Below are 53,104 nucleotides of genomic sequence, written 5' to 3' on the forward strand. Positions count from 1 at the left end.
AATAGGTTACGATTTAGTTAGTTATCTACTGCATCATCCTTCTGCGCGTTGCGTAACCTTCAAAGAACTCTTCGTATGCAAAAGTAACAATAAAACGGGAGATTTTGAAATGAATCTCCCTAATTTTTTCTTCTCATACAAGTTTTTCCGTAAAAGCGGTTTTGTCCGTCGGCACACCATCGCCCAAAAGGATTTTGGTCGAACGTATGCCGACTACGCATAAGCGGAGAAAAGGGCTTTACCTCACGCCTAAACAACAGTTTAGACTAATGATGCAAGGCCCATTTCTTTTGTGCTTATGCCAAAGAGGTGCTTTTACGGGTTTCTGACGATTTTTCTTTTTCCACTGTTCCTTTGAGCCGTAAGCGGAAAGCCGTGTCTGACCGCCCGATCCATAAATGGAACAAGCCGTCACACACGGCAGGCAAACCGGGAAGAATGATTTTATCCGTCCGACCGTACACGCTCGGCCAGACATATAAAATCATACTTCCTTGCCGGTGGTTTGCCCGGTTTCACACCTCCGGCTATGTCCCTTTTCCTTTTGGCGTTTTCCCTTTTTTACGGATTTCTCTTTTGAAGTTTTCCTGTCCAATCTGCCTCCACTTCCGTTTACCTCCATTTTCGCGTCTTTCAGTGAGCCGCATCAGATAGTCATTTCCGTTCTGGGCGCAAAGGTAATTCCGGGATTGGACGGGAATGCAAGGTCAAGCCTCCTGTTTTCGGAAAAAATCTCCAGCCCTGCGGGTAGTATTTTTCCCGAAAAACCTTGCATTCCCTAATCCCTACCTTTTCAAGCACCCGAAACGAAAACGACCGATGCGACAGAAAGACGCATAAAAAAAATGTCGGATAAACGAGAGGCAGATAAGATAGTTTGAAACTCAACTCCCTCAGCTCTTGAATCCGCATTAAAAAACAAAAAAATCAAAAACAGCGAAGATATGACGGCAACGGCAAATTTCAGACAAATGGCGCAGTACATAGGGCTTGCGATATGCGGCTTGATGGTACGCACCGCCTTCGGGATGTTCGGCATCTTTTGGGGCATTATTAGAGAGATTGTAAACGGAGTGTTCCGAGTGGCGATAGGTGTAATCGTGGCTATCCTTTCCACTATTGCCTTCTTCGGCTTCATCCTTTGGTTATTCACCCTTTAACCCCTACTGACATGGCAAAGAGAAGCAGCAAAACGGCAGCGCAGCAGTGCAGATACTACGAGGTGGACAACATCTTCGTGTACATGGTGGAAACGTACATCAACGGCAACATATCCGTGTTCCGTGAACTCTACCGAGAACTGAACAAGGACGCACGGAGGGACTTTACAGACTTCCTTCTGAGCGAGGTAGAGCCGACCTATTGGAGAGAAATACTGAAACAGACAATCTAAAAAAGACAGCGATATGAAAGGAACAGAACATTTCAAGAGAACGATACAGATGTATCTGGAGCAGCGTGCAGCGGAAGATACGCTCTTTGCGAGGAACTACCGCAACCCTGCCAAGAACATAGACGATTGTGTCACCTACATTCTCAACTACGTGCAGCGGAGCGGTTGCAACGGCTTCACGGACGGGGAGATATTCGGGCAAGCCGTCCACTACTATGACGAGAACGAGATAGAGGTAGGCAAGCCCATTCAGTGCCAAGTGGCGGTGAACCACGTTGTGGAACTCACGGCAGAGGAAAAGGCGGAAGCACGGCAGAACGCAGTCCGCAGATACCAAGAGGAGGAACTCCGCAAGTTGCAGAACCGCAGCAAGCCGAGAACCGCCACCAAAGCGACCGCACAAGAAGTACAACAACCCAACCTATTCAATTTCTGATTATGAAACCGAGAACACCCATACAGCAGGAAGTCGCACGATTGAGCGAGCGACTGCCGAAATTGACCGCCACACAGAGGGCTTACGCTTTCCGCCATTGCTTCAAACATTACGCCATCAAGAGGGCGGACGGCACGAACATCTGCACCGAGTGCGGACATTCGTGGAGGAGTGAACACAACCTTGCGGACACCGTTTGCGGATGCACCTGCCCGCATTGCGGCATGGAGTTGGAAGCGTTGCGCACCCGAAAGAGCGTGTTCAGCGAGAACGAGTATTTCTGCATCATCACCACCTGCAAGCAGTACCAAGTGATACGCTTCTTCTTCGTCAAGTCCCAATACAAGGCAGGGCAGGCAGCCGGGTATTCCATTTATGAAGTGGTGCAAAGGTGGATTTCGCCCAAAGGCACAACCGTCACCATTGCCCGACTGCGTGGAATGTCCATACTTTACTACGACCTATGGGCGGAATACAGCGACATGGAGGTACGCAAGAACAACAAACTCCGTGCATACGATATAAACCCCGTCTGCACCTATCCCCGACAGCGTTTCATACCCGAACTGAAACGCAACGGCTTCAATGGCGAATACCACAACATACTGCCTTACGACCTTTTCACGGCTATCCTTTCCGACAGCCGAGCCGAAACGCTGTTGAAGGCAGGGCAATACCCCATGTTGCGCCACTATATCCGCAGTTCCTTTGACATAGAGAGGTATTGGGCATCCGTAAAGATATGTATCCGCAACGGCTACACCATTGCTGACGGCTCCATGTGGCGTGACACCATAGACCTCCTGCGGCATTTCGGCAAGGACACGAACAGCCCGAAGTACGTCTGTCCCTCCGACCTCAAAGCCGAACACGACAGACTTATGCACAAGCGCAACAAGGAGATAGAACGCAAGAAGTTGGAGGAACGCATCCGCCAAGCGAAGAAACACGAGAAGGCATACCGCAAACTCAAAGGCATATTCTTCGGCATCGCCTTCACGGACGGCACTTTGCAGGTGCGTGTGTTGGAGAGCGTTGCGGAGTTTGCAGCGGAAGGGACGGAACTGCACCATTGCGTGTTTTCCAACTCCTATTTCCTTGAAAAGAACTCTCTTATCCTATCCGCTACCATTGACGGCAAGCGCATAGAAACGGTGGAGGTTTCCTTGAAGACATTGGAAGTGGTGCAAAGTCGTGGCTTGCACAATTCCAATACCGAGTACCACGACCGCATTGTAAACCTTGTGAACAGCAACGTGAACCTTATCCGCCAGCGGATGGAAGCGGCATAGTATCAACCTATAATACCCAATAGTATGGAAGTAAAAATTGAAAGCATGGTTTGTCTGTGGGACGATAAAATCCCCACGATGTTCCTTGAATTTGTGAACCTCCTCACTCTTGCAACGAGTGAGGAGCAGTTAAGACGGAGTGTAAAGAACTTTGCCGAGAAGCACGGACTTGACAGGTTTTTCCTTTACGGCTTCGGTTCCCACCATTTCTACCTGCACCAACGCTACACGAGCGACCCCGAAATGGTGATGAAGAACAGAGTTTTGTCAGTACATTTTTAACCACCCTAAAATCAACGATTATGGCAACACGGATGACCATCAACGGAGTAAGCACCTGCACGGAAGCAGGTACGGAGAAATACGAGCGTTTCCAATTAGGTATCGGCAGACGCAAGCGGACACTTGTGCAGTACGACTACCGCCACCCCACAGACGGAGAGTTGTTCTCTTGTGTCAAACCCACATTGGACGAGTGCCGAGAAGCACGGGATGAGTGGCTCACGGCAAAGGAAGGAAAGGAGGACAGACGATGAACGCAGCCTATCAAACGCTGATAGTGAAGTTCAGTGAGCCTATCAAAGTATTGGACGGCATCTTTGACGATGCCGAAGCGTGGGGAGTTGATACCCTAAAAGGGTGGATAGACGACTACGAGAGCAGCAGGTTTACCGCCATCAACAGCCATACGGCAGTCATCACAAGCGAGTACAATATGGAGTGCCTGATGGAATGGTTGAAACGAAACACACCCATTGCCGAGATAACAGAATGTTAAACAAGTTGGCGGTGTCCGCACCGCCAACCTACAACCAAGAAAAGCATGATAGCGAAGACTATTTTACAGCAGATAGGCGGCAGACGCTTTGCCGCCATGACGGGAAGCAAGGACTTTATAGATATGGGTAACGGACTGCGCATGAGCCTTGCGAGGAACAAGACGAGTGCCAACCGCCTTGACATCATCTACGATGCCGGCTTAGACCTCTACAATATGCGTTTCTACCGCAGGACGTTCAGCAAAAAGACATTCGAGTGCAAGACGAAGGACATCGAAACACACGATGGCATATATTGCGATATGCTGGAAGAAATGTTCACGATGGTAACAGGACTCTACACCCATTTTTGAGTGGCGGCGGACAAAGCCGCCCTACTTTCTTTCGGTGAGCATGACGGCGGACAAAGAAAGTAGCAAAGAAACCGCTGTCCCAATCTACGATAGTATTCACAAAAACAAGTTTCAATCATGGAAGAAATCAGACAGAACGGAAAAATCATCCTGCACAGCGATGACGGAACAAGCATAAGGATGATTTTCAAAAACCTCACGGGCAGGATTTTTCAAGGTCAGGAATATGTGGAGTATATCCGGCATATCGCAATCGGGGAGATGGGATTTTCGCCCGGCATCATAGAGCATTGCAGGGACGGTGAAGTAATCGGCAAAGGAAAAATCCCGAATGTATGAAAAGCGGAAACTCCGATGAAGTTGCGGCTTCATCGGAGTTTCATTTGTCAGGCATTTGCCATGTTACGGAATGTACAGCAGCGCAAACTCCGCCTTTCTCCGTTTGAGCAGCATGGCGTGCCGTTTCCCCTTGTAGTTGCAGAAAGCGATATATTCCCGGTAAATGTTCCTGTCGCCCGCCTCCAATTTTCGGATCAGCGTGCTTTTGGGTATCTTCCCGCTCCCCAAAAGCCGGTATGGACCGACATTGTAGGCGAGCGTGGCAAGGAGCAGACTGTCACGCCCGAACTTACGGAACATGGCGCAGAACTTACGCAAGTCTTTCCGCAGGAGTGCGTCCGCCTGCCGCTTCGTCATGGTGCGTGCCGAATACCTTTCCCCCGGCTGCACCTGATGACCCCAGCCCACGTATGGGTGGTGTTTCTCCGAGTGCCAGCCTTCAAAATACTTCGTACAGCGAACCGCCCGCTCAAAAGGCGGCAGGCGGTAGATTGCCGCCTGCCTGTCCGTCCCCTTCCGACGGCTGTCCCGTGCGGACACGGAGCAGACCGCCAGCAGCGAACAGAGGATAGCCATGAATACACGCATCATCTTGGCAGAGGTTTGTAATTGCCTATGGGGATGACGGTCTGAATGTCGTCCTTCACGTTCCGGTTGTTGAAGTCAAATTCCAATTCGTAGGAATTTTTGAAATTGTCCTCCACCACCACGATGAAGTTGTGCGCCTCGTCGCCCTCAGCCGTATAGTACAGCCGGAACTTCTCGTTTTCGAGCAGGTAGCGGTCATTGGGCAGAAAAGTAATGCCGCCCGCCATTTTCAGCGTGCCTTCCCCTTCGAACTGGAAATACCGGATGGTGTAGAGCGTGTTGGCGTAATCGCCCGTCCTTTTCAGTTCACAGCGGATTTCCACCGTCTGCCCCTTTGTGACCTTGTTCGGTACGGGCATCGTTTCCACCGTGAACGGATAGGATTGCTGGATGTCCATGTCATCGTCACACGATGCGAGCGTGAGCGACACGGCGGCGAACAGGCAGAGTGCCAACGCCTTGAAGATGGATATTCTCTTGTTCTTGTTGTTCAGTATGTTCATTGTCCTTTGATTTTTAAGTTATTGTTCATTTCTTTTTTGCTGTCAGTTGCAGATACTCGTTCAAGTCCTTGCAACCGTCATAGAGTGCGGAACAGTTACAGACACGTCCGCCGTAGTGTCCTTTGAGGGCTTCCAGCGTCCTCCGCCCGGCTTCGTCACGGTCGAGGAAGCAGTCGATGCGCCCGTACCCGTCTAAGTGTTTTACCGCCTTACCCACGTTGGCGACGGAGTTCAGCACAAGGCTGTCGCCTGTTTCCAATCCAAGCGTGGCAGCGGAAAGGAAGTCCATAAATCCTTCAAATAAACTGCACACGCCAGTCGGAGAACTTTCCATTTTGACCAGCGACACATCCTTCGGCGGCACGCAACCCTTGAAATAACGGCTCCGGATTTCATAGCCGCCAACCACGTTCTGGAAACCGATTGCGAAATACCGTTTTCCACGCACGCCGTAGTTCAAGCGGCAGCAGTGACGGGATGCAACGGCATAAGGGATGCCCCGTTCCGCCAGATACTCTGTTAATGGTGAGCGGAGCAGTGGGACGGCTTCCACCCCCTCAAAGGCAGGTTCGGACGGTTCCGGCAGGTACAACGGCTTTTCCGATGCGACAAACGGCATACGGGCGGTTTCCGCTATGAATCTTGCCTGCGCCATGAAGTCACCGCTTCGGGCAAACTCCCCGGCAAGCGTGAAGATGTCACCGCCCTTGCCCAAACCGAAGTCGTACCAGAGCCGTTTCGCCACGTTCACACGGAAAGAGGGCGTGCGCTCACTGCGGTACGGCGCACGATACCAAAGTTCGTTTCCGCTCCTTCGGACAGGCTCATGCCCCAACCGCGCGAGAAAGTCCGCGAGGGATATTTGCCTCATGGTGTCTATATCCGTCCGTTCCATGCCGCGTGTCAGTTGATGACGAACTTGATGCCCACCCCGAATTGGGTATGGAACTTCTTCGTGTCGCCACCCCACAGGCAACGCTCCCGGAGGTTGGCGAGCAGGGCGATACGGTCAGCCACGTAAAACTCTACATCGAGCGTCAGCGCACCGCCGTAGATGAAGGCGTCCCGGTCGTGCAGTGTCGAACCGTCATGCAGCACTTTTTCGCCCCAATTCACCGATTCATACCCGGCGAGAGCCGAAGCCCCCGCATAGACGAACACGATTTTACGGGCATCGGAAAGTATCTTGAAATAGTAGCCGCCTTCCGCCGTGAACTGCGCCACAGGTATGGCGGTGTCCTTGTACGGGTTGTTTTTCAGGAGATACTCACCTCCGAACACCCATTTGTTCCCCTTCTTCGTGTAGGTGGAGAGAGCCGCCCCGAAACTGTACCCGCCGTCGTTGCCGCCGGGTTTGAAGCCGTCCGCCAGATTCGCCCTGACCTCGATGCCCTGCATCTTCGGCAGGCATCGCTGGGCGTGCGCCTGCCCCGTGAACAGGGCAAGCGACGCGATGATTATTGCGATGTACTTTCTCATGGTCAGCGCACTTGAAGTTCGTTGATGGTATTGGCGCGCACCAAGTCCTCGTTCTCGATCACGAAGGACTGGTGACGGCCGCCGTTCTTCTCGTTCAGCTCCACCACGAGGCACTTGCCGTCGGGTATGGTGAACTTCGCCATCGTGAAGACCGTGCGTTCGCTTTTTTTGCCCGGCACGAGCGTGGCGTAGTTCTGCGCGCGGAGCGGCAGGATGATACGCTCCTGCACGGCGGTACGCTTCGCCACCTTCTTGTCCACGATTTTCCATGTGATGTAGTCCACATCGAAAGGCACGTTGCTCTGGTTCTTGATTTCCGTGTGGAAATACAGAAGCCCGTTGTGCGTGTAGATGCCTTTCAGAAGGTACTGGATGCCGAAACGCTTGCAGCCGATATGCTTCACCTCACGTTTGTTCTGCTTGTGGATGGACTTCATGATAAGGCGCACCAGCATCGGACTTTCGCTGCCTAATTCTTTCAGGTAGATTTCCTGCGCGTTGTTCGGACGGTTCACCGCCTCGCCGTCATGGATGAAGTCGCACATCTCCACGTTGAGCAGCAGCGGTTCGGCGGCGTATTTCACGTTGAAGGTGTAGAAACTCCCGTCCTCCGTGATGACGGACATGTTGGTTTCGTTCGGGAAATTCCTCACGGTAGCCTTCACACGGATGACGTTCTCCGCTCCGTCGGCTTTGCCCGCAATCAGGTCGGGCGAGCCTAAATCGACATAGCGCACCTCCGCCGGGAAGATGACATGCACGGTCTTGTCGTAGGTCACTTCCAAGCCGTGCGGGGGAACCATGCGGTCAAAGCCCAGCTTTCTCGTCAGACCGTGATACAGGTCGCCGTCCGCCTCCTTCTGCGGATAGACCTCTTTTGTCAAGGTCAGTTCTTCACTTCCGTTGGTCGTTTCAACGGTTACGTTTTCCTGCGCGTTGGCAGTTGCGATGCCCATAGCGAGGGCAAACATCATGATTACTTTTCTCATTTTACTTTGAATTTAGTGGGTTGTTGTTATTGATTGGATTTCTTATGATTATACATCAGTTCTTCTCCTGATAGAGCATGACCCTGTACCCGGCTTTCAGATGCACTTTGACGGTGCGCATCTTCTTGGCAATGTACTGGCTCGTGCCTTGTATCAGCCCCTTGCCCAAGTCGGAGGCGAGCTGCGCCCCGGCATTGGTGGAGATGTTGATGCTACTGCCGAGCGAACCGCCCATGTTGGCGGCAACCTCCCTGACGGCGTTCATCTCCATCGAGTTGGGGATGAATATGCCGGGCTGCCCGTCCGTGTCATAGACCTCCAACTCCACCGGGATAACCGTACCGTCGTGTTCCAGCGAGGTGATTTCGATGCCGAGCCGTTCACCCTGAATCTTGGCTGCGCCGACCACCACCGCATTACGGGGGATGATCCGGTCTGCTACCGCCATCGGCTCCAACAGCCGCAACCTGACCGCCTGCCCGTCCGTCACGCTCTGCGCCCCATAGACGCATGCCGGTATGGTGTTCCTGTCCGGTACGGTTGTAACGCCCACCGCCGTGTTGAAACTGCGGTTGCGTTCCTGCGAGAAGGAAGCGACAAATTCGGCATTGCTCATGGGCTGTCCGAGCGAGGACACCACCTGATGCGTCACTTGCCTGACGGGTTTTGCCGTGTTCTTTCCGGTTTTCTGCACGGGGGACGGCTCTGCGGTCTGTCCCGCTGCCGCCTGCGTGCCGTTCTGACCGCCCATGTACTTCGCCGCCAGTTCGTAGGATTTTTCCATGAGTGCCACCTGCTCGTCCATCGTGGAGCTTCTCTCTTTTCCGCTTTCCAGTTCGGATTCGAGGGTGGCGATGCGTTCCAGCAGCTCGTCCATCTCCGCATTGTCGTTCTTCGGCTGCTCGTAGAAGTTGCCGAGCGTGGCATTGAGGTCACGGTAGGCGGCTGCCGAGGACTGGATGGTCTTCGGTGCTGGCTTCACCGCCTCTTCCGTTCCGCCGGGATTGGCAAGGTCGAAGTCGCTGTCCCCATCCGCTTCCACCGTTTCGCGGTCGAACAGGTCGCCCAACTGCTGCATGGCGCGGCTGCGGTTCTCCTGCCGTTCCTCCATTGCCCCCTGCTCGTAGGCTTTCGCCTTGTCACCGATAATCCGGCGGTTCTCCTTGTCCGCATCGGGCATCTCGATGTTGTAGCCGCTTGTTCCCGGCTCCTGCTCCTTGCCGGAGGACGGGGCGAATATCAGCCACATAGCCCCGATGAATACCAGCACCATAGCGGGAAGCACTATCATTTTCTGGCGTTTCAGCCGTTGGGCTTCGGTCAGCGGCTTGCGCTCCTTTTTCGGCTTGTCGTTGCCGGGAGCCGCCTTGTTTTCGTTCTTGGGTTCATTCTTCGTCTGTTCCATATAAATAAGGTATTACATTGTGATTGTTATCCGGCTTCACGGACAGTTCCACCTGTCCGGCATGGTCTATCTCCATCCGGCTGCCGTCATTCCTGCCGATGTCATAGACGGCTTTACCGAAGGTGTAGAGGGCAAGTGCGGCGAATGCGATGAGCATCGCCAGCACGATGCGCCTGCGTGTCTTCGGCGGCAAGCCGTCCAGATACCCTTTGAGCCGTTCCACCAGCATTTTCTTTTTGTCGTGGAGTTTCCAGTACGCACTCCACAGTGATTTCTTGATTTTCTTCATGTCCGTTTACCTTTTGATGGTTTGTAAATCTTTGTTCTCGATGATGGTGAATCCCTCGATGGTGAACCCGTTGGGGTTGTCGTCCGAACGGGACGAGTTCAAGAGGCGGCACGTGGTCACGAGGCTGCGCTCTGTGACGTTGCTCTGCCGGATGATTTTCTGCGTGGCGTAGGTCACGGTGCGGTAGGGATAGCCGTTGAAGTCGCACACCACGCTGTCCACCTTCAGCACTTGGTTGATGTTACCGGCGATGATGCGGTTGTAGTACCCCTTCTCGGCGAAGTCCGAATAGTAGTTGTACACGCTCTTGTCTGCCAGCAGCAACGCACGCTTCACGTTGTGTTCTATCGCGCTCTTTTCGGGCGAGAGCGTGAAGAACAGCTCGTGGAAGCGGCGCACATGCTCCCTCGCTTCCGCCGGACGGTTCTGCGAGAGGTCCTGCGAGAGTGCCAGCATCAGCGACTTGCCGTTGTCCAGCACATAGATCTTTTCCCGCTGCCGCTCCGCGAAGCGGTAGGAACTCCACACGCTCCATACCGTTATCACTGCGCACAGCGAGAGGAAGACGATACCGAACAGGCGTATCTGCCTGAACGATGATTCGATGTTTTTGAGTGACTTGAATTCCATTTTACTTTTTCCGTTTATAATTCCACATTGATTATTTCAGCAGTTTCCCGGCACGTCCGACCATGTTGCCTGCGGTAGCACCCGCCACGCTTCCCGCCATGCCTCCGGCGCGTCCCGCCATCTGGTTCACGTTGCGCCCGTAGCCGCCCATGCCCCCGGCTTGGATGATCCAGCCCGCCACCGTCGGAATGGTGAAGTAGCCGATGATGCCGATTATCATGAACACGATATACACCCCGTCGCTGGAATCCAGCGAGAAGTTGGGGTCGGTCTGCATGCGCTCGATGTCGCTCTGGAGCATCAACACCTGAATCTTGGCGAGTATGGTGCTGAATATGTCCGACACGGGCAGCCACAGATAGACCTGAATGTAGCGGCATATCCACTGCGTGAGCGTGCTTTGGAAGCCGTCCCACACCGATATGGCGAAGGCTATCGGACCGAGTATCGCCAGCACCACGAGGAAGAAGGTGCGGATGGTGTCTATCACGAGGGCGGCGGCTTGGAACATCAGTTCCAGTATCTCGCGGAAGAAGTCGCGGATGCCCTTCTTCATCTTGTACATCCCCCGGTCGATATACATCCCCGCCATCGTCACCATGTCGGAGGGCGACCAGCCCAATTCCTCCAGTTGCTTGTCAAACTCCTCGTTGGACACGAGGTAGGCGGTTTCGGGGTTGCGCACCATCGCCTCGTATTCCAGCCTGTCCTTCTGCTCCCGGTACTTGTTCATGTCCAAAGTCTGCGTTTCGAGCAGTTTCGCCGTACCCTGCACGACGGGCGAGAGGACGCTGTTTATCGTGCCAAGCACCACCGTAGGGAAGAACATGATGCACAGACCGACGGCAAAGGGACGGAGCATCGGGAAGACGTCTATCGGTTCGGCTCTCGCCAACGACTGCCATACCCGGTAGGCGACATAGAAGAGCGCGCCCAGCCCGGCGATGCCTTTCGCCACGCCCGCCATGTCGGCGCACAGCGGCATCATCTGCTCGTAGAGCGAGCGGAGAATCTGGTGAAGGTTGTCGAACTCCATAGGCTACCAGTATCTTTCGTTCATGCTCCCGTACAGCCCCATGATGCGGTCAAGGTCGTTTTTCTTCTTCGCACGCAGGTAGCTCACGCTGATATTCTTGTTGGTGTAGTAGCTCACGAGGTTGCGGTAACGCTTCATCTTGGAGTGGCAGCGTTCCACCACGTCCATGCGCTCCTTGTCCGTCATGGAGAGCGTGGTGATGTTCACCACGTTCTTCAACTCCGTAAGCACGTCATTGGATTCCTCCAGCAGCTTCGTGTACCCGAAGGCGATGGCTCCGAGTTCCTCCACCGTGAAGTTGTCGTCGCGCAGCATCTTCTGGAAGCTGGTCACGTAGATGTCCGTGATGTCGCCTACCATCAGTATGGTCTGCTGCACCTTGCGGGCGTCCTTGACCAGATTGTTCACGGATTTGAGGGCGTCGTAATACTTCTTGCCCTGCTCGTAGATTTTCACCGTTTCCTGAAAGTTATTCACCATGTTCGTGGCGGTCTTCGAGGTGTGGATGATGTTCTTCGAGGCATTGATGATGCCCTGCGCCAGATTGCCCGGATCGCTCACGACCCATTGGGCGGAAGCCCTGCCCGCGAGAAGCAGGCACAGGCAGATGACGAATGTTATTCTTGTTCTCATGTTTCTTTGGATTTTAGCGGTTCTTATTTTCCTGCCGGAGTTTCCGGCTGCGGCTTCACACGCACGTAGTCCCCGTTCGGTGAGAAGGTCAGCACGTCGGTGGCTTCGTTATACGCCACGTCGATGCGGAAGCCGGTGTTCATGAACAGGTTGCCGTTCTCCTCCTGCAAGAGGTAGGTTTCCGGTTTCAGCCTGCGGCGGATGCCGCTCCGTTTGAATACCGTCACCTTGTAGGCTTCGCCCTCCTTGTAGATAAGCACGTCGGGCTTGCCCTCCACGCTTTCCCAATTCCCGCACAGCAGGTCGCGGCGGTTCTCCGCCACGTCGCAGGATTGCAGCACCATGACCGCCAATCCGATCAGACACTTGCTGACTTGCAGCATCTTCATTCTTGATATGCTCATACGCTTTTCTTTTTTCGTTGATAAATCTGTTTTACCGATTATTGATTACTTACTGCTTGTTTCTCCGTCTTTCGGCAAGCTGTCGGATGGCGGCTTCGATGTCGCCGCCCAATTGCTCCGCCAGACGGTACACCTCCACCTTTTCCGTTTCCTCGGTGGTGTACGCCAGATACTCTTCCGCGCTCACCTCGGTGGCATAGACCGCCGACTGCGTGCCGCCCAAGCCTATCCACACCTCCTTGTAGAGCCGTGAGGGGTTGTTCGCCATGTTGATGGAGAGTATCTGCGACTTCTCCTTCTCCGTCAGTCCGAGCAACGCCTGAATCTGGTCGAACTTGTTCATGTACTTGCGCTGGTCAAGCAGGATTTTACAGTCCGAGTTGTTGATGATGCTCTCCTTGACGACGGGCGAGGAAATGATGTCGTCCACCTCCTGCGTCACCACGATTGCCTCACCGAAGTATTTGCGCACCGTCTTGTACATATAGCGCAGGTAATCAGCCATGTTCGCCGACGAGAGAGCCTTCCAAGCCTCTTCCACGATAAGCTGCTTTCTCACACCTTTCAGACGCCGCATCTTGTTGATGAAGGCTTCCATGATGATGATGGTCACTACCGGGAACAGTTCGCGGTTGTCCTTGATGGAATCGATCTCGAAGACGATGAACCGTTTGCCCAGCAGGTCGATGTTCTCCGCCGAGTTGAGCAGGAAGTCGTAGCGTCCGCCCCGGTAATACTGCCGCATGGTGGTGAGCATGTTGTCGATGTTGAAGTCCTCCTTCTCCACCTTGATGTCGCGTTCCGCCAGTTCCCTGCGGTAGTCGTCGCGCATGTACTCGTAGAAGGTGTTGAACGAGGGGACGATGCTCCGGTCAGCCCTGATGCGCTCGATGTAGGCACTCACGGCACTGCCCAATTCCCCGCTTTCGGTTTTCGTCACCTTGTCGTCCTCCGACTTCCAGAGCGTCAGCAGCAGCGTCTTTATGCTGTCCTTTTTCTCCACGTCGAACACGTAGTCGTCGGTATAGAACGGGTTGAAGCTGATGGGCTTCTCCTCCGTGTAGGTAAAATACACGCCGTCCGTGCCGCCCGTCTTGCGCCGTATCATCTCGCATAGCCCTTGATAGGAGTTTCCCGTGTCCACCAATACCACATGCGCGCCCTGCTCGTAGTATTGCCGCACGAGGTGGTTCATGAAGAACGACTTGCCACTGCCCGAAGGACCTAATACGAACTTGTTACGGTTCGTGGTGATGCCCCGCTTCATCGGCAGGTCACTGATGTCGAGGTGCAGCGGTTTTCCCGTGAGCCTGTCCACCATCTTGATGCCGAAGGGCGAGAGCGAGCTGCGGTAGTTGGTTTCCTCCGTGAAGAGGCACACCGCCTGTTCGATGAAGGTGTGGAAACTCTCTTCCGCCGGAAAGTCCGCCGCGTTGCCGGGCATAGCCGCCCAATAAAGTGTCGGGCAGTCGATGGTGTTGTGGCGCGGCACGCACTCCATGCTTGCCAGCTGGCTGCCCACGTCGTTCTTTATGTGCTTCAGCTCTTCCGCGTCGTCGCTCCACGCCATGACGTTGAAGTGCGCCCGCACCGAGGTCAGCCCGTAGGAGTGCGCCTCGTTCAGGTAGCGGTCTATCCACTCGCGGTTGATGCTGTTGCTCCGGCTGTATCGGGATAACGACTGCATATTCCTTGCGGACTTCTCGAATTTTTGAAGGTTCTCCTCGCTGTTGTCGATAATCACGTACTGGTTGTAAATGTGGTTGCAGGAGAGCAGCAGCCCCACCGGGGAGGCGAAGGAGAGGCGGCAGTCCGAGCGGTCGGTGGAGAGTTTCTCATACCGTGTGTCGGTAGCCACCGTGCCGGGAAGGTCTTCCGCGTCGGACAGGGTGTGCAGGCACAGGCGATTGTCGCCGATGCGCATCTCCCGTGCCGAGAGGTCTATGTCCTGTAACGTGGCGTCGCCTTCGGGCATGAGCGAGAAGTAACGCTCTATCAGTCCGGCTTTGCCGTCTGTCCCCACGATCTCGTCGGTGGAGAGGCGGCGCAGCCTGACAAAGCCGCTGTCGTTGATGATGCGCTCGAACTGTTCCGCAGCCTCCATGAACTTCGCGGCTGTTTCCTTGTCCAGTTCCTTCGGGATGATATGCCCCCGGCACAGCGTGCTGAAATTGCTCTGCATCCGGTTACGCTCCTTCGTCGTCTTGGTCAGGTAGAGGTAGCACGTGTGCTTCAGGTACGGTCGCTCGTTGAAGTGCCGCTCGAAAGAGCGGCTCAAAAAACTCATGTCGTCCTTGTGAAGTTCCGGCGTGTACTTCTCCTTGATGAACCAGTCCTGCTTGTGGACGACGGAGAAGTCCGGCAGCACCTTGATCGCCTTGCACCAGCAGCCGTGTATAGCCTCGTACTCCGCACCCGTCACGGTATAAAGCTCCGGCAGTTCCACCTCGAAAGCCACCGTGATGTCGGCGTCTTTGGAGATGATGCAACCTTGCTCCACCGCCAATAGCGGGAACTTGTTTTCCAGTGTTGTCATTTTGGATGTATTCCTCATGTCGTTTCTTCCTTTCGTTTCCGTTTGAATAATCGGGTGATCCGCCGCCGGTTGATAAGGTATCGGGGATGGCTCCTTGTTGCCCCTAATTTCATCAGTCCGTGTTCGCCGTACCGGGCGTTCAGCGCGAAGGTCTGCCATACGAGGATGGAAGACGATGCCACGCCGAAGCCGATACATACCCACTGGTCGATGCCGACCATGTAGAGGATGACGAACAGGACGAAGAGAGCCAGCAGACCTCCGCAGAAGATGAAGAGGTACTGAGCCTTCAAACCCTTGAACTCTACCGGACGGCCGATACCCTTGTTTATCGGGTATTCAGCCATACATTGTTTATTAAAGGAAGAATGAGCGCAGGATGGTGGCGGCGACAATCAGGAAGATGCACGCCCCGAACCACGAGGCGGCAGTCTTGGATGTGTCGGGATCGCCGGACGAGAATTTCCCATACACTTTCACGCCCCCGATAAGCCCGACTACCGCGCCGATGGCGTAGATGAGTTTCGTGCCGGGGTCGAAGTACGAACTCACCATAGAGGTGGCTTCGTTGATGCCCGCGATGCCGTTTCCCTGCGCGAAGGCGGAGGCGGTTGCGGCAACCAGAAGTGCCGCAGAGAGGATAAGTTTCTGTCTGTTGTTCTTGTTCATAAACTGTTCTTGTTTTGTGCCGTCCAAAGGGTGGATGGTCCTTTGTCGGGCGGTTGATACTCGATTACTTTACTTTGGTTTAGTGGGTTGCCCGTTTGTTTCTACGGACTTGGGTGTGTCCGTTGCGAATTGGCTGTACCTTGTACCGCCGTGCGCGTGGGTGATGCCGTCTTACGTTTTCATTCTCATTCTTTTTTAGTCGTTATACATAGTTGCGGATGTCGAAGTTCTCAATACTGTCCGGGACGACAAAATCCTTTTTCGGTTTATTCTTCTTCAGCCGGATTTCGATAAGTCCCTTGATGCGGATGCTCATTTCAGACGAGCCGGTCATCAGCTTCTCGTACAGCTCCGTCCCTTCCATGTCGGTGAAGACCTTTGCCGCCCGCTCCCGTTCCGTCGTTGTCGCTTCCGGGTTCTTGGCGGTTCTGACCGCATCGTCTATCTCGTCGAAACTGCTTCCCGATGCCCTCGGCGCGTCGGGCGTTTCTTCCTCCGGCTCGTCCTCCCCGAACTCCAGTTCCGAAGGCGTGAGGCTCGTGAAGGTTTCGTCGAGTTTATCCTCCGGGACTTGTGCGGGACGGGACACGGTTTCCGTGTTTCCGTCGTCAAAAGTAGTCTCTTCCTCCGTCAGCTCAATGCCTTTTTCCGAAGTGGCGGCTTCTTGCGTCGGTATGGCAGCGGTTGTCCGGGGCGATGCCATCCTGAAACGGCTCTTGCCGATGATGTCCGGGGTGTCTGCGGGCGGTGTGTCCCTTACCGTTTCGGGCTTTGCCGCCGTGCCGCCCAACGACCGCCACACTCCGGCTATGCTTCTTAGGAAGCGGACAAGTCTGGTTTCCATGATCCTGTCATAAAGGAGCAGGAACAGGAACCACAGGTTGCAGCCGACCGATACGGTCAGCAGAATATCAGTCATGCTTATTGTTTCACTCATGCACGTTCTCTTTTTGAGGGTTAAAATACTGCGTCGTAATTCTGGGCGTAAAGGCTCTTTATCGCCTCCTCGCACTGGTTGAAGTGGTGCGTAAGCACATGGTCGATGTAGGCGGACAGCGACAATTTGTCATGCCCGATCACACGGGTGATGCGCATGATGCGGTCGTGGTACTCCGGACGCACATACGCCATCTTTCCCTCGCGTGCCTTCACTTCGGCTTCACGGATGAACAGCCGTTCATAGTCCTTTTCACCGCATTTGCCGCCTAACGGCACGGGGGATAGGATTTCCACACTCGCCTGCACTTGGGCAAGCATACCGCCGCCGTCATGCTGCGGACTTCTGTTTTTCTGGTTCTTTTCCATATTCAAATCAAGTCTTCACGTTGTTTCTTGTACAGTTCGTTTATTTTCTCCTTGTGCTGTTCCAGATGTTGGCGCAGCACGGTGTCCACGTAGCCGCCTACCGAGATTTCACGCCCGGCGATGTCGTTCACGATTTTGAGAATCTTGCTGTGGACATCGCGGCTGATATAGACGCACTGGCGCGTCTTTATCTCGTTGCGGCGGAGGAACAGCCCGGAATAGTCGTCCTCCTGCCGTTTGCGGCGGACAGTGTCCCTCTGCGGTTTTTCCTTTGCCGTGTATTGCGCGGGCGGCGGTTCCGTTTCAGGGACGCTTTTTTCTTCGGGAGCAGGCGCGGGCGGCTCCTGCGCGTGGTACAGGGTCCCGTCCTGCCTGCGTCTGCCGATGGAGGCTATCAACAGTTCCTCGTCAATGCCTTCGGTGTTCACTTTCCTGCTGCCCATGATTATTGAGGTCTGATGATACGGCTTATCTCTTCCGAGAACTCACGGATGCCGCTCCCTTTCAGCAGGGACGCATCCATCGGGAAGATGGTCGAGCGGAACACGCTCTTGCGCTCTTCCGAGAGGTCGCGCCGGAACTTCTTGCTGTCGGGCAGGCGGGTGGACAGCACCGGCAGCCCCATCTCGGCGATCACATCCTCATACAGGTCGTAAAGCCCGTTCTTCTCCCTGCCGTCCACCATCGTCCAGAACAGGTACAGCCCTTTTGTTTTCGCCTGTCCCGTCGTCATGAGGTTGTCACGGAACATCACAGCGAATTGCAGGGTGCTTTCCACGACAAAACGGTCGGCACTCATGGGCGCGAAGATGTAGTCCATCTGCGAGAGGGTCTTGACCACGCCGTTGCTTTTCAGGGTTCCCGGCATGTCGAAAAACACGATGTCGGGTTTCACCTCTTCTTCGGCAAGCATCCTTTCGGCATCATCGAGGGCGTTAAGGGCGTCGCTTGCGATGACCGGGTAGGCGTTCTTCCTTATCTTGCGGAAGTGGTCACACGCGAGTGCCTTGAAATAGAGGCTCCCGCCGATAAGTCCCGTTTCACGTTCACGCAACCCGTGTATGCTGTGCTGCGGGGTGTCGCAGTCTATGACTGCGACATTGTGTCCTTTCACGTTGTGGAGGTAGTTGGCGGCAAGTGCCGTGACGGTGGATTTGCCGATACCCCCTTTCTGTGTTGCGAATGCAACGAATGTTTCATTACTCATGGTTCTGTTGGTTTTAATGGTTGATGAATTGTTTTCCTGCTCCGATACGGAATCGGTGACATGTATATCCGCGTCCGCGAATCTCTGACTGTCCGGTTCGTCACGTATCCGCTTCAACGGTGGGGCAGGGATTCGGATAACTGATGAATGACGACATTGCGTCATGAAGTCATTGAATCCGTGAATCACCGCGTCATTGTAAAACCGGGTATCCGAAGGTTCGGGTATCCGGTCAGGCAAATAGCCGCCGAAGCGGTTTGCCGGGTATTTGAAAGCCTCATTTTTCATATCTTCAAATCGTTCGTTTCTTGAATCATGCTGCAAATAAACAAGGATATTTTTGAACCTGTATCACTTCCCCGACAAGTGGCGGCATGTTGCGCCGGTTGGCACTGATTGTCCGGGTCAAGCCTCTGTCCGATACCGCTTTAAGGGCGTAACTTTGCACCCGAACGGCAGGGTTCGCCGCAGGTGGCGCAGCCCGGAGTTTGAAAGGCATTCCCCCAATCCGGCCCCGACGGATTTTTATGTTCGCCTGAACATAGCAAGATGTCTTTTCAGCCGCTCAAAACGTTTTGAGCAGCCACGAAAAGCACTTGCCCTTGCAGGGGGCGGGCTTCCTCTCCGAAGTCGGGAAGCTTTTCAAACCTGCGGTGTCTGTGACCCCAAGCGGCGGCTTATGCCGTCCATCCGCTAAATCCAAAGTTTATATGAAAGAGAAAAGAAACAAGACCGGGAGAAATCCCAAACTTGATCCGGCGGTATTCCGCTACACCGTCCGTTTCAACGAGGAGGAACACAACCGTTTCCTCGCCATGTTCGAGAAGTCGGGCGTTTACGCCAAGTCGGTTTTCATCAAGGCGCACTTCTTCGGGCAGCCGTTCAGGGTGCTGAAAGTGGACAGGACGCTGGTGGATTACTACACCAGACTGTCCGATTTCCATGCGCAGTTCCGCGCGGTAGGCACGAACTACAACCAAGTCGTGAAGGAACTCAGGCTGCATTTTTCCGAGAAAAAGGCAATGGCGTTGCTCTACAAGCTGGAGCAACAGACCGTCGAACTCGTGAAACTGAGCCGTCAGATTGTGGAACTTTCAAGGGAAATGGAGGCGAAATGGTCGCAAAAATCAGTGTAGGAAAGTCGCTGTACGGCGCACTTGCCTACAACGGGGAAAAGATCAACGAGGCGAAAGGGCGTCTGCTCACCACCAACCGCATCTACAATGACGGCACGGGGACGGTGGACATACGCAAGGCGATGGAGGGTTTTCTCGCCTGTATGCCGGAGCATACGAGGGTGGAGAAACCGGTACTCCATATCTCGCTCAACCCGCATCCCGACGATGTGCTGACCGATACGGAATTGCAGGACATCGCACGCGAGTATCTGGAAAAACTCGGCTACGGGGACCAGCCGTATCTTATTGTAAAGCACGAGGACATAGACCGCCACCACCTGCACATCGTGACAATCAATGTGGACGAGAAAGGCAGGCGGCTCAATCAGGATTTCCTTTTCCGCCGCAGCGACCGCATCCGGCGGGAACTGGAACAAAAGTACGGGCTGCACCCGGCGGAACGTAAGAATCAACGGATAGAGAACCCTCTGCGAAAGGTGGACGCTTCGGCGGGCGACGTGAAAAGGCAGGTCGGGAATACCGTCAAGGCTCTGAGTGGACAGTACCGTTTCCAGACGATGGGCGAATATCGCGCCCTCCTTTCCTTATATAATATGACGGTGGAGGAAGCGCGGGGAAACGTGTGCGGGCGTGAGTATCACGGGCTGGTCTATTCCGTCACCGATGATGCCGGGAACAAGACGGGCAACCCGTTCAAGTCCTCGCTTTTCGGGAAGTCCGCAGGCTATGAAGCCGTGCAGAAGAAGTTTGCCCGTTCCAAGCAGGAGATTAAGGACCGGAAACTCGCCGACATGACAAAACGCACCGTCCTTTCCGTGCTTGAAGGCACGTATGACAAGGAGAAGTTCGTTTCGCGGCTCAGGGAGAAGGGTATCGACACCGTGCTGCGCTACACGGAGGAAGGGCGCATCTACGGAGCCACGTTTATCGACCATCGCACGGGCTGCGTGCTGAACGGCTCGCGCATGGGCAAGGAACTTTCCGCCAACGCTTTGCAGGAACACTTCACGCTGCCTTATGCCGGACAGCCACCGATTCCGCTTTCCGTTCCGGTGGAAACAGTAGAGGATATGCGCGAACAGACAGCATCCGACCACGAGAACACGGCGGGAGGTATCGGTCTGCTCACTCCCGAAGGTCCGGCTGTGGATGCCGAGGAGGAAGCCTTTATCCGGGCGATGCAGCGCAAGAAGAAAAAGAAAAGGCGCAAGGGTTTGGGAATGTAATCGAGGTATCAACATCAAAATTTTTCAATCTATGTCACAACAAGAAGACGATTTGAGGGCATTGGCGAAAATCATGGATTTTCTGCGTGCCGTGAGTATTATTTTAGTGGTCATGAACGTGTACTGGTTCTGCTATGAAGCCATACGGCTCTGGAGCGTGGACATCGGCGTGGTGGACAGAATCCTGATGAATTTCAACCGCACGGCGGGGCTGTTCCGTTCCATCCTCTACACGAAACTGTTTGCCGTCCTCCTCCTTGCCCTGTCCTGTCTGGGAACGAAGGGCGTCAAGGGAGAGAAAATTACTTGGGGACGGATCTGGACGGCTCTTGCCGCAGGGTTCGTACTGTTCTTCCTCAACTGGTGGATACTGGCGTTGCCGCTACCGGTTGAAGCGGTGACGGGGCTTTACGTGCTGACCGTAGGCACGGGCTATGTATGCCTGCTGATGGGCGGTCTGTGGATGAGCCGCCTGTTGAAACACAACCTCATGGATGACGTGTTCAACAACGAGAACGAGAGCTTCATGCAGGAAACACGGCTCATCGAAAGCGAGTATTCGGTCAATCTGCCCACCCGCTTTTATTACAGGAAACGTTGGAACAACGGCTGGATTAACGTAGTGAATCCCTTCAGGGCTTCCATCGTATTGGGTACGCCGGGCAGCGGAAAGTCATACGCGGTGGTAAACAATTTTATCAAGCAGCAGATTGAGAAGGGCTTCTCGATGTATGTTTACGACTTCAAATTCAGCGACTTGTCCACGATAGCCTATAATCATCTGCTCAACCACCCGGAGGGATACAAGGTGAAGCCGAAGTTCTACGTGATAAACTTCGATGACCCGCGACGCTCGCACCGTTGCAATCCCATTCACCCGGACTTCATGGAGGATATTACGGACGCTTACGAAAGCGCGTACACCATCATGCTCAACTTAAACAAGAGTTGGGTGCAGAAGCAGGGCGACTTCTTTGTGGAATCGCCCATCATCCTCTTCGCGGCTATCATCTGGTATCTTAAAATTTTCCAAAATGGCAAGTATTGCACGTTCCCCCATGCCATCGAGTTCCTGAACCGCCGTTACGAGGATATCTTCCCGATACTGACATCTTACCCGGAATTGGAGAACTATCTCTCACCGTTCATGGACGCGTGGCTCGGAGGGGCTGCCGAGCAGTTGATGGGGCAGATTGCATCGGCGAAAATCCCGCTGTCACGCATGATTTCCCCGCAGCTCTATTGGGTGATGTCGGACAGTGAGTTCACGCTGGACATCAACAATCCCAAAGAGCCGAAAATACTCTGCGTGGGCAACAATCCGGACCGTCAGAACATTTACGGGGCGGCTCTCGGTCTGTATAATTCCCGTATCGTGAAGCTCATCAACAAGAAAGGGATGTTGAAGTCGTCAGTTATCATCGACGAGCTTCCGACGATATATTTCAAGGGGCTGGACAACCTTATCGCCACCGCACGAAGCAACAAGGTTGCCGTATGTCTGGGATTTCAGGATTTCAGCCAGTTGGTGCGTGACTACGGGGACAAGGAGGCGAAAGTGGTGATGAACACCGTCGGCAATATTTTCTCCGGTCAGGTGGTGGGCGAAACCGCCAAGACGCTCTCGGAACGGTTCGGAAAGGTGTTGCAGAAACGGCAGTCCATTTCCATCAACAGGCAGGATGTTTCCACCTCCATCAACACGCAGATGGACGCGCTTATCCCGCCGAGCAAGATTTCCGGCTTGACGCAGGGAATGTTTGTCGGTTCGGTGTCCGACAACTTCAACGAACGTATAGAACAGAAGATTTTCCACTGTGAGATTGTCGTGGATGCCGAGAAGGTCAAGCGCGAGGAGAAAGCCTACAAGCCGATACCCGTAATTACTGACTTCACGGACGAGGATGGCAAAGACTGCATGAAGGAAACAGTGCAGGCGAATTACAGGCGTATCAAGGAGGAGGTGAAACAGATTGTCGCCGACGAGCTGGAACGCATCGCGGGTGACGAAAATCTGAAACATCTGTTGCAGCAGAAATAGTATATCCGTTTATATATGGAAAATCCGTAGCCGACGACCGGTTACGGATTTTTATTTTCAGATTGGAGATGCTTGTTGATGGTGGTAATGACAAGCATGAGCAGATAGTTTTTCAGTTCTGTATCATCTTTTAGTAGTATGCTGTATTCTTCGGCGAAGATTCTCAACAGTCGGATTCTGAGTTTCGACATTTCCTCACCGAAAGGTATCTGCCGGTTTTCTTTCCAATACTCTATTGTTATAGAAGACGCCAACCATTTGAACTCCGCTTTCATTTCCTTGCGGAGTTTCTTGAAACGGGTTTGCTCGGTGACAGGCGGGTCATTGTATGGCATCATATCAACCGGGTCATAAATGGATATGCAACCGATGCCGTAATCCATGATTACAGGCAAGTCTGCATCTGAATCTTTCTTATGTTTCTTCTTAGCCATCCTTCCTGTTGCCTTTTGACAAAATGATTTTTCCAGCTTCAGTAAGCCTGTATTTTTGGTTGCGGTGCTTGGGATTTTCCGGATGGGTTTGTTCGACAAGTCCCTCTCTCAATGCAGGATTTAGGTAACTGGTAAGGAAATTATCACGTCCCCTCAAAGATAAACGCTCCATGATTTCTTTCAACGGCAAAATATCATTTCCCAAAGCTGATACAAGCGACATTACTTGTCCTGCTACTTGTCCTGCTACTTGTCCTGTTTCTTGTCCTGTTTCTTGTCCTGCCACCTTATATCTGAAGACAAGTTTCACTTCATTGGTTGTTATTTGATATTCAGGCTCCGGCAAATTAACCTTTTGACATTCTTCTATTATGAGATTTATGCCGCGTCCCCAGCTCTCCAATACTTTTCGCACATAAAGCGTGTCTGCAATTAAAGGATTATGGGGCTTTGAACCATGTTCGGATTTGATTTTATTCATATCCCATTCGGACGGAAACGAACCGGGATTCTCTATTTCAACACGGTCATCATAGATGGCTATGGCTACCGAACCTCCAATATCACGGTAACTCCTGTGACATAGGGAGTTGATTACAGCTTCTCGTATAGCCTTATGCGGTATTTCCAAATGTTCCTCACGCTCCAATGCGTCCGTTGTTCCGGATAATGAAAGATGTCTGAACACAAAAGCCATTGCCTCGTCAAGCAGATGGAACAAGTTCCCGTGTACCCGTTTGTTGTCTATAAATACGGTTTTGTCTGTACCTCTGAATCGGGCAAGTCGCAGCAAGTTCTGCGGATAATGTACCAGTTTCTTTTTGGCGAACAATACGGCGGCTGCATTTTTAAGTACACCGCCTTCAAGAAGATTCAGTTTTTCAAGTATGATAGGAACTTCGTCACCTGTCGATTCGGGTAAACGTCCGTACTCTATTCCTAAACGTACCGTCTTGTGGATTTCCTCTTCATCCAAATCCGTAATCTTCAAATCGGTATTCGGGTAGGTTTCCCAGCTATGCCAGACTTTTTCATGCTGCAAAAGAAGTTCATTATACTTTGATTGTGGCATCGTTGTGGTCGCACTTTCCACCCGCATATATGGTCTTCCTTTATAGCAGAACGGACGGTTGAGCCTTGAATCTTCAACACGAAAAACAATTACTTTCTTCTCACTGTCCGGCAGCGGTGCATAAGATATTTGTACCATTGCCACAGGCTCCAACCGGTTGATCGCGTCCGCTATATCCCTCTTGGTCTTGTCGCTCACGTCTTGTCCGATGATTTTTTCCTTGTCGGTAACACCGAACAATACCGTGCCGCCTTCTCCGTTAAGGAAAGCGCAAAGCGTTTCCATGCCACGCTCCAACTGTCCGGTGGTTTCCTTGAACTCCACCCGTCCGCATTCTTTTTCGGCTATCAGCCGTTTTACTATGTCGAGGTTGTCTATGCTCATATACAATTCTGTAAGGTGGGTACAAAGATAGTGCTTTTCGCTGGTTTTCGGGCGAATAGATAACGAAATGTATCTGCACGGCAGGTACAAAACCTACAAAAAATCAGAGAGTGGCATAACGTCACCCCCTGATTCATCATTGGTACAGGATTATTTTCTCAAACGTTCCATTTCCTCGTCGCGGAGCATCTTCTCGTTCAGTTTCTCCTGCATCCTGTCAAGGAAGTAGGTGCGGCTTTCGTTCTTCCGTCGTTTGATGTCGATATAGAAGCGGTAGCAGTCCTTTGATTCGACACCGAAAATCTTGTAGAGGAGCGGGGCGAGCTGTTTGAGCGGCATGTTGCCGTTATTGATGCAGCCCATCTCGTTGATGCCGTAGATAAGTTCCACGAGGTCGATGGCGTTGCCCGTCCATTGCAGGGGTGAGGCGGGATTTTCGGTTGTGTTGTCGGAGGATGTACGGATGGGGATTAGTGGTGACACTTGGGGAGCGGCAAGGAACTTCTGCATCTTCCTAACGAAAGAGAGTGCCTTGCTGATGTAGGCTGCAACCTCCCTCTTTTCTTCGGGAAGATTGCGCACGGGATGGTGCTGCAACTCGATTTCAATGTAAGCCAGCGCGATGATGGTGCGGGTGGTGTCCACATTGCCGTTGCATAGTTCGATCACTTGCGTGGCGAAAGCCGTGTATGCCGTTTCCATATTGCAGTCCCCGGCTTCGTTTATACGGCGGAAGAACTCTGTTTCCGTCAATAAGAAATAATTCATGTCCTGTCAATTTTGAAATTTTACACTCTGTTTTTTCGGTATGCGCACATGAATATGATTGGCAAAAAGCGTGTCCATAAAATAAAAAATCCGGCACGCTCTCTGCAAGGTGCTGGATTTCAGAGTGATAATTTCGCGATTTATTTATCTGAAAGGAATTGTATTCAGCTTAAAGTGTTCATTTACTGAACATTCGTCCATTTTATGGACATCAAACGCACGCTTTATAGATATGGCGGACCACTCCGTTGCGGTACACCTTCTGTGAGGTCAGCGTCCATTGTTCCTGCGGCAAGGCGGATTGGAAGAAACGCTTTCCCGTTCCGGCAATGAAAGGAATCGTGTAAAGTATGATTTCATCCACCACACGCATACGCAGCAGCCCGTTGATGTAGTCCGCTTTTTCAGGAGTGACTTCCGCCAGATAGCAGATGTCTGTTGTGGATTTCCGCCATTCGTCAAGCATGGAGATGGAATAATCCGGTGTGATATGATAAAGGGCGTTTTCCCTTATCTCATTGATGCCGCAATCTTCAAGGCGCAGTTCCTTATACGCTTTGCAATATAACTCGGAGCTTTGACAACCGTCTATCGTGAGGACGGCAAGAATCTGTACTTTACCCATTATCGTTTCCTTTCGTTGGGCAAGGGCAAAAAAGTAGCGTGCAAATCACACTACTTTCAAGCGACGGCTCTGGTAAAGCCTTTTACGGAGAGTACGTGAATGCACGCTATGCGTAGGCATAGCATAAGCATCACGCAATCGTCTCCGTAGTGTCAATTTACCAGATTTTCGCTCGAAACGCCTTGCGGTCTTATGTTATATATAGGCGGCAAAAGGCTCTGCCAGTCGCCGTTACCTTCTAATATGTCATGCAAAGATAGCCATTTTCAGCGAATTGCGGGCTATGGTTGCTCAAATTTATACTTCAATCCATATTCTTCCAGTTTATTATAGAGTGTTGTCCTGCCTATTCCAAGCAATTCGGCAGCAACCTTCCGGTTCCCGCCAGCCTGCTTCAAAGCACGTATAATCCGCTCTTTATCTTCCTCTTCGTTGCGTAGGGAGAAGCCGACAACAGAGGTTGTTTCGGTTATTCCAAGTTCCAGATGCTCTTTCGTGACAAGTCCCGTCTGAGCCTGCAACACCGCACCCATGATTTTCTGCCGAAGTTCGCGCACGTTACCCGGCCATGAATGGATCAGTAACACTTTCCGCGCTTCGGAACTGAAGCCACTAACATTGCATTCCAATTCCTTATTGGCAATCTCACGGAAGAACTCCGCCAGCGGCATGATGTCCTCCTGACAGTCACGTAAGGGCAGAACGGTTATCTCGAAGTCATGTAGGCGGTATAACAAATCCTGTCGGAAACGCTTTTCATTGACCGCCTTTTCCAGATCCTCGTTGGTGGCGGCGATGATGCGGACGTTGAAACTGCGGTCGGACTTGTCGCCAACGGGACGGAACCGCCGTTCCTGTATGGCACGGAGTAACATCTGTTGGGTTTCCGGTGCGAGATTACCCACTTCATCCAAAAACAATGTGCCGCCTTCCGCCTCGTGGAAATAGCCTTTCTTTGTGTTTTCAGCACCAGTGAACGCTCCTTTAACGTGTCCGAAGAACGCCGATGGCGCAAGTTCTTTGGTGAGTGAGCCGCAGTCCACCGCCACGAAAGGCTTGCCTGAACGCTTGCTTTTATCGTGCAGTAGATGGGCAATATGCTCTTTGCCAGTACCGTTCTCCCCGAATATCAGTACGCTCATGTCGGTAGGAGCTACCAGCCTTATCCGGTGCATGATTTTCTGAAAGGCTGAACCGTCACGGGCAAATACGGGCATGCGGCTTCGCCCGATATTCCGCTCTTTCAGTATGGTGCGGAGCAAAGGCACGAGTTTGTCCTCCACGAGTTGCTTGGGTATGTAGTCCAGCGAACCGAGTTTCATGCTTTCAACCGCCGTATGTACTTCGGCATAGTCGGTCATGATGATGAACGGCTGCGTCATGCCTTCTTTGCGCATCCAGCGCAATAGGTCGATGCCGTCACCGTCAGGCAAACGCAAATCAGAAACTACTATATCATTGTCAGCGGCTTGTTGCAGAAGTTTCTTCGCTGTCGAGAGGTGGAAAGCCTGCACGGTACGGAATTTCTCCCGTGCCAGCAGGTTGCAGACAAACTCGCAATATACGATGTTGTCCTCCACCACGATGATTTTTGTTTTATCCATTTTCGTATTTTCTCCTTTCTTCTTTTGCCAGCCGGATTATCTCCGAACCCTTATCCAATACGGCAGTCACGGCGTTGTTCAATGCTTCATAATCGGGAACGGCACTCCCATGAAGCTGTTTATAAAGTTCCCTTAATGGTTGGTCGGCACGCAGTATCTCCCACGAACTACGTAGGTGGTGTGTCAGGGCGTCCAGTTCTTGAAAGTCTTTCCGTTGTTCCCCATCCCTGACCGACTGCATTTCCTTTTCGGTTTCCGCTATCAGTTTATCCAACATGACGGATTCATTGCCGTAAGACAGTAGGGAGGAGAAATCAGGCTTTTCATTTTGTTTACCTTTCATGGCGCACTTGTCGGAAACTTCCATCAGCTCCGATATGGAAAACGGCTTGAGAAGGCAATCAGAAAATCCACGTTCTAAAAGTTCCTCTCTGTTGCAACTGCCCGAAGCGGTTGTTACAATAATCGGAATGATCCTTGAATTGCCCACATTGGAGGTGCGTAGCAGTTCCAACAGCTCGAAGCCGTTTATATCCGGCATATTCAAATCGGTCAGAAGCAGACTGTATTCTTTCCGGCGTATCATTTCCATCAGTTCCGCCGCATTGGTACAGGTATCGCAATGTATCCCTTCTTGTGCATACATTTCTTTCAGCATTAGGAGAAGTACCTTGTCATTGTCGATGGCAACAATATCATGGAGTGTTCGGTTATGATGAATCTGTGTTTTATTTATCCGTTCCGGCAATTCCTCGGCTGACTGCATGGGTATCTCCACCGTGAAACGGCTGCCCTTGCCTTTCTCGCTCTTCAGCTGGATTGTGCCGCCGAGCATTGTCACAATGCGCTGAACAATGGAAAGACCTAATCCGAAGCCGTCCTTTGCGGCAGCGTTTGACAAACGTTCAAACGCACCGAACACACGTTGCTGTTCCTCTTCGGTCATACCCGAACCCGTATCTTTGACGATAAGTTTCAGCATACCGTTATCATACCCCATTGTCAGAGAAACGGCACCGTTCTCAGTGAACTTGATGGCGTTTGACAGCAGGTTATTTCCAATTTGTAGAATGCGTTCCTTATCGGTCAGTACAACAGCATCCGTGTGATTCGTCACAGTAAGAGCAAGTCCCTTGTTTATGGCAATTGGCATAAACTCTGATTCGAGCGTATGCGCTATTGATGAAATCCTACACGTGGAGAAATTAGGTTGTTCCTTGCCGTCGTCCAGCCGGAAGAAACTCAGAAGAGTATTAAGCATTTCACGCATACGGTCGGAGGATTGCTGAATATTTCGGATATACATCCCGGTTTTATCCGCATTGAAGTTTTTTTGTATCAGTCCGGCATAGCCCGTTATTGCAGTCAGCGGTGTGCGTAATTCATGGGTAATGGTATGTACGGCTTTCTTGCGGGAGGTTATCAGTGCCTCGTTTCGCTTTGCCATTTGTTGCAGTCGCTCGATTAAATCTGCGGTTTCCTGTTTATATCGCTTGATGCGGTTGGCATTTCGGTGTATGATGATATATGATATGACCAGTAGCAGTATAACGAACCCTGTCAAGCCCCCAATCTGAATGAACGACCGTTCCCGCATGGCTGTTATCTCGGCTTCCCGCTTTTGTAGGTCAGTTTGTACTTTCCCGTCTATTTGAACAACCAGTCCTTGCAGTTGCCTGTTAAGTTCCGCATTTCGTGCGGCAAGGCTATCGGCATGAACCGATAAGCGGCGGCTTTGCGCCTGTTGTTCGGTTCTCATATTCCGGTTAAAGGAACGGTGCATCGTGGTAGTCACAGTTGGTTTCGCTTCTTCCTTTTTGCCGAAGATGCCCAAGAAACCTTTGCGCTTGGACTTCTTGGGCTGTTCCTGCACACTCTTCTGCACGATTACAGGTACTTGACTGGTTATCTTATCGTTGATGGCTTGTTGTTGTTCAAGTATTTGAACGATTTGGCACATCTGCCGTTCCTTATCTTCGAGAAGATGGCGTACGCTGTCTATACGCTCTGCCGGATAGGTAGCTTTGAAACGGCAGAGCATACTATCCATTGCCATACGCTGTGCATGGTAATGTTCGATATCTTTATCGTTCCATTCCAGTATTGTTTCACCAAATAGAGAAAATTTTATCATTTGAATATTGATATTGTTTATCTCTTTTCGGAACTCGTCTATTTTTTTATTGTCAAGTTCTAATGCTTCTATCTCCTGCCATTCATAGAAGCTATTATATGCTATACATCCGATAAGAACGGAGATAAGTATATACCCCAACCGTATTGTCTTATAGAAATTCCTGGATCGTTCCATTATTTTGATGATACTGATTTTTCAAACATGAATAAAAGTTTATCCTTTTCTTCCATACGGGTATTATCAGAATAACCGCCTTTTGTTATTTGATACCCACACGGCTTAACCATAAAAGTGCCTAAGCCTTTAGTGTATGAACTTACTTCTGAAGCATAGTCTTTACTTGTATTTAATGGAACTTTCCCTTCAATAAGACACCACTCTTTATTACAACTGATACCTTTAATCTCAGACATCATTTTTTGCAGATCTGTAATAGCTTTGGAACTTGCTACTTGTGGTATCTGTAACTCAAAATAGAGCATCGGTTCGAGAATATCCACTCCTGATTGTTGCAAAGCCAACCTGAAGACATAAGGAGACAATTGTCTAAAATCGGCAGGGGTACTTATCGGACTATAATAAAGGGCATAAGTAAAGGTTACTTTCAAATCCGTCACTTCCCATCCATGCAATCCCGATTGGCAAGACATACGGATTCCTTCAAAAACGGCATTTTGAAAAGAATGGTTCAGATAACCAAAGGAGATTTCACTTTCGATTTGCACCCCTGACCCTATCGGTAAAGGTTCCAGAGTCAGTCCTATTGAGGCCCAGTAAGGGTTGGGAGGGACTTCGATATGGATAATCTTATTCACCTTCTTTTTAGGTCGTTCTTTGTAGATAGTCTTGATTTCATCAAAATGGGTCTTTACGGAGAATCGTTCTTCCAGCAATGTTTGTATGATTTCTTTTTGGGTTAAACCATATAACGAGATTTCCAATTCATCACTATATGAATTTATGGAAAAGGACAGAGACGGGTCTTCAATAAACAATACATTTAGAGCGGATATCAACTTGCTTCTCTCTTCGGGCTTGTCTGGTCGGACAGAAGATTTGAGGGCGGGATGCTGATGAGATAATCCTTGAATCAGACAAGGTTTAACACCTAAATAATCTCCGATTCTTAATTCTTCTATATCTTCTATAATTGCGATATCATTAGCAACCACTTCATCAACATTTATCTCTTTGCCCTGATAAATGGTTTTTAGATTTTTAATCTTGATGAATTTTTCCGAATCATTGACTTTTATAACGGTTCGAAGTCTCAGACTTCCGTCAATAATTTTTAGAAAACTTCTTTTATGCCCTTTGGGGTCATGTTCTATTTTATAAAGATAAGCTGAAAGTCTATTTGGGACTGATGCCGGAGGAAATATAAAAGAAATGATGGCGTCTAACAACTCATTGATGCCAATATTGCACATTGCTGATCCATGCAAGACCGGATAGGCTTTGGCTTTTGCCACAAGAGCGATTATCGCATTCCAATAATCTGCCGGTAAGATTTCTTTATCCGCCAAATATAGTTCTAATATATCGTCGTCATGGTTGCATACAAATTCTTTGTGTTCTGCCCTTATATCTGTTGAGGTGCAAATCGGGTAAACTACTCCATCGACAACCGTTTGCATAAACAAGACGTCTTGCGACAGATTTGTTTTTATGTCCAGATATAAACGCTCAAGATTTACGCCGGCACGATCAATCTTATTGATAAATATAATTGTCGGGATTTGCAGTTTTTGCAAAGTCTTGAACAGCAACTTTGTTTGTGCTTGTATGCCTTCCTTTGCCGATAATATGAGGACTGCTCCATCAAGCATTTTGAATGTCCGCTCCACCTCTGCAATAAAATCCATGTGTCCCGGAGTGTCAATGATATTGCATTTCACACCATTCCAAACAATAGATGTCGTAGAAGCCCGAATAGTAATTCCTCTACGTTTTTCTATATCCATAGAGTCTGTTATGGTGTCACCTTTATCAACACTGCCGCGCTTTTCCGTTGCTCCGCAGGCAAATAGCAGATTTTCGGTTACGGAAGTTTTTCCTGCATCAATGTGAGCAAGAATTCCTAAATTTATAATGTTCATTTGATTAAGCAATAATATACTACAATAGATGCATTGCCGAAACGCACCTTTTAATACCTCCTCGTAGCATGTGGAAAACTACAGGATTCTTAACTCGTATTAATATGTATATTATTACTGCCGCATAATTGAACGCAAATTTACGAAAAAAAAGTTCCCTGACAAAAGCACAAAGAACTTTTTTAATCTATACGTATTTTTATTTGGTATTATTAATTTGTTATTTGATGATGAGGGCTATTCATATAAATGTAGGTTAAATTTTTCTGACCATTTCAAACTGTTGTCCTTTTGGGGTAAGTCCTAATGATGACAAGAAACCAGTGACTGATTCACAATCGCAATCAACATTAGTAAATTTGAGTACATCGCTTTGAAAATGACTGACAGCACTTTTAAGCAAGGACTTGCCTATTCCTTTACGCCGGTAATCTTTTGCAACTGCGAGGGATGAAATATCGCCTGATGCCGGTTCAAAGATAACAAATCCGACAAGTTCTTCTCTTTCATAAGCTCCCAATATGTCCAAATTGTCGATTCCGCGTTCCAGTGAAGCCCTGTCATTTTGCCATGAAGGATGAAAATCGAACCAGGCCGTTTGGTTAAGGCAGTTTTTTAAATCCGATGGGAGTATGCGACATGCAGTATGGTTTACTTGCAATACAGGAACAATATCGCTCAGTTTGGCAGAGTAGTAGTTGAAATTTCTCTGTGTTTCAAAGCCTAATTTGCGATATATTTTTATTGCTTTGTGATTGTGTTGCAAAACTTCCAGTACATATTGCCGAACTCCTTGTTGATATATCAATTCGAGGCTGAAAGTGAATATTTTTTGGGTTAGGTGTAATCCCCGGAATGAAGGTACGGTTCCCGTCCCTGTGTCATAAGCCGTCAAGATGTTGTTGTACATGCCTGTTCCGTTAAACACAAAAGAAATCAGCCGTCCTTCGAAAAATGCTCCGAAAGATAGTTGTGGATTGTATCCTCGTCGGTCGAGCATGCGTCGCAATTCATCCGCATTCAAAGAGAAATCATAATCTTTGAATGCGGATGAGAATGCCGCATACAAATCTTTGAAAGAAACGGACTCTAAAGAATGAATGATGATTCCCATATCGGACGGTGTTATGTGTTTGGATTTTTATCACTATTCTCTACGGTTAAACCGTGCTGTTTGAGAAAGCTGAGCTTATCCCAATAACCTCTTTGGAAAACGATTTTATCGTTTTGCACATGGAAGAATCCGCATCCTCGCAACCCGAGCGGATCTTTCCATTCCATGATAGCCCATTCTCCATCCTCGAATATATGCTCAACAATACAAACCATTTTTGAGGTTGCAAATTCATTTACAAACATTTTATGGATAGCTGTTTTTCCTATAACCGGGGTGTTTGCGACTTGATGGTTTATGGCATCCTGAGCGTATAAGTTTGCCAAAGCGACTGCATCGGCGGCGTTGAAGCAGTCAATCCATTCTTGTAGTATCTCTTTTGGCGTCATATTTTTCGTATCTTTTATTCTTTAATATTTAATTGTTGCTTTTTCCTCTATAAGTTAGAATTAGATATTTTTCTAATTCCTTTTGAAATGATCATCAAAAACAAAATTAGTATTTTTTTCTGTTTTACTGATGATTCTGTAGAAATATTCTCGTTCATATTATTGTGTCATAAGGAACGTGTCAAAAAAGCGGTTTCCACATTACAGCTTTATGGTAAAATGAGTTTAACCAACTACATAACGCAATCTGTTGTCGGTACTGTTATCTATTTCCCATTCGTATTCTATTTAGCCCCTTATTGTGGGTATGCAGCAAGTTATCTTATCGAATTCACTCTCTTTGGGAGTCAAATATGGTTGTGCAAATGGTGGCTGACAAAACATAAACAAGGTTAGTTGGAATATTTTTTGGTATAATGTTTATAAACATAAATCAAGAAAGAATAAATAAATTTAATAGAGGCTGCCCAAAAAGAAAGAAATCCTTACAATCACTCTTCTACAGATACTTGCAGAGGGGATAAGATTTACTTTTAGACCTTTTGGATAGCCCCTATTAATATTTTATATAAAATTCATAATTTTAAATTTTTATCCCTTTCGATCGGTTTTCATCCTTAAACTGAAAACCCGGACGCCCGATAATGATATGATTGGCAATGAAATTGCCAGACGGACTTCGTTTATCCATCGGGCTGCGTATCGGTGGTGCATCATCGGTTTGTTGTGGCGATATGCTCCGTACACCTTCCGAAACAGGCTTGACCTCCTGTCCGTCGTTCTCCTTTTCGGCGACATCGGGTGTAGGCGGCGCAAGCTCTAACTGTATTTTGCGGTCAAGCGCGGCAAGTTCGGACTTCAACTGTTTCAGTTCGTCCTCCTTTTTCCATACCTTACTTGCTATCTCCTGCAACTGTGGGACTTCCTTTTCCAGCACCTCGTTCTTTCCCTTATACTGGTCGATGATGGACGGAATCCTCTCCAATGCGTTCAGGAAATTACGTGCGGCGGCTACCGGATCAGCCATCGCCAGATGCCCGTTATTGTAAGTGTACTTGTAGTTTCCCTCCACCACGAAACGGTTGTCGGTAAACTCCAGCCCCTCTTTGAGTATTCTCTCGCTGACCACCTTTATCGGAAAACCGTAAAGTTCCCCGACAGGCTTGTACAAACCGCCCGTCGTGGCGTTCTTGGCGATTTCCTGCAAACGCTTTCCGATAACCTTTTCATCGGTAGAATCCACACCGTCCACCTTGACAGCATTCTGGCGATTGCCCTCCTTATCGGTCTTGACAACGGAAAGAAAGCGGTTCCAATCTTCCGTCATGGCTTCGATTACCGCCGTATTGTTGCGCAGTTCCCCCGTCTTGGCTTCCAGCTTGAACTCCGAATCGCGCTTGCCCTTGTTGAACGACTTGCGTTCCCCTTCGAGCGAGGCGATACGCTTTTCCAGTTTCGCCTTGTCCAAAAGGTCGGTATTGCCGGAGAGCAACGCCATGTACTCCGAGAAGTTCATGCCCGATTTCTCGTCCATAGCCCCCTCGTCGATGGTACGCGCGCCCATCGCCCCGCTTTTGAGCTGCGAGATGAATGTCTGCTTGCAGTGCAGCAGGTTGAACTTGTAGCTGTCCAGCGACTTTTCCACAGCGTAGATGATGACATCCACGTTGTTCCCGGCAAAATGCTTGGCAATCTCGTTGCCTGCCCTGACTCCCCGTCCGTCACGCTGTTGTAGGTCGGACGGACGCCACGGCGTATCCAAATGATGGATTGCGACACACCGTTTCTGCGCGTTCACACCCGTTCCGAGCATGGAGGTGGAGCCGAACAGCACGCGCACCGTTCCGGCGTTCATGGCGTCTATCACCCCCTTGCGTGCCTTGTCGGTCTTGCACTCCTGAATGAAGCGCACCTCGCCTGCCGGGATGCCGTAGTCCTCCGTCAGTTTCCGCTTTATCTCGCTGTACACGTTCCACCCGTCGCCCGGCTGGTACGTTCCCAGATCCGAGAACACGAACTGCGTGCCTTTCTGCGCGTCATACCTGTGGTAATACTCCGCAATCGTCTTGGCGCAGTGCGAAGCCTTGTTGTCGGGGTGGTCTTCGTAATGCGGGTCTATCATGCGCATATCGAGAGCCATCTTGCGGGCGTAGTCGGTGGCGATAAGCATCTTCGCCTTCTCCTCCGTTTCCGACAGGGGTGGTCTGCCCAGCAGCGTGGCGTCACCCGTCTTGGCGAACTGCATCAGCTTTTGGATGAAGTCCTCCTGCTCCGGCGTCGGCGGTATGTGGTGCAGTATCTCGTTCTTGTGCGGACGGTCCACGCCCACGTCCTCCGCCGTGCGGTAGTCGGTTATCTCGTTGTAGAAGGCGGCAAGCTCCGGCACTTTGATGAAGTAGCGGAAACGCTCCTTCTGCACCACGTTGTTCGTCACGTTGAACTCGAAGTCGGTCGTCTTCTTGGCAAAGATAGCCGCCCAAGCGTCAAAGCAACGAATATCCTGCCGTTCCAGTTCCTTAGGGCGAAGGTACTTGAAGAGCAGGTACAGCTCCGTCAGCGAGTTGCTGATGGTCGTACCGGACAGGAACGTAGCCCCCAAGTCCTTGCCCGTGCGTTCCTGTATGGTACGTATGGCAAAGAGCATGTTCAGGGCTTTCTGGCTTCCTTCCGAGTTTCCCAATCCCGCCACACGGTCGTGCCGCGTGTTGAAAGTCAGGTTCTTGAATTGATGGCTCTCGTCAATGAAGATATGGTCGATGCCCATCTGCTTGAAGTCCACCACATCATCCGTGCGCGATTGGATGGCATGTTCCACCTTCTCCAACTTCGCTTCAAGGTTGTGCTTGCGCTTTTCCAGCCCTTTCAGCATCGCCCTCGACACGTTCTTGCCCTGTTGCCGCAGGACTTCGAGATTTTCCTCCACCGTGTCAAGCTCCGCTTGCAGGATGCGCTGCTGCAACTCCGGCGACTGCGGAATCTTGCCGAACTGGTCGTGCGACATGATGACGCAATCGTAGTCGTTGTTCTTGATGTTGTTGAAGAAACGCACGCGGTTGGCGGTCGAGAAGTCCTTCTCCGAGGCATAGAGAATCCGCGCGTTGGGATATGCCGCCTGATAGGTGGCGGCAATCTCCGCGACATTGGCTTTCAGCCCGATAATCATCGGTTTGTGCGCCAAGTTCAGGCGCTTCATCTCATGCGCTGCAATACACATTATCAGCGTTTTACCGGTTCCCACCTCGTGGTCACAAATGCCACCGCCATTCTGTTTGAGCATCCAGACGCAATCCATCTGTGACGGATAGACGCTCTTGATACCCCGGCTTGCCAGCCCTTTGAGGTTGAGGTCGGGAAATGTCTGGTGAGAGCCGTCATACTTTGGGCGCACGAAACAGTTGAACTTGCGGTTGTACATCGTCGTCAGCCGTTCCTTGAACTGCGGCGACTGCTCTTCCAGCCATTCCGAGAACCCGTTGCGGATTTCATCAATCTTGGCGTTGGCGAGCTGTATGCCCTCGCTGTCACGCACCTTGATGTCATTGCCATGCTCGTCCTTACCGATGGATTTCATCATGTCCGGGCAGGTGTTGTGCAGGGCGTGTTTCAACAGGTGCATGCCGTCATAGTTCCGGTAATAGCCCTTCACTAAAAACTCGTCCGTGATTTTCATGGTGCGGCAGCCGCACGCCACCGAAAACTCATCCATGCTTGCGGAGTAGGCGATTTTCACGTCCGTGTCGAAAAGATGGCTCATATAGGCGGCATACACGCCCGTCGGAATCCAGCGTTCCCCGAAATTGAAGTCGAGGTCCTCAAAGGCGATGCGCGGCGGCTCGGCTTCTTTCAGAGCCTCCAACGCCTGCTTCACTTCCGGCATACGTCCGTTTTCGGGGTTGTCGCCCATCCATGCCTCGATGCGCTCCGCCTTTTCTATCACATTCCCGGCGATGAACCTGTCCTTTATCTCGTAACCGGTTACGAGCGGGTTGTAGAAGATGCGTCCTTTGAGGGCGTCAAGCAATCCCTCCTCCGTGCTGTCGGTTATCTCCCGCATATAGTCGAGATTGACCGTGCCGAACTTGTTGAGCGACGCGGAGAGTGCCTCTTCGGGAGAGCTTACGTTGGCATGGCTCTCCACAGAGAAGGAAACGGGACGCTCGAAAATGTCCGCCTTGACGAACCTGCCGTCCTCCGCCCGTTCCAGCGAAAGGATGTCGCGTCCGGCGACATCCATCATCAACAGTTTCACGTTATGCTTGGCATTGAGGTTGCCGTAGCGCATGACAAACTCATCGTAGCAGGTGTTCAACGCTCCGCGTTGCGCAGACCCTTCATCGTGATACTCCGCCTCGTAGCGGTAAAGCCGCTCGTATGCGTCACGGAGTGACACATACAACATCGCTTTCTCCTTCTGGTAGCCGGTCAGGTCAAGCGGTTGGAATGTCGCGCCGTAAGGCGTGAGGCCCTTCAAATAACCGAGATTGCGTGAAGCATCCAGTACCATAGAGCCGTCACGGTAGTGCGGCTCCAGCATACCGTTGAACGGACGGGGAGAAAGGTCGAGAGGTTCCTCCTTCGGCTTTTCCGTTTCAAATTCAGGGAAAAGGGAAGTTGTTGTCTCACTTGCGTTATTGTCCGTAACGGGAACGGTTGCGACTTCCGTCTGTGCTTCGGGGCGTTTTGTCGCTTCCTTTTCCGGCATGTCAATGGCGGGAGCGGCTTTCACCGCCGTCCCGTCCACCCGTTGCTTCTCCTGATGCTGTGCCGCCAGCCTGCGAAGTTCCTTGCGTCGCTCCGGCGTGAGGTCCATCATCATTTCATAGAAACCGTTGATGGGCGGATTGGTGTCCCAATCCAAAGAGGCGTAAATATCATCCAGATCGCCTTTGGCTGCGAAACTCACCGGCTTTGTTTCATGGCTGTCCCTCTTCTCCGTCAGTGGTGCAACAGACGGCTGTGGCGGTGCAGTCGTAACCTTCGGCGTAACCTGCGCCTGCGGTTTGGGAGGCATACGCCTTGCCGGGCTTTCCTTTTTCGCCGTCTTTTTCTTCTTGGCGGGGGCTTCCTGCTTGCGTACTTCCTCGGTCATGCCCCAGAGGTCGAGCAGGGAGAGCTGCACGCCCTCCGAATAATCGGGGCGGCGCGGCTCTATCTCCGACTTTTCTTCCTCCGGCTGCGGTGTTGCCGCTTCGGGCTTCGCTGCCATTTCATGACGTGGCTGTATCTCAGGAGTGACAACCGGTGTGGAAATGGTTTCTGTTACCGTGCTTTTCCCCTGTGCCGGATGCAGGCTGTGCATTTCATACAGCTTTTTGTCCAACTTATACAGCTCAATATCCATATGTTCCCGCAAATCCTCCGCCATTTGCCCGATGCCGTCCCGGTGCATGACTTTATAGGCTGGTTTCCCGTAAGGGTCTGTGCCGCTTATCAGATCCGAGTGGGGAATCATGCCGATGCTGCCGACATACCCGTTCTGGAAACTGCCTATCGGTGTCTTTTCCGTCTGCACGAACAACTCTTCATAATCGTACAGCTCCCGTTTCTTGCCGCTGTTCTTTTGCAGGATAATCAGGTCGCTGCCCACTTCCGTACCCGCGTTGTCCGTGAAGAGGTTGTTCGGCAGGCGTGCGACTCCCACCAGATTGGCATTACGCATCATATACTCGCGTATGGGCGCGTTGGACGGTGCGTCCAGTACCCCTTGAGAGGTGATGAACGCCACGATGCCGCCCTCACGCACCGCGTCAAGGCTTTTCAGGAAGAAGTAGTTGTGTATTGCCTTCGGTGCGGAACGCCTTGCCGGGTCTTGGCTTCCTGTAAATTCCGGGTCGAACACAGCCACGTCGCCGAACGGGATGTTCGAGATGGCAAGGTCGAAATAGTCCGTGAAGGGCTTCTCTATCTTCTCGAATCCCTGCACCCTTACCTTTTGGTCGGGATGCAGGTGTCCCAATATCTTGCCCGTCATCAGGTCTTTCTCGAAAGCCATGATGTCCGCGTCCGGCTTGTTTTCCAGCACGGCATCCACGAATGCGCCCACGCCCGCCGACGGCTCCAGCACACGGTCGGGACGTATGCCGTGTTCATGCAGAGCCTCCGCAATCGTGCCGGTTATCTCCGGCGGGGTGTAGAAAGCGGTCAGCACGGACTGCTTCATGGCATCCACGTACCGCTTGTACTCCGTATCGTCCTTGCTGTTTTCACGCACCAGCCTGTGCAGTTCTACCGTAGGGGTAAACAGTTCGAGGTCCGATTTCGCCCAATGCACGGCATCCGTCAGTTCCTTTGCAGGATTCAGTATGCACTTCAACCCGCCGAAACCGCAATACTTCCGAAGTATGGCTTGTTCCTCGGCGGTTGCCGTCCTCCGTTCCCTGTCAAGGATGAATGCCGTCCGTATCGCCTCGATGTTGTCCCGCAGCCGTTGTTTGCGGTTAAACGCCATATTCCCCGATATAAAGGACGGCGGCTCCCGTCAGCTCCGTGTAGAGCAGGTCGTATTCGGGCGACAGGGCGAAATTGTCGTCCGAAAGGTCATAGGCGGAGAATACGTTGCCGACCGGCGGCAGCAACTTTCGGATGAAGGCTTCGCGTTTCTTTCCCGGCACTTCGTCGGCAAACTCGTTTTCCACGACTTCGCGGAGGATGGCGTACTTGGAATAGCGAAGCCCCCGCAGGAGCGTGTCCATCGCCAACTCCTGCGCCCCTTCGGGCGGATAGCCTTCGAGCCGCGCACGCTCATACGTTTCGGCGGCACGGTCGGCACGCTCCCGGATGAAGGCATCGTCGGAAGCCTGTTCAAACCTGTTCGTGCGGAGGTAGTCCAGCAGGTACAGACCGTAATAGGAAAAGTCGGTCTGACCCTCGTTTTTCTTCTTGTTGTTCATTACTTTGGAATTTAGTGGATTGATAATGACGGGGATAGTCGTCTGAAAAGGAGAAAGAAAAGGCACTCGGTATCCCTCCGAGTGCCACCACTAAATCCAAAGTATGAGTGTAATCCGGTATCGAAGAACAATTCATTACTCTGAACAAGTGGCAAAGGTAGTGCAAATCGAAGACAATACGAAATAAACCCGTTTATTTCTATTGTTGAGGTGCAGCCTACTTTCTCAAAAGTTAATACTATTTCTTCCGTCCTGAAAATTTCCTGCTCGTGTTCCTTTCGGGGAACACGAAAGTCGTGTTATAGTCCCCGTCAAAGGCGACTATGGCGTCGAAGCTCTTGCCCTGCTTGCTCTTGAAGCCTTTGAGCAGCTTCGTATGCCCGTCGGTGAGCAGGTCTTTGATCTCGTCATCGGAAAGGGTGCGGTTCGCTTTCAGGCGGAACACGGGCAGCCCGCACTCCGCGTTGTCGCAGCGTACCACCTTGCCGTAGAACTGCATGCTGCCCGTCCCGCACTTGGGACACTTGCAGCCGGAATCCCTGCGGGCGAACAGTTTGTCGCACGAGAGCAGTTCGGAGGTGATTTCGCGTGTGTACGCCTCTATCTCCCTGCGGAAGGTTTCGGCGGGCATTTCCCCGCGCTCGATGCGTGCCAGATTCTTCTCCCATTCGCCCGTCATGGTTACGTCGGCGATGCGCATCGTCTTCACGACCGAATAGAGGGCAAGCCCTTTTTCAGTCGGCACAAGCGATTTCTTGCAGCGTTCCATGTAGCCGCGCTTGAAGAGCGTTTCGATAATCGCCGCACGGGTGGCGGGCGTGCCGATGCCGCAGTCCTTCAACGCCTGACGGAGTGCATCGTCCTCTATGTCCTTGCCCGCCGTTTCCATTGCCGACAACAGTGTCGCTTCTGTATGCAGCGGCTTGGGTTTGGTCTTTCCCTCCGTGATGGAGCAGCCTTTCAGCGTCAGCGTGTCGCCTTCCCGCCAATCGGGGATGGAGGTTTCTTCCTTGTCCTCCACGCTATAGACGGCACGCCATCCGGCTTGCCTGATGACGCTGCCTTTCACCGTGAACTCCACTCCGGCACACTCCGCCGTGACGGTGGCGGTGTCCTTGACGCATTTTTCGGAGAAAGCCTCGATCATGCGTCCGGCAACCATCTGATAGACGGTGCTGTCCTCTTTGGAGAGGAATAGTGGCTTCTCGCCCGTGACGAGCAGGGCGTGGTGGTCCGTCACCTTGCCGCCGTCCACGCTTCTGCGTGTCGGGACGCATTTCGGCTGCACCTTGCCTTTCCATTCGGGCAAAGCCCCGATGAAGGCGAGCAGCTTGGGGATTTCGGCGAACACGTCTTCGGGTATGTAGCGGCTTCCGGTTCGCGGATAGGTGATGAGCTTCTTCTCGTAAAGCTTCTGCGCGATTTCAAGCGTCTGTTCCGCCGTGAAGCCGTGCTTGGCGTTGGCTTCCTTCTGGAGCGTCGTCAGGTCGTACAGCAGCGGTGTTTCCTCCGTCTTCTCCTTGCGTTCGGCTTTCGTGACGGTGGCTGTGCCTGCCGACTTCACCTTATTATATAGTTCCGTCGCAGGCTCTTTCTCTTTCCACTTTTCGGAAGAGGAAAACTTCACCGTTCCTTCATCGCAGCCGTCCGTTGCGATATGGAGCTGCCAGAAGGCTTCGGGCGTGAAGCGGCGGTTCTCCCAATAGCGTGCGCACACCATCGCCAACGTGGGTGTCTGCACCCGCCCGATGGAGTACGTGCCGTGTCCGGCGGCGATGGAGAGTGCCTGCGTGCCGTTGATGCCCACGAGCCAGTCTGATTCGCTCCGCGCTTTGGCGGCAAGATAGAGGTTGTCGTATTTGCCGCCCGCTTCGAGGTTGCGCAGTCCCTCGCGGATAGCCTTGTCGGTAAGCGAGCTTATCCAGAGGCGGACGAACGGGGTGGTGCATCCGGTATAATGGTAGAGGTAGCGGAAGATAAGCTCACCCTCGCGCCCTGCATCGGTCGCCACGATGATCTGTTCGCTTTCCTTGAATAGCCGGGCAACGGTCTTGATCTGCGCCACCACGCCGCTGTCGGGCTTGTAGCCCTTCTCCGTCTTTACCTGACGGGGGACGAGCGTGAAGGTGTCGGGAATGACGGGCAGATTGTCACGGACGAAACCGCGTATGCCGTAGCCGTCGGGCATGGCAAGCTGCACAAGGTGTCCGAACGCCCAAGTCACGGCGTAGCCGCCTCCCTCGAAATATCCTTCCTCTCTCTTTGTCGCGCCCACGATACGGGCGATCTCACGTGCCACAGACGGCTTTTCTGCAATGATTGTCTTCATATTCTTCTGTCGTTTTGAATTTTACAAATGTTACTTCGGATTTAGTGGCGGACACGGGATTACATCTTCATGCCCTTGTTGTTTCTTTTCTGCTGCTGTTGCTGTGCGGTGTCCTTCGGGGCGGTCTGTCCCTTCCGCAACGGCTCTTTCAGGTTCTTGGTAGCCTCGTTGGTCTTGCCCTCGCTGTTCACCGCCACCTGCGTGCGGCTCTCGTTGGAAGGGGCGACCTTCTGCGCGTTGTCGGGGTTGGTGTCGTAGCGGTACGGGCGTCCCTTCTCCGGGTTGAACTTGATGTACATCGTGGCGTGGAAGCCCTGCTTGTCGGTCACGTTCTCTAATTTCACGGCTTTGCCAGCCACGTAGTCGGCTTTCTGCTGTTCGGTGAAGTCCACGCCGCTCCATTTGCTGATGGGGCGGATGCTGCCGTCGGCGTTCGTCCACGTGTTGCGGCGTTGCTCCTTGTTCGTGCCTCCGGCATTCTCCGTACCCTGCGCCTGTCCCTGTGCGGGGGTGTTCTTCGTTTCCTGCGTCCGGGCGGTACGGGGCGACCTGCCGGTTCCCGGCACGAACTCCACGCCGCGCTGCTCCACGTTCACTTGCAGGGTGGTGACGAACTTCCTGCCGTCCTTGCGCTCGATGAGCTTGTCGCGCACGGGCAGCCCGGCACGCAGCATGTCCTGCTCCTGCTTGGTGATTTCCGTCTTGCCGATGCGTTCCGGTATGCGCACCTTGTTCGTCGGGACATCCGTGATTTCGTTCGTCTTGCGGTCAATACTGACGAACGAGGGGATGATCTCGCCCGTTTCCCTGTCCACGAGGTCCACGACCCTGCCGAGGTTGCCTGTTTCGCGCAGGTTCTTCCGGTCGTCGTCGGAGAACTTGTGTTCCTTGTACTCGTCGAGCTTCTGCTCCTTGCGGATGAAGTGCGGCACAAGGCTGACATTGCCCTCGCCGTCCTTCTTGAAGGAGAGGCGGGCGTCCAGCTCGAAAGCCTCTCCGCCGAAATTGGGCGACACCCTCACCAAGTCGGACTTGCCGTAGTTGAGCATTCTGTTAAGGTCGCCCGACTTTTCAAGGTCGTCGCGCTTCACGCCCCATTTCTCCTCCAACTCCTGCCAGTTGATCTTGCTCTCGTCGATGGGCTGGTAGCCCCGGTTGCCCTGCGTCTGCTGCGGGCTTTCCTGATTCTGTTCGTTTTTCTGTTCCATCTCTTCCTGTTTTTTAGGTTCGTCATCTTGTTTCTGTTCCGGTTGTTCCTGCTTTTCGGCGGACTGCTCCTCCTGTACTTTCTTTTCGTAGCCGGAGGTGTCCACCTTGTGGGGCGCAAGCAGTTCCTTGTTGCCGTCGGGGTCTTTCAGCAAGTCCTTGATAACCTCCAGCAGCTTGTCGGCTTGGTCCGCCGCGACACGGTAGAAACCGAAGCGGCTGGGTTCCTTGCACTGCCGGAAGAAGTTCTTGAAGAAGTTGTCCAGCACGTCGCCGTGCCGGTCGAATTGCAGGAAACTCTGCGCGTTCTCCGCTTTCGCGGGGATGCGCTTGGGGGAGCCGTCGGCGTTCAGCCCGGCTACCACGCTGATTTCGCCCGTCTTCTCGTCACGGACAACCAGCACGTCCTTTTCGTCTTTTTTCTTTGCCATCTGAAAAATGTTTTAATGGTTATTTTTGAAAGAAATTATGGATACGGGCCTTGTAGAAGGCTATATCTTCCTTGCGGAAGTCCTTTACATGTTCGGAGAGGAACGTCAGCACGTCCGCCTCGCTGTAATAGGTCTTTTTGCCGAGCGTCTTGTAAGGCAGCGCGCCGATGCTGCGGTAGCGTTGCAGGGTGCGCTTGCTGATTTGGAGCAGCATGCACAGGTCTTGGTTGTCGAAAAGCCTGATCCCGTTCATCGGGTTCGGGGCTTTGCCGGACGGCTGCATGGAGAGCAGCATCTCGTCCTGACGGTCGAGCCGTTCCATCACCTTCTGCATCCAGTTCTCGAAATTGTTGCGGGTAAGCAGTTCCATGTCCTACGTCCTCCTTCCTTTGGGTCTGCCGCCCGTGCGCAGCGTGTGGTTGCGTTTCAGCTGTTCCGGTGTCGCGGCTTCGCCCGTGACGGTGCTGTCTTCGAGCAGGCGGTCTATTTCAGACTGCCGGTAGCGGCACTTGCCGCGCAGCACGACATAGGCGATGCGCTGTTCGCTGCGCATGCGCTGGAGGGTGCGGCAACTCACGTTCAGCAGGTGCGCCGCCTCGCGGGTGGTGAGCAGCCTGTCGGGGGATTCTTCCTTCCTACCGCCGGAAACGGCACGCACGTGTGCCGCTATCTCGGCTATCTGTTCCGTCAATGCGGTGAAGGCGGAACTTTCCATCGTTATCACTTTCATATTCAGTCCTTTCTTTTGGTTTATTTGCATGAACATAGGCTGCGCCTCGGCATACCGTTCAAGCGAGCTTGACGTGCTGCGCTCGGCTTGCGCTATGTTTCTGCGACAAAATTCGGCAATAAACCAAAGGGGCTTTAACAGCTCACTACGTGGCTCACGTAAGATTTTTACGGATAATGGCTCCGTAACCCGGACAGACGACGCAACAAGCTGCCTTTTAGTGGGAAACGGCACGTGTTCAAGGCGGCTTCGTTACCTTTGCGGCAAACTCTGAAATGTTTTGCTTATGGAAATAGTATCTATCGAGAAAAAGACCTTCGAGATGATGGTGGCGTCCTTCAACGCCCTCGCGGAGAAGGTAGCCGCCCTGAGGCGCAGGAGCGACGGCGGGCGGATGGAAAGGTGGCTCACGGGCGAGGAGGTCTGCGGGCAGTTGAGGATCAGCCCGCGCACGTTGCAGACCTTGCGTGACAGGCGGCTTATCGGCTACTCGCAGATTAACCGCAGGTTCTATTACAAGCCGGAGGAGGTCAAAAAGCTCATTCCGCTTGTCGGCACGCTCTATCCCTGCGGGAAATGATTTGATTTTTATTATTCACAACCCACTGAATCCGAAATGATGATGAACGAGAACAATGAAGTGTTTACAATGGAGGACGAGCCGCTTGCCTCCGTCGTGCAGAACATGCGCAAAGGCTCGAAATGGCTCTCCGCCTTTCTGGAAAGTTACCGCCCGCCGTTGGACGGGGAACGTTACCTGACGGACAGGGAGGTGGCGGAACTGCTCCGTGTCAGCCGCCGCACCTTGCAGGAGTACCGCAACAACAGGGTGCTGCCCTTTATCCTTTTGGGAGGGAAGGTGCTTTACCCCGAATCGGGGTTGCGTGAGCTGCTGGAGGCGAACTACCGCAAGCCGATGGAATAAGGCGGCTGCATGAAAAAAAAGGAAACGGGCAACTCCTTCACGGGGCTGTCCGTTTCCTTTTTATTCTTATTATTATATGTCTTCTGCGTTTTCAGCAATACCCGGCTTTTCCGTTCTGTATGAACATCACGTATGCCTGCCGCTTTTCCTTCGAGAGTGCTTTCTCTACCAGCCACGTGCGGAACACGTGTGCATGGTAGGTGTTCAGCCGGAAGGCAACGGGGATGATGATTTCAAGCGAGTAAACATCCGCGTGCAGCCCGTTTTCAAGCCGCATGTAGCGGCACACCTCGTAGTCGTTCAGCACGTCCGGCTTGCGGACGGCTCTGATGGCGGCGTTCACAGCCGGGACGCCCGTGTGGAACAGTCCGGCGATTTCTGTGGCGGTCATCCATATCTCGTTACCGGTTACGCTGACCGTGTTGTCCTCTATGATGATGGTTCCTCGTGTCATGGCTTCTCTGTTTTTAGATGGTGCAACATGAAAATTCCTCGATGCCGTTCAACCTTGCGGCAAGGTTCTCCATGTCTTGGTTGAGCTTCTCTTTGGTGATTTTCGCGTATATCTGCGTCGTCTTTATGCTCTTGTGTCCCAGCATGGAACTCACCGTTTCGATGGGTACGCCGTTGGAGAGGAACACCGTCGTGGCTGCCGTGTGGCGGCTCTGATGCCACGTGATATGCTTGGTGATACCGCAACGCTTGGCGACGGAACGGATTCCGGCAAGGCACGTGTTGTAGTGGGGAACGGGGAAAATCCTGCCGTTCCCGCACAGACCCCGGTATTTGTCGATGATGCGCTTTGCGATGTCGAGCAGGCGGATATTGGACACCACGCCCGTCTTCTGGCGGTTGATGTTTATCCACTCGTGTTCGTCGAAGTAGGTATGGATGTTCTCTTCCGTCAGGTTGCGCATGTCGGCGAACGACAAGCCCGTGAAGGCGCAGAACAGGTAGAGGTCGCGGTAAAGCTCCTGCTTGGCGTTTTTCAGCCTGCCCTCCATCAGCAGCCGGATTTCCTCTTTCGTCAGGAAACTGCGTGTCGTTTCCTCCTTCTTGATTTCATACTCCCGGAACGGGTCGCGTGTGAGCCACTCGTTGTTGATGGCGATGAACACCATCGTCCGCAAGGGGCAGACATACAGCCACACGGTATTGGTGCAGCAGTGCTTGTCCGTGCGTAGGAACATCTCGAAGTCGGAGATGAAAGCGGGCGTAAGCTCTTTCAGCGCGATGTCCTTCACGCGGTAGCGGATGGTGAGGAATTCTTGCAGGTGCTTGTAAACGGTCTTGTACTTCAGGAGCGTGCCTTTGGCTTTCATGCCAGCCTCCACCTGTTTCTCGTAGTCCTCGTTGTGCTGGCGGAACACCTGCATCAGCGTGTGGTAGCGGTGTTCCAGTCCGAGAAAGGCGTTCTTGACCTTCTCCGCCGTGACGAAATTGTCACGCTCCATGATTTCCTGATAATGTCTGTTGATGCGCACACGCATCTTGTCGAGCATGCGGTTCGTTTCGAGTGCCGCCGTGCTTCTGCCCGTGACACGTCCCCCTTTGGTGTCCCACAGCTTGGGATCGACGGTCAGTTTGCAACTGAACTGCGTCTGGCTGCCGTCCACCGTGATGCGTCCCATGACGGGTACTGTCCCGTCCTTTTTCACTACCTGACGTTTGAGGTAGTAGATTACTGAAAATGTACTCTTCATCGTCCTTAATTTTTTTAGGTTCAAAATTAGTCGGTGAAGAGTCCGTCGCCGGTACGCAAAACGGGGAGGAACGGCGCAATCTTTTTCCGTAACCGGATTTGTTGCGTGGGTTGTCAATAACTCACTAATCCTTAACGCCTTGTTTCGTTATCCGTGTCCGTTTGTCGCCTTTTCGGGCATGGTTACGGACAAGTAACGTAGCGGCGTCCTGATTTGGCTTTAGGGGTGATTGCGATGGCTTCACGAATAATCGGAAGCACAACTGAAACCCTTGTAACTCAATTCTATCACTATATCTTTCCGCATTTCACTTTTTTGTAGTAACTTTGTAAGGTGATTTTCGAAGTAGCGTAATGTATCTGCATGTTCCTTCTTAAAGTTACTAAAGGTTAAAATAAAGAAAACCAATAAAAATAAGTGCAGTCTTTTAGAGCAAACAGACTCCCTTTAATAAAAAGGAGATGTTCCTTTGCTTAAAATAATATGATACAGATTGACGCTTGCAAAAATGGGGATAAGGAAGCCCTGGGAGAACTCTATACGACATACGCTAATAGACTTTTAGGCGTATGTCGGCATTATGTAAAAGATGATAATTCGGCTCACGATATTTTGCATGATGCATTTATTATAATCTTCATGTCTATCCAAGATTTGAAAGATGAATCAAAATTGGAAGGTTGGATGATAACAATCGTAAGAAATCTATCCTTAAAATATCTCCAAAACACAGAAAAAGAAGCCATACCCTTATCTTGCTTGAATATAGAAATTCAGGAAGCAGCATGTGAGGAACAGAAAAAGATAGAGTTGGAGCTATTGTTGTCAGCGATAGAGTCCTTACCAGAAGGGAATCGTGAAGTTTTCAAGCTCTCAGTCTTAGAAGGTCTTTCCCACAAGGAGATAGGAGAACTGCTCGGCATCAATCCACACAGTTCCTCTTCTCAGTTGTTCAGGGCAAAGAAAACATTGCGTGCAATGCTGATTAATTATTGGATGCTCTTCCTGCTTCCAATTCTGATACCGGTTTATATCTATTTCGTAACGAGAGACAAAACTGTTGAGACTTCCGATAACAGACCTACAGCTATAAACACTCATAAGAGTCAATCAAAATATGTTCAAAAAGGATTAGGAACTCTGAAGAAAGAAGAGTCCAGATATTCTACCTCGCCAAGTCTCGCCGGTAATGATGGCAGAGGCTCTGCTGGTGCGATTGCCCCTGAAGGAAATATTGCTTTGCAAGTATCAACAGATAGTGCTAAAACGGAACAACGAATATTACCCTTTAATGTAGACTCCCTGCAAAAACATTTGGCTATAGGTATCGGAACAAACGATTCTTTATACAGCATTCCACAGACACCACAAGATAAGATGATAGCATTGAATGGAAGTATGTCGCCTAGTGTCAGCAATAAGAAGAAATACCCATGGACATTTAACCTCGGCTATTCTTCCAATGCCGGAGCAAATGGAGCCATGTCCAATTTGAACTACCTATCAGTAGTAGATTACGCTAATGGTGGGGCTGCGGCCAAATTATATACATGGAATGATTATGTAAATTATTTAGTTCGGAACAGTACACTGATGGATTCTGTCGAGAGGGCAAAAATGTCATGGATAGCACTGAATAATGCAACAGACGGCAACGCTTCCTTAGGTGAGAAGGCGCACCATTACCGCCCCAAAACCTTTAGTTTGTCGCTCAACAAGCAACTAAGTTCTCATTGGACTTTTGGCACAGGATTGACTTACACAAGAATGAAGTCTGATTTTGAGAGTGAGTTTCATGGTGCAACCTTGTTGAAGACCCAGAAGATCGATTATGTGGGCATACCATTGCGATTGACCTATCGTATATGGAGCAAGGGACGATTCAATGCCTATACGACCGGTGGAGTGACATTCGAGATGCCAGTTCACAGTTCACTTGATAAGAAGTATATCATAACGTCTGACTCGTCCTACACGTTAAAGGGTGACATCAAGCCACGTTATCAGTGGTCTGTAAACTTAGGTGTCGGTGTGCAGTACAGGCTATTCAAGCCTTTCAGTCTATATCTGGAACCAAACATGTTCTACTACTTCAGAAATAGCAGTAACCTTGAGACTTACCGCACAGAGCATCCGTTCATCATAACGGTACCATTCGGATTGCGGCTTACTTGGTAAATGGAGATAATGAGTAAATAAAAAGTCATGAATACAGTGCAGTCTTTTAGTAGTTTTCTACTCTTAACAATAAAAGATAAAACTCAAAAGAAAGAATGTACAGTATTTATGATTACATCCACAATGGAATTGTATTTGTCAATAATGTAGTACGCAGACAGCACAAGGAACTCACATCCTTGATGATATATTCCACAACAAGCTGTCAGTCTCGTTGCAAGCACTGTTCCATTTGGAAGAAACCTATAGAAAATCTCAGCTTAGATGACATCATCAAAATAATGAACAGCAAATGTGTAACAAAACGCACGATGGTCGGCTTGGAAGGAGGTGAGTTTATCCTCCATCCCGAAGCAGACAAGATATTAGGATGGTTTGATACTAACCACCCTAACTATACATTGCTGTCCAATTGCCTTGCAGCAGACAAGGTAATTTCTTCCGTAAAGAATCATCATCCCAAGCATCTATACATATCACTTGACGGCGATAGAGAAACCTATCGCTATATGCGTGGGAGAGATGGATATGACAAGGTGATTAAGGTTATAGAAACATGTAAAGACATCGTACCAATCTCCCTAATGTTCTGTCTTTCTCCATGGAACTCGTTTGAGGATATGGGGCATGTCATAGATTGTGCCAAACAATATAATATTGATGTACGTATTGGCATTTACAGCACAATGTCATTCTTTGACACAACCAAAGATTTAATGGAATCCAATGATGCTGATTTCATCAGCCAGATACCCTCTTCCATACATCAAACATATGAGAACTTTGACTTTGTAGCTTTGTATGACGAGTGGAAGAATAATAGACTGAGACTGCGGTGTCATAGTATTTTCAGTGAATTGGTCATCCATTCTAATGGAGACGTTCCCTTGTGCCAAAACCTGGATGTGATATTAGGAAATATACATGAGAACACGCTTGACGAGATATTCAACTCAAAGGAGAGCTGCGAAGTCCAGTGTCAATACTCTAAAGCGTGTAATCAATGCTGGATTAACTATCATCGTAAATACGATATTATCCTGTTGAGAAATTTAGAAAGAATAATCCCCAAACGGCTGATAGAGTTGTTTTATGGGAAGTATCAATGGACCAGCAATAGGCAAACCACCTATAAGAAACATTTCAAGCAAATAAAAGCATAGCTAAAATGGGATATTTAGATAACATTATAGACAGATATAGGCGCATACGCAGCATGAGAGAACTGCAATATACCTACACACAGCAGTATGCTCTTGTGGGGTTTGGCAATCATTGTGCAAACAACCTGCTGCCCGTTATACAGTATCTTCAGCTGCCACTGAAATATATCTGCTGTACCTCTGAAAAGAAAGCTGAACTGATTTCTCAAAAGTACAAAGGAGTCAAAGGTACAACTTCTTTACAGGACATCCTGCTTGATGATACTATTTCGGGAGTCTTCGTGGCAGCTAATCCACATTCACATTTCCTGATTGCAACCGAAGTTATAAAAGCAGGTAAATCCTTATTTATAGAGAAACCACCATGTGAGGATAAAAGAGAACTAAAGACTTTGACCGATACTGTCAAACTATATGGCTCACAACATATCGTTGTCGGACTGCAAAGACGTTTTGCCCCTGCCACTCAAATTCTGAAAAAGCGATTGAAAGGTGATAGCAAACGACATTACTATTATAGCTATCTGACTGGATTATATCCTGAAGGCGATTCTTTGCTTAACCTATTCATCCATCCTCTTGACTACGCAACATTCCTTTTTGGAGAGGCAAAGATAAAAAGTCTAGATGTTATTCGCAGTAGAGATGGTGGACAGACCTTATTCCTTATATTAGAACACCAAGATATAGTAGGAATGTTGGAACTATCAACAGATTACTCTTGGCAAGGAGCACAGGAGCATCTAAATATTAGTACAGATAAAGGACTTTATGTGTTGGAAAAAATGGAACGACTTGATTTCATGCCGAGACGCTCTGCGGTGTTAGGGATTCCGTTGGAGAAAGTCTTTCCAAACAATGGAGCAACAATTTGTCTCTACGGAAGAAACAACTTTGTCCCAACTATTGGGAATAACCAAATCGTTTCACAAGGCTTCTTCTCTGAAATCAAGACTTTTGCCGACATGATTGAAAACAAACATGAGGCTAATTATGCTGTTGGCTTGGAAAGTGTTAATCATGTTTATTCGTTAATGGCAGAAATACATAAATACACAAGCAAGAAATAATAGAAAATCACGTCTATATAAATAATAGCATACTAAATCCATGTAATTATGAAAAAAAAAATTATAGTCTTCTGTGCATCATTGGACTGTCTGCATGTTCAACAGAGAATGTTGCCCTTGATTCATTAAGAGTTTATGATGTAGCAAATTCTACTTGCAAGTTAACACTCTCTCCAACAGAGACACGTCCCGATGTCTATGCTGAAAATAACATTGTGCCGGCAACTTTAAGCATGGAGTTGGGCAAAGACGGAATAGCCCAATGTATGCTGGAAGACGTGAAAGCCAACTGTTCTGTAAGAAAGATTTATGTGAATATTGCTAATCAAAATAATCAGATAACCCTTATCGTGTACCATAATGTCCTTGATGCACAGGCCGATTGTATTTGCAAATACGACGTTAATTTTAAGATTAGCAAATTGACATCTGGTAATTATAACCTGAAAGTGTACTATGCCAGACCAAACGTGAAATATGATGAATCTAATATTGCATATAATGGACAGGTAAATATTGCCCAGAATAAAAAAGTCTCTGTAACATTCAATCCAGAAGTAGGTTTACCTGAAAATTAAAGATGTAGATATAAGTATCTATTCAATACATGGCACTTGGGCTGGTATATATCAACTCAAGTGCTATGTGGCATTGTCAATATTTCAACCTCATCTTATCTTTTTCCCTGTAGCTATTTTTTAGCATTCTCTCTAAATCTGACACCTTATAGAGTATCTTCCCAGCAAACTGCGTGTAGGGAATAATCCTCTTGTCCCGATAGTCCTGCAAGGTGCGGGGGCTGATATACAGCCGCTCGCACACCTCCTTGCCCGTTAGAAATTGTTCTCCACCAAACAGCGGTTTGTGGGTCTGTGCCACTTCCTTAATCCGTTTGCTCACACTGCTGATAGCGGACAGCACCATCTGCATGTCGTCCACATCCATATTCAAGTCCTTTACTGATTCCATAGTACTCTTGTCTTATTTGTTGTTCTTAGATTTGTCCGTTTTTGATTTCTCTGTTTTGGTTTGGAGCAACTGTCCCACGTCCTCACGCTTGTAATAGCACTTGTGCCCTATTTGGGCAAAGGGCAAGATACCCGTATCACGGTAGTGCTGCAAGGTGCGCTTGCTGATGTTAAGCAGCCGGTAGTTTCAACTACCAAATGCGAATTTACTTAA

56 protein-coding genes and 2 pseudogenes are annotated in these 53,104 nt (G+C 50.7%); 20 read left to right on the forward strand and 38 right to left on the reverse strand.

Going from position 1 to position 53,104, the window contains the following annotated elements:
• On the forward strand, positions 1–223 hold a 223-nt coding region (locus HMPREF2983_RS14135), incomplete at its 5' end, for a hypothetical protein (protein WP_210400364.1).
• A 73-nt stretch (positions 224–296) separates the two neighbouring features.
• On the opposite strand, the gene HMPREF2983_RS13430 is transcribed toward HMPREF2983_RS14135, so the two are convergent.
• Entirely contained in the window at positions 297–488 is a 192-nt protein-coding gene (locus HMPREF2983_RS13430) for a hypothetical protein (protein ID WP_014224645.1), read from the reverse strand.
• Between the two features lie 456 nt (positions 489–944).
• Here HMPREF2983_RS13430 and HMPREF2983_RS13435 point away from each other — a divergent pair, with 456 nt between their 5' ends.
• The 9 genes from HMPREF2983_RS13435 to HMPREF2983_RS05105 all read left to right on the forward strand — a co-directional run bounded on the left by HMPREF2983_RS13435 (position 945) and on the right by HMPREF2983_RS05105 (position 4,592).
• Positions 945–1,160: a hypothetical protein gene (locus tag HMPREF2983_RS13435; RefSeq protein ID WP_007366490.1), complete on the forward strand. Its 216-nt coding sequence runs from the start codon at positions 945–947 to the stop codon at positions 1,158–1,160.
• Positions 1,161–1,171: 11 nt separating this feature from the next.
• Positions 1,172–1,393, forward strand: coding sequence for a hypothetical protein (locus tag HMPREF2983_RS05070; RefSeq protein ID WP_007366491.1), 222 nt, complete (start codon positions 1,172–1,174; stop codon positions 1,391–1,393).
• 13 nt (positions 1,394–1,406) lie between these two features.
• Positions 1,407–1,829: a PcfK-like family protein gene (locus tag HMPREF2983_RS05075; protein ID WP_007366492.1), complete on the forward strand. Its 423-nt coding sequence runs from the start codon at positions 1,407–1,409 to the stop codon at positions 1,827–1,829.
• Positions 1,830–1,831: 2 nt separating this feature from the next.
• Positions 1,832–3,121 (forward strand): PcfJ domain-containing protein, encoded by a 1,290-nt coding sequence (locus HMPREF2983_RS05080; RefSeq protein ID WP_014224642.1) that lies wholly within the window; start codon positions 1,832–1,834, stop codon positions 3,119–3,121.
• A 24-nt stretch (positions 3,122–3,145) separates the two neighbouring features.
• Positions 3,146–3,403 (forward strand): hypothetical protein, encoded by a 258-nt coding sequence (locus HMPREF2983_RS05085; RefSeq protein WP_007366494.1) that lies wholly within the window; start codon positions 3,146–3,148, stop codon positions 3,401–3,403.
• Between the two features lie 20 nt (positions 3,404–3,423).
• On the forward strand, positions 3,424–3,657 hold the full coding sequence (locus HMPREF2983_RS05090) for a DUF3873 domain-containing protein (RefSeq protein WP_007366495.1): 234 nt from the start codon (positions 3,424–3,426) through the stop codon (positions 3,655–3,657).
• Positions 3,654–3,899, forward strand: a complete 246-nt coding sequence (locus HMPREF2983_RS05095; protein WP_007366496.1) for a DUF6956 domain-containing protein — start codon at positions 3,654–3,656, stop codon at positions 3,897–3,899. The genes HMPREF2983_RS05090 and HMPREF2983_RS05095 overlap by 4 nt, the downstream gene beginning before the upstream one ends.
• Positions 3,900–3,944: 45 nt before the next feature.
• Entirely contained in the window at positions 3,945–4,253 is a 309-nt protein-coding gene (locus HMPREF2983_RS05100) for a hypothetical protein (protein ID WP_007366497.1), read from the forward strand.
• Positions 4,254–4,370: 117 nt separating this feature from the next.
• Positions 4,371–4,592, forward strand: a complete 222-nt coding sequence (locus tag HMPREF2983_RS05105) for a DUF7688 family protein (RefSeq protein WP_007366498.1) — start codon at positions 4,371–4,373, stop codon at positions 4,590–4,592.
• Positions 4,593–4,655: 63 nt separating this feature from the next.
• Here the strand turns inward: HMPREF2983_RS05105 and HMPREF2983_RS05110 are convergent, their stop codons facing one another.
• The 18 genes from HMPREF2983_RS05110 to HMPREF2983_RS05195 all read right to left on the reverse strand — a co-directional run bounded on the left by HMPREF2983_RS05110 (position 4,656) and on the right by HMPREF2983_RS05195 (position 18,553).
• Entirely contained in the window at positions 4,656–5,183 is a 528-nt protein-coding gene (locus tag HMPREF2983_RS05110; RefSeq protein ID WP_007366499.1) for a glycoside hydrolase family protein, read from the reverse strand.
• Complete coding sequence (locus HMPREF2983_RS05115; RefSeq protein WP_007366500.1) at positions 5,180–5,683, reverse strand: DUF3872 domain-containing protein; 504 nt, start codon at positions 5,681–5,683, stop codon at positions 5,180–5,182. Before HMPREF2983_RS05115 ends, HMPREF2983_RS05110 begins: the two co-directional genes overlap by 4 nt.
• A 25-nt stretch (positions 5,684–5,708) precedes the next feature.
• On the reverse strand, positions 5,709–6,578 hold the full coding sequence (locus tag HMPREF2983_RS05120; RefSeq protein WP_007366501.1) for a toprim domain-containing protein: 870 nt from the start codon (positions 6,576–6,578) through the stop codon (positions 5,709–5,711).
• Positions 6,579–6,586: 8 nt separating this feature from the next.
• Positions 6,587–7,162 (reverse strand): conjugal transfer protein TraO, encoded by a 576-nt coding sequence (locus HMPREF2983_RS05125; protein WP_007366502.1) that lies wholly within the window; start codon positions 7,160–7,162, stop codon positions 6,587–6,589.
• 2 nt (positions 7,163–7,164) lie between these two features.
• Complete coding sequence (traN, locus tag HMPREF2983_RS05130; protein WP_007366503.1) at positions 7,165–8,151, reverse strand: conjugative transposon protein TraN; 987 nt, start codon at positions 8,149–8,151, stop codon at positions 7,165–7,167.
• Between the two features lie 55 nt (positions 8,152–8,206).
• Entirely contained in the window at positions 8,207–9,556 is a 1,350-nt protein-coding gene (gene traM / locus HMPREF2983_RS05135) for a conjugative transposon protein TraM (protein WP_007366504.1), read from the reverse strand.
• A complete protein-coding gene (locus HMPREF2983_RS05140; RefSeq protein WP_007366505.1) occupies positions 9,537–9,845 on the reverse strand; it encodes a TraL conjugative transposon family protein in 309 nt (102 codons plus the stop codon). The genes traM and HMPREF2983_RS05140 overlap by 20 nt, the downstream gene beginning before the upstream one ends.
• 6 nt (positions 9,846–9,851) lie before the next feature.
• A complete protein-coding gene (gene traK / locus HMPREF2983_RS05145; protein WP_007366506.1) occupies positions 9,852–10,475 on the reverse strand; it encodes a conjugative transposon protein TraK in 624 nt (207 codons plus the stop codon).
• Positions 10,476–10,506: 31 nt separating this feature from the next.
• The gene (gene traJ, locus HMPREF2983_RS05150; protein WP_007366507.1) at positions 10,507–11,511 is read right to left on the reverse strand and encodes a conjugative transposon protein TraJ; all 1,005 of its coding nucleotides are present in this window, start codon (positions 11,509–11,511) and stop codon (positions 10,507–10,509) included.
• 3 nt (positions 11,512–11,514) lie between these two features.
• Complete coding sequence (locus tag HMPREF2983_RS05155) at positions 11,515–12,144, reverse strand: DUF4141 domain-containing protein (RefSeq protein ID WP_007366508.1); 630 nt, start codon at positions 12,142–12,144, stop codon at positions 11,515–11,517.
• A gap of 23 nt (positions 12,145–12,167) precedes the next feature.
• Positions 12,168–12,548, reverse strand: a complete 381-nt coding sequence (locus HMPREF2983_RS05160; protein WP_007366509.1) for a DUF3876 domain-containing protein — start codon at positions 12,546–12,548, stop codon at positions 12,168–12,170.
• A gap of 49 nt (positions 12,549–12,597) precedes the next feature.
• Positions 12,598–15,102 carry a TraG family conjugative transposon ATPase gene (locus tag HMPREF2983_RS05165; protein WP_005850488.1) on the reverse strand — a complete coding sequence of 835 codons (2,505 nt, stop codon included), beginning with the start codon at positions 15,100–15,102 and terminating at the stop codon, positions 12,598–12,600.
• Entirely contained in the window at positions 15,099–15,431 is a 333-nt protein-coding gene (locus HMPREF2983_RS05170; protein WP_007366512.1) for a DUF4133 domain-containing protein, read from the reverse strand. The genes HMPREF2983_RS05165 and HMPREF2983_RS05170 overlap by 4 nt, the downstream gene beginning before the upstream one ends.
• A 10-nt stretch (positions 15,432–15,441) precedes the next feature.
• Positions 15,442–15,753 (reverse strand): DUF4134 domain-containing protein, encoded by a 312-nt coding sequence (locus HMPREF2983_RS05175; RefSeq protein WP_009016663.1) that lies wholly within the window; start codon positions 15,751–15,753, stop codon positions 15,442–15,444.
• A gap of 202 nt (positions 15,754–15,955) precedes the next feature.
• Positions 15,956–16,690, reverse strand: coding sequence for a hypothetical protein (locus HMPREF2983_RS05180; RefSeq protein WP_007366514.1), 735 nt, complete (start codon positions 16,688–16,690; stop codon positions 15,956–15,958).
• A 20-nt stretch (positions 16,691–16,710) separates the two neighbouring features.
• Positions 16,711–17,058, reverse strand: a complete 348-nt coding sequence (locus HMPREF2983_RS05185; protein WP_028899187.1) for a DUF3408 domain-containing protein — start codon at positions 17,056–17,058, stop codon at positions 16,711–16,713.
• A gap of 2 nt (positions 17,059–17,060) precedes the next feature.
• Entirely contained in the window at positions 17,061–17,501 is a 441-nt protein-coding gene (locus HMPREF2983_RS05190; protein WP_007366516.1) for a DUF3408 domain-containing protein, read from the reverse strand.
• Between the two features lie 2 nt (positions 17,502–17,503).
• Positions 17,504–18,553 (reverse strand): ParA family protein, encoded by a 1,050-nt coding sequence (locus HMPREF2983_RS05195; RefSeq protein WP_007366517.1) that lies wholly within the window; start codon positions 18,551–18,553, stop codon positions 17,504–17,506.
• Between the two features lie 422 nt (positions 18,554–18,975).
• Between HMPREF2983_RS05195 and mobA the strand changes: the two genes are divergently transcribed.
• The 3 genes from mobA to mobC are packed head-to-tail and all read left to right on the forward strand — an operon-like array spanning position 18,976 to position 22,671.
• Entirely contained in the window at positions 18,976–19,401 is a 426-nt protein-coding gene (gene mobA / locus HMPREF2983_RS05200) for a conjugal transfer protein MobA (protein ID WP_005944180.1), read from the forward strand.
• Positions 19,380–20,630, forward strand: a complete 1,251-nt coding sequence (gene mobB / locus HMPREF2983_RS05205) for a conjugal transfer protein MobB (protein ID WP_007366518.1) — start codon at positions 19,380–19,382, stop codon at positions 20,628–20,630. Before mobA ends, mobB begins: the two co-directional genes overlap by 22 nt.
• A 31-nt stretch (positions 20,631–20,661) precedes the next feature.
• Positions 20,662–22,671, forward strand: coding sequence for a conjugal transfer protein MobC (gene mobC, locus HMPREF2983_RS05210; RefSeq protein WP_007366519.1), 2,010 nt, complete (start codon positions 20,662–20,664; stop codon positions 22,669–22,671).
• 41 nt (positions 22,672–22,712) lie between these two features.
• Here the strand turns inward: mobC and HMPREF2983_RS05215 are convergent, their stop codons facing one another.
• The 9 genes from HMPREF2983_RS05215 to HMPREF2983_RS05255 all read right to left on the reverse strand — a co-directional run bounded on the left by HMPREF2983_RS05215 (position 22,713) and on the right by HMPREF2983_RS05255 (position 33,297).
• A complete protein-coding gene (locus tag HMPREF2983_RS05215) occupies positions 22,713–23,105 on the reverse strand; it encodes a hypothetical protein (RefSeq protein ID WP_007366520.1) in 393 nt (130 codons plus the stop codon).
• Positions 23,098–24,561 (reverse strand): ATP-binding protein, encoded by a 1,464-nt coding sequence (locus tag HMPREF2983_RS05220; protein WP_007366521.1) that lies wholly within the window; start codon positions 24,559–24,561, stop codon positions 23,098–23,100. Before HMPREF2983_RS05220 ends, HMPREF2983_RS05215 begins: the two co-directional genes overlap by 8 nt.
• Positions 24,562–24,711: 150 nt before the next feature.
• Positions 24,712–25,329, reverse strand: coding sequence for an RteC domain-containing protein (locus tag HMPREF2983_RS05225; protein WP_007366522.1), 618 nt, complete (start codon positions 25,327–25,329; stop codon positions 24,712–24,714).
• 211 nt (positions 25,330–25,540) lie between these two features.
• Positions 25,541–25,954, reverse strand: coding sequence for a dihydrofolate reductase family protein (locus HMPREF2983_RS05230; protein WP_007366523.1), 414 nt, complete (start codon positions 25,952–25,954; stop codon positions 25,541–25,543).
• A 281-nt stretch (positions 25,955–26,235) separates the two neighbouring features.
• Positions 26,236–27,558, reverse strand: a complete 1,323-nt coding sequence (locus HMPREF2983_RS05235) for a sigma-54-dependent transcriptional regulator (protein ID WP_007366524.1) — start codon at positions 27,556–27,558, stop codon at positions 26,236–26,238.
• Entirely contained in the window at positions 27,551–29,869 is a 2,319-nt protein-coding gene (locus HMPREF2983_RS05240) for a hybrid sensor histidine kinase/response regulator (RefSeq protein ID WP_007366525.1), read from the reverse strand. Before HMPREF2983_RS05240 ends, HMPREF2983_RS05235 begins: the two co-directional genes overlap by 8 nt.
• Complete coding sequence (gene tet / locus HMPREF2983_RS05245; protein ID WP_007366526.1) at positions 29,869–31,794, reverse strand: tetracycline resistance ribosomal protection protein; 1,926 nt, start codon at positions 31,792–31,794, stop codon at positions 29,869–29,871. The genes HMPREF2983_RS05240 and tet overlap by 1 nt, the downstream gene beginning before the upstream one ends.
• A 256-nt stretch (positions 31,795–32,050) precedes the next feature.
• A complete protein-coding gene (locus tag HMPREF2983_RS05250) occupies positions 32,051–32,908 on the reverse strand; it encodes a GNAT family N-acetyltransferase (protein ID WP_007366527.1) in 858 nt (285 codons plus the stop codon).
• 11 nt (positions 32,909–32,919) lie between these two features.
• On the reverse strand, positions 32,920–33,297 hold the full coding sequence (locus tag HMPREF2983_RS05255) for a nuclear transport factor 2 family protein (RefSeq protein WP_007366528.1): 378 nt from the start codon (positions 33,295–33,297) through the stop codon (positions 32,920–32,922).
• A gap of 117 nt (positions 33,298–33,414) precedes the next feature.
• Here HMPREF2983_RS05255 and HMPREF2983_RS05260 point away from each other — a divergent pair.
• Positions 33,415–33,693 (forward strand): annotated as a pseudogene (locus tag HMPREF2983_RS05260) (DUF418 domain-containing protein); the annotation flags it as partial.
• A gap of 187 nt (positions 33,694–33,880) precedes the next feature.
• Here the strand turns inward: HMPREF2983_RS05260 and HMPREF2983_RS05265 are convergent.
• The 6 genes from HMPREF2983_RS05265 to HMPREF2983_RS05290 form a co-directional block, all read right to left on the reverse strand.
• A complete protein-coding gene (locus HMPREF2983_RS05265) occupies positions 33,881–39,745 on the reverse strand; it encodes an N-6 DNA methylase (RefSeq protein WP_007366530.1) in 5,865 nt (1,954 codons plus the stop codon).
• Positions 39,735–40,187, reverse strand: coding sequence for a DUF1896 domain-containing protein (locus HMPREF2983_RS05270; protein WP_007366531.1), 453 nt, complete (start codon positions 40,185–40,187; stop codon positions 39,735–39,737). Before HMPREF2983_RS05270 ends, HMPREF2983_RS05265 begins: the two co-directional genes overlap by 11 nt.
• A 238-nt stretch (positions 40,188–40,425) precedes the next feature.
• Positions 40,426–42,516, reverse strand: a complete 2,091-nt coding sequence (locus HMPREF2983_RS05275; RefSeq protein ID WP_007366532.1) for a type IA DNA topoisomerase — start codon at positions 42,514–42,516, stop codon at positions 40,426–40,428.
• A 59-nt stretch (positions 42,517–42,575) separates the two neighbouring features.
• Positions 42,576–44,153, reverse strand: coding sequence for a DUF3945 domain-containing protein (locus HMPREF2983_RS05280; protein WP_007366533.1), 1,578 nt, complete (start codon positions 44,151–44,153; stop codon positions 42,576–42,578).
• Positions 44,154–44,172: 19 nt separating this feature from the next.
• On the reverse strand, positions 44,173–44,523 hold the full coding sequence (locus tag HMPREF2983_RS05285; RefSeq protein ID WP_007366534.1) for a helix-turn-helix domain-containing protein: 351 nt from the start codon (positions 44,521–44,523) through the stop codon (positions 44,173–44,175).
• A gap of 3 nt (positions 44,524–44,526) precedes the next feature.
• Entirely contained in the window at positions 44,527–44,919 is a 393-nt protein-coding gene (locus HMPREF2983_RS05290) for a helix-turn-helix domain-containing protein (RefSeq protein WP_014224631.1), read from the reverse strand.
• A gap of 250 nt (positions 44,920–45,169) precedes the next feature.
• Between HMPREF2983_RS05290 and HMPREF2983_RS05295 the strand changes: the two genes are divergently transcribed.
• Positions 45,170–45,463, forward strand: coding sequence for a helix-turn-helix domain-containing protein (locus HMPREF2983_RS05295; protein ID WP_007366536.1), 294 nt, complete (start codon positions 45,170–45,172; stop codon positions 45,461–45,463).
• A gap of 39 nt (positions 45,464–45,502) precedes the next feature.
• On the forward strand, positions 45,503–45,808 hold the full coding sequence (locus HMPREF2983_RS05300; RefSeq protein ID WP_014224629.1) for a helix-turn-helix domain-containing protein: 306 nt from the start codon (positions 45,503–45,505) through the stop codon (positions 45,806–45,808).
• A 91-nt stretch (positions 45,809–45,899) separates the two neighbouring features.
• Here HMPREF2983_RS05300 and HMPREF2983_RS05305 read toward each other — a convergent pair whose 3' ends face one another.
• Both HMPREF2983_RS05305 and HMPREF2983_RS05310 read right to left on the reverse strand, forming a co-directional pair.
• On the reverse strand, positions 45,900–46,262 hold the full coding sequence (locus HMPREF2983_RS05305; RefSeq protein ID WP_007366538.1) for a virulence RhuM family protein: 363 nt from the start codon (positions 46,260–46,262) through the stop codon (positions 45,900–45,902).
• A gap of 13 nt (positions 46,263–46,275) precedes the next feature.
• On the reverse strand, positions 46,276–47,511 hold the full coding sequence (locus HMPREF2983_RS05310) for a site-specific integrase (protein WP_007366539.1): 1,236 nt from the start codon (positions 47,509–47,511) through the stop codon (positions 46,276–46,278).
• A gap of 483 nt (positions 47,512–47,994) precedes the next feature.
• On the opposite strand from HMPREF2983_RS05310, the gene HMPREF2983_RS05315 reads away from it, so the two are divergent.
• From HMPREF2983_RS05315 to HMPREF2983_RS05330, 4 genes are all read left to right on the forward strand, one after another.
• Positions 47,995–49,689 (forward strand): sigma-70 family RNA polymerase sigma factor, encoded by a 1,695-nt coding sequence (locus HMPREF2983_RS05315; protein ID WP_070667261.1) that lies wholly within the window; start codon positions 47,995–47,997, stop codon positions 49,687–49,689.
• Between the two features lie 95 nt (positions 49,690–49,784).
• Positions 49,785–50,852 (forward strand): radical SAM/SPASM domain-containing protein, encoded by a 1,068-nt coding sequence (locus HMPREF2983_RS05320; RefSeq protein ID WP_070667263.1) that lies wholly within the window; start codon positions 49,785–49,787, stop codon positions 50,850–50,852.
• Between the two features lie 5 nt (positions 50,853–50,857).
• Positions 50,858–51,922 (forward strand): Gfo/Idh/MocA family protein, encoded by a 1,065-nt coding sequence (locus HMPREF2983_RS05325; RefSeq protein ID WP_070667265.1) that lies wholly within the window; start codon positions 50,858–50,860, stop codon positions 51,920–51,922.
• 29 nt (positions 51,923–51,951) lie between these two features.
• Complete coding sequence (locus tag HMPREF2983_RS05330) at positions 51,952–52,500, forward strand: hypothetical protein (protein ID WP_070667268.1); 549 nt, start codon at positions 51,952–51,954, stop codon at positions 52,498–52,500.
• A 76-nt stretch (positions 52,501–52,576) separates the two neighbouring features.
• Here HMPREF2983_RS05330 and HMPREF2983_RS05335 read toward each other — a convergent pair whose 3' ends face one another.
• Positions 52,577–52,891, reverse strand: coding sequence for a helix-turn-helix domain-containing protein (locus HMPREF2983_RS05335; protein ID WP_070667270.1), 315 nt, complete (start codon positions 52,889–52,891; stop codon positions 52,577–52,579).
• A 12-nt stretch (positions 52,892–52,903) separates the two neighbouring features.
• Positions 52,904–53,071: pseudogene (locus HMPREF2983_RS13440) on the reverse strand (helix-turn-helix domain-containing protein); the annotation flags it as partial.
• Positions 53,072–53,104 lie beyond the last annotated feature (33 nt).

Origin of the sequence: Prevotella sp. HMSC077E09 (genome assembly GCF_001814685.1) — a bacterium.
Classification (GTDB): domain Bacteria; phylum Bacteroidota; class Bacteroidia; order Bacteroidales; family Bacteroidaceae; genus Prevotella; species Prevotella oris.

What these genes read in the sequence shown, in the direction of transcription:
- HMPREF2983_RS13430 (WP_014224645.1), bottom strand. Translation starts at nt 488, where the DNA reads ATGATTTTATATGTCTGGCCGAGCGTGTACGGTCGGACGGATAAAATC.
- HMPREF2983_RS13435 (WP_007366490.1), top strand. Translation starts at nt 945, where the DNA reads ATGACGGCAACGGCAAATTTCAGACAAATGGCGCAGTACATAGGGCTT.
- HMPREF2983_RS05070 (WP_007366491.1), top strand. Translation starts at nt 1,172, where the DNA reads ATGGCAAAGAGAAGCAGCAAAACGGCAGCGCAGCAGTGCAGATACTAC.
- HMPREF2983_RS05075 (WP_007366492.1), top strand. Translation starts at nt 1,407, where the DNA reads ATGAAAGGAACAGAACATTTCAAGAGAACGATACAGATGTATCTGGAG.
- HMPREF2983_RS05080 (WP_014224642.1), top strand. Translation starts at nt 1,832, where the DNA reads ATGAAACCGAGAACACCCATACAGCAGGAAGTCGCACGATTGAGCGAG.
- HMPREF2983_RS05085 (WP_007366494.1), top strand. Translation starts at nt 3,146, where the DNA reads ATGGAAGTAAAAATTGAAAGCATGGTTTGTCTGTGGGACGATAAAATC.
- HMPREF2983_RS05090 (WP_007366495.1), top strand. Translation starts at nt 3,424, where the DNA reads ATGGCAACACGGATGACCATCAACGGAGTAAGCACCTGCACGGAAGCA.
- HMPREF2983_RS05095 (WP_007366496.1), top strand. Translation starts at nt 3,654, where the DNA reads ATGAACGCAGCCTATCAAACGCTGATAGTGAAGTTCAGTGAGCCTATC.
- HMPREF2983_RS05100 (WP_007366497.1), top strand. Translation starts at nt 3,945, where the DNA reads ATGATAGCGAAGACTATTTTACAGCAGATAGGCGGCAGACGCTTTGCC.
- HMPREF2983_RS05105 (WP_007366498.1), top strand. Translation starts at nt 4,371, where the DNA reads ATGGAAGAAATCAGACAGAACGGAAAAATCATCCTGCACAGCGATGAC.
- HMPREF2983_RS05110 (WP_007366499.1), bottom strand. Translation starts at nt 5,183, where the DNA reads ATGATGCGTGTATTCATGGCTATCCTCTGTTCGCTGCTGGCGGTCTGC.
- HMPREF2983_RS05115 (WP_007366500.1), bottom strand. Translation starts at nt 5,683, where the DNA reads ATGAACATACTGAACAACAAGAACAAGAGAATATCCATCTTCAAGGCG.
- HMPREF2983_RS05120 (WP_007366501.1), bottom strand. Translation starts at nt 6,578, where the DNA reads ATGGAACGGACGGATATAGACACCATGAGGCAAATATCCCTCGCGGAC.
- HMPREF2983_RS05125 (WP_007366502.1), bottom strand. Translation starts at nt 7,162, where the DNA reads ATGAGAAAGTACATCGCAATAATCATCGCGTCGCTTGCCCTGTTCACG.
- traN (WP_007366503.1), bottom strand. Translation starts at nt 8,151, where the DNA reads ATGAGAAAAGTAATCATGATGTTTGCCCTCGCTATGGGCATCGCAACT.
- traM (WP_007366504.1), bottom strand. Translation starts at nt 9,556, where the DNA reads ATGGAACAGACGAAGAATGAACCCAAGAACGAAAACAAGGCGGCTCCC.
- HMPREF2983_RS05140 (WP_007366505.1), bottom strand. Translation starts at nt 9,845, where the DNA reads ATGAAGAAAATCAAGAAATCACTGTGGAGTGCGTACTGGAAACTCCAC.
- traK (WP_007366506.1), bottom strand. Translation starts at nt 10,475, where the DNA reads ATGGAATTCAAGTCACTCAAAAACATCGAATCATCGTTCAGGCAGATA.
- traJ (WP_007366507.1), bottom strand. Translation starts at nt 11,511, where the DNA reads ATGGAGTTCGACAACCTTCACCAGATTCTCCGCTCGCTCTACGAGCAG.
- HMPREF2983_RS05155 (WP_007366508.1), bottom strand. Translation starts at nt 12,144, where the DNA reads ATGAGAACAAGAATAACATTCGTCATCTGCCTGTGCCTGCTTCTCGCG.
- HMPREF2983_RS05160 (WP_007366509.1), bottom strand. Translation starts at nt 12,548, where the DNA reads ATGAGCATATCAAGAATGAAGATGCTGCAAGTCAGCAAGTGTCTGATC.
- HMPREF2983_RS05165 (WP_005850488.1), bottom strand. Translation starts at nt 15,102, where the DNA reads ATGAGGAATACATCCAAAATGACAACACTGGAAAACAAGTTCCCGCTA.
- HMPREF2983_RS05170 (WP_007366512.1), bottom strand. Translation starts at nt 15,431, where the DNA reads ATGGCTGAATACCCGATAAACAAGGGTATCGGCCGTCCGGTAGAGTTC.
- HMPREF2983_RS05175 (WP_009016663.1), bottom strand. Translation starts at nt 15,753, where the DNA reads ATGAACAAGAACAACAGACAGAAACTTATCCTCTCTGCGGCACTTCTG.
- HMPREF2983_RS05180 (WP_007366514.1), bottom strand. Translation starts at nt 16,690, where the DNA reads ATGAGTGAAACAATAAGCATGACTGATATTCTGCTGACCGTATCGGTC.
- HMPREF2983_RS05185 (WP_028899187.1), bottom strand. Translation starts at nt 17,058, where the DNA reads ATGGAAAAGAACCAGAAAAACAGAAGTCCGCAGCATGACGGCGGCGGT.
- HMPREF2983_RS05190 (WP_007366516.1), bottom strand. Translation starts at nt 17,501, where the DNA reads ATGGGCAGCAGGAAAGTGAACACCGAAGGCATTGACGAGGAACTGTTG.
- HMPREF2983_RS05195 (WP_007366517.1), bottom strand. Translation starts at nt 18,553, where the DNA reads ATGAAAAATGAGGCTTTCAAATACCCGGCAAACCGCTTCGGCGGCTAT.
- mobA (WP_005944180.1), top strand. Translation starts at nt 18,976, where the DNA reads ATGAAAGAGAAAAGAAACAAGACCGGGAGAAATCCCAAACTTGATCCG.
- mobB (WP_007366518.1), top strand. Translation starts at nt 19,380, where the DNA reads ATGGTCGCAAAAATCAGTGTAGGAAAGTCGCTGTACGGCGCACTTGCC.
- mobC (WP_007366519.1), top strand. Translation starts at nt 20,662, where the DNA reads ATGTCACAACAAGAAGACGATTTGAGGGCATTGGCGAAAATCATGGAT.
- HMPREF2983_RS05215 (WP_007366520.1), bottom strand. Translation starts at nt 23,105, where the DNA reads ATGGCTAAGAAGAAACATAAGAAAGATTCAGATGCAGACTTGCCTGTA.
- HMPREF2983_RS05220 (WP_007366521.1), bottom strand. Translation starts at nt 24,561, where the DNA reads ATGAGCATAGACAACCTCGACATAGTAAAACGGCTGATAGCCGAAAAA.
- HMPREF2983_RS05225 (WP_007366522.1), bottom strand. Translation starts at nt 25,329, where the DNA reads ATGAATTATTTCTTATTGACGGAAACAGAGTTCTTCCGCCGTATAAAC.
- HMPREF2983_RS05230 (WP_007366523.1), bottom strand. Translation starts at nt 25,954, where the DNA reads ATGGGTAAAGTACAGATTCTTGCCGTCCTCACGATAGACGGTTGTCAA.
- HMPREF2983_RS05235 (WP_007366524.1), bottom strand. Translation starts at nt 27,558, where the DNA reads ATGGATAAAACAAAAATCATCGTGGTGGAGGACAACATCGTATATTGC.
- HMPREF2983_RS05240 (WP_007366525.1), bottom strand. Translation starts at nt 29,869, where the DNA reads ATGGAACGATCCAGGAATTTCTATAAGACAATACGGTTGGGGTATATA.
- tet (WP_007366526.1), bottom strand. Translation starts at nt 31,794, where the DNA reads ATGAACATTATAAATTTAGGAATTCTTGCTCACATTGATGCAGGAAAA.
- HMPREF2983_RS05250 (WP_007366527.1), bottom strand. Translation starts at nt 32,908, where the DNA reads ATGGGAATCATCATTCATTCTTTAGAGTCCGTTTCTTTCAAAGATTTG.
- HMPREF2983_RS05255 (WP_007366528.1), bottom strand. Translation starts at nt 33,297, where the DNA reads ATGACGCCAAAAGAGATACTACAAGAATGGATTGACTGCTTCAACGCC.
- HMPREF2983_RS05265 (WP_007366530.1), bottom strand. Translation starts at nt 39,745, where the DNA reads ATGGCGTTTAACCGCAAACAACGGCTGCGGGACAACATCGAGGCGATA.
- HMPREF2983_RS05270 (WP_007366531.1), bottom strand. Translation starts at nt 40,187, where the DNA reads ATGAACAACAAGAAGAAAAACGAGGGTCAGACCGACTTTTCCTATTAC.
- HMPREF2983_RS05275 (WP_007366532.1), bottom strand. Translation starts at nt 42,516, where the DNA reads ATGAAGACAATCATTGCAGAAAAGCCGTCTGTGGCACGTGAGATCGCC.
- HMPREF2983_RS05280 (WP_007366533.1), bottom strand. Translation starts at nt 44,153, where the DNA reads ATGGCAAAGAAAAAAGACGAAAAGGACGTGCTGGTTGTCCGTGACGAG.
- HMPREF2983_RS05285 (WP_007366534.1), bottom strand. Translation starts at nt 44,523, where the DNA reads ATGGAACTGCTTACCCGCAACAATTTCGAGAACTGGATGCAGAAGGTG.
- HMPREF2983_RS05290 (WP_014224631.1), bottom strand. Translation starts at nt 44,919, where the DNA reads ATGTTCATGCAAATAAACCAAAAGAAAGGACTGAATATGAAAGTGATA.
- HMPREF2983_RS05295 (WP_007366536.1), top strand. Translation starts at nt 45,170, where the DNA reads ATGGAAATAGTATCTATCGAGAAAAAGACCTTCGAGATGATGGTGGCG.
- HMPREF2983_RS05300 (WP_014224629.1), top strand. Translation starts at nt 45,503, where the DNA reads ATGATGAACGAGAACAATGAAGTGTTTACAATGGAGGACGAGCCGCTT.
- HMPREF2983_RS05305 (WP_007366538.1), bottom strand. Translation starts at nt 46,262, where the DNA reads ATGACACGAGGAACCATCATCATAGAGGACAACACGGTCAGCGTAACC.
- HMPREF2983_RS05310 (WP_007366539.1), bottom strand. Translation starts at nt 47,511, where the DNA reads ATGAAGAGTACATTTTCAGTAATCTACTACCTCAAACGTCAGGTAGTG.
- HMPREF2983_RS05315 (WP_070667261.1), top strand. Translation starts at nt 47,995, where the DNA reads ATGATACAGATTGACGCTTGCAAAAATGGGGATAAGGAAGCCCTGGGA.
- HMPREF2983_RS05320 (WP_070667263.1), top strand. Translation starts at nt 49,785, where the DNA reads ATGTACAGTATTTATGATTACATCCACAATGGAATTGTATTTGTCAAT.
- HMPREF2983_RS05325 (WP_070667265.1), top strand. Translation starts at nt 50,858, where the DNA reads ATGGGATATTTAGATAACATTATAGACAGATATAGGCGCATACGCAGC.
- HMPREF2983_RS05335 (WP_070667270.1), bottom strand. Translation starts at nt 52,891, where the DNA reads ATGGAATCAGTAAAGGACTTGAATATGGATGTGGACGACATGCAGATG.